The sequence below is a fragment of the Amycolatopsis sp. NPDC004169 genome (assembly GCF_040610315.1).
Lineage (GTDB): Bacteria > Actinomycetota > Actinomycetes > Mycobacteriales > Pseudonocardiaceae > Amycolatopsis.
Genome location: NZ_JBEXMD010000041.1, coordinates 1 through 56,050 on the forward strand (window position 1 = coordinate 1; position 56,050 = coordinate 56,050).

Sequence of the window (56,050 nt, forward strand, 5' to 3'; positions counted from 1 at the left end):
AGTGCCTCGAACCACCCCACGTCAGGCCACCCCCGCCAGCTCGAGGGCCTCGACCGCCGTGCGCAGCGCCTCGGCCGGCTCCGGCGTGTACGCAGCGGTGTTCCGGCGGGCGCGCTCGCGGCCGTCGTGCTCACGTGGTTCGCGATCGGCCCGGCGCCGGCGGCGAACACCGCGAACGGCAACGGCAGCAAGCAGTTCGGCATCGCCGACGTGCCCGGCCGGGCCACCGCGCTCGTGCCCGGCGCGACCGGGAACCGGTGGATCCGGCTGGCCAACACCGAAAACTTCCCCATCCTCGTGCAGACCGTGACGGCCGCGGTCGGCAAACCCAACGACAGCCGCGGGCGGCCCGTCCCGGCCTGCCCGGCGTCCTCGGTGCAGGTCGACGCGCTCCCCCGGCCGGTGACGGTGCCCGCCAACGGCACCGCCGACGTCGCCCTCACCACCCGCATGCTGCCCGGCACCCCCGACGCGTGCCGGTCGGTCACCTTTCCCCTGACGTACACAGGAACGGCGGTCAAGCCATGAAGAACCCGACCCTGCGCCGCGTGCTCGTGGTCACCACGGTGGTCGGCGCGACGCTGGGCGGCGGGATCGCCGTCGCGGCGTGGACGAGCTCCGGTTCGGGTGCCGCGAACGCGAAGGCCGGCACGGCAGCCGCTCCGACGACCACGGCACTGACGGCCGCGGCCTTCACCAGCAACCTGCTCTACCCCGGCGGACCGGCCGGGGAAGCCAAGGTCCTGGTGAACAACCCGAACCCGTACCCGGTCAAGGTCAGCAGCATCGTCGCCAACGGGACGCCGACCGGCTCCGGCGGAACGGGCACCTGCACGACGACCGGCGTGAGCTGGACCGCGCAGGCACCGAACACCTCGGTGCCCTCCAACGGCAACGCGACCCTCACCCTGGCGGGCGCGGTCTCGATGGGCCCGACCTCGGACGACGGCTGCCAGGGTGCGCTGTTCTCGATCCCGGTGACGGTCACGGTGGTGAGCGGATGAGCGCGAACCGGGTGGTTTTCGCGGCGGTGCTGGTGGCGGCTTCCTGGACCACGGTGATCAGCGGCCTGGTCGCGGTGGGTGCCGCGAGGGCGGAGGCGGCCTGGCTGAAGTCCGGCTCCGGCAGTGGATACGCGGCAGGCCTGCAGCTGCAGACGCCCGACCAGCCGGTCCTCGACTCGGCGAAGTGCAACAACGGCAACGGCAGCGGTCCCTCGGCCAAGCTCCACTGGTCTTACCCGGCGCCGCTGCCGCCCGGGTTCGAGCTCTTCACCGCGACCACGCAGGGCGGCCCCGCTTCCCTCGCGGGTACCGCCACGACCAATTCGGCCACCATCCCCCTGCCCGGCAACAACAAGGTCTACGTGAGCGTGCGCGCCACGGCCGGTTCCTGGAAGGGGACCCGATCTCCGGAGGTGGCTGCCTGCTGATTCCGGAACGCCACTGAAACCCTGCAACGCAAAGGAAAGAACCATGCTGGAGAACCTGCGTGCCGCCCGCGCGAACGAGGACGGCTTCACCCTCATCGAACTGCTCATCGTCGTCGTGATCCTGGGCGTGCTCGCCGGGGTCGTCGTGTTCGCGGTGCAGGCGTTCAACGGTGACGGCAAGGCCGCCGCCTGCAACGCCGACTGGAAGAGCGTCGAGACCGCCAACGAGGCGTTCTACGCCAAGACCGGCGGTTACGCCGCCAGCCCGGCCGCGCTGAAGACCGCCGGTTACCTGAAGGACGAGCCGTCGACCACCAACGGCTACACGATCGCCATCACCGCCGGTGTCGTCACGGCTTCCGGCGCCTGCACCCACTGATCCGCTCCGCGGGGTGGGGCCACCCACCCCGCGGCACACCCTCGCCCCGGAGGATCCCATGCTCACCCAGATCGGCAGCCGCGTCGACGGCCTGCTCGAGGCGCTCTGGCAGGCGCGCGGCACCGACTTGCTGCTCACCGCCGGACTGCCGCCCCAGCTGCGCGTGCACGGTGACCTCTCCGCGGTCCCCGGCCACCCCGTCCTCACCGGTGACGACACGCGCGCGCTGCTCGCCGAGCTCCTCACCGACGACCAGGCCCTCACCTGGCGCACCGCCCGCGAATTCGACTTCTCCTTCGGCTGGCGCGACGAAGCCCGCGTCCGCGGCAACGCCTTCACCCAGCGCGGGGAGACCGTCGTCGCGCTGCGGATGATCCCGCGCCGGATCCCCGGCATGGCCGATCTCGGCCTGCCGCCCGTCCTGGCCGACTTCGCGCGACGGCACCAGGGTCTCGTGCTCGTCACCGGGCCGACCGGCTCCGGCAAGTCGACCACGCTCGCCGCCGTCATCGACCGGATCAACAGCGAACGCGCGTGCCACATCCTCACCGTCGAGGACCCGATCGAGTACGTCCACGAACACCGGCGTTCCGCGGTCAACCAGCGGGAGGTCGGCACCGACACCGAGTCCTTCCCCGCGGCCCTGCGCAGTGCGCTGCGGGAGGACCCCGACGTGCTGATGGTCGGCGAGATGCGTGACCTCGACTCGATCCGCTTCGCCCTCACCATCGCCGAGACCGGGCACCTGGTCTTCGCCACGCTGCACACCAACGACACCGCGCAGTCCCTCGCGCGGATGATCGACGTCTTCCCGGCGGGCCAGCAGGAACAGGTCCGCGTCCAGCTCGCCGCCGCGCTCACCGGGATCGTCCACCAGCGGCTGCTCCCCCGCGTCGGCGGCGGCCTCGTCGCCGCCTTCGAGGTGCTGGTGGCCAACACCGCCGTGCGCAACCTCATCAAGGAGGGGAAGCCGCACCAGCTGCGCAACGCGCTGGTGACCGGGCGCCGCGAAGGCATGGTGACGCTGGAGCAGTCGCTGTCCCAGCTGGTCGCCACCGGGCTGGTCACCCCCGCCGACGCCGCCGCCCGCAGCCTGCACCCGCAGGACATCGATCCGCGGCCGCTGCCCCGGAGCGTGCCGGCATGAGACTCCGCACCCAGCCCCGGTCGGTCGACCTGCGCACGGTCACGCCCGACCGCGCCGCCGCCGACCTGCTCGGCGAGGCGAAGGCCCGCGAGCTCTGCGCGATCCCGCTGACCGTCCGCGAGGACACCGTGCTGGTCGCCGTGGCCGACGCCGCCACCGCCCCGGCGCTGCAGGCGGCCCTCGGCCGCCCGGTGACCGTCGCCGTCGCCGACCGCGCGGACATCCTGGCCACCATCGGGCGGACCTACCGGGCGCTCACCGGCGTCGACCAGCAGGTCAAGGCGTTCGAAGCCCGCGACGCCGTGCGCCGCGACGCCGCCCGCGCCGAAGCTCCGGCCACCGCGAACGACGACGCGCCGGTCGTGCACGTCGTCGCCCTGATGATCAAGCAGGCGCTGCGCGACCGCGCCTCCGACATCCACGTCGAGCCGCAGGCCGAGCGGATCCGGGTGCGCTACCGCATCGACGGCGTCCTGCACGACGTGCTCGACCTGCCCGGCTCGATGGGCCCGGCGGTGACCAGCCGGATCAAGATCCTCGCCGGCATGAACATCGTCGAGCGCCGCCGTCCGCAGGACGGCCAGATCAGCATGGACGTCGAAGACCGGCCGGTGGACATCCGGGTGGCCAGCACGCCGGTCGTGGGCGGTGAGAAGGTCGTGCTGCGGCTGCTCGACAAGAGCCGCCCGCTGTTCCGGCTGCCCCAGCTGGGCATGCCCGCCGGGATGGCCGAACGCTACACGGCGGTGCTGCAGTCGCCCTACGGCATGGTGATCTGCGCCGGCCCGACCGGCAGCGGCAAGACCACGACGCTCTACGGCTCGCTGGGCGAGCTCGACAGCAGCGAACGCAACATCATGACCATCGAGGACCCGGTCGAGTACACGATGTCCTCGATCAACCAGATCCAGATCAACGAGCAGACCGGCGTCACCTTCGCCGACGGCCTCAAGTCGATCCTGCGGCAGGACCCGGACGTCATCCTGGTCGGCGAGGTCCGGGACGTCGACACCGCGCGCATCGCCGTGCAGTCCGCGCTCACCGGCCACTTCGTGCTCTCCTCGCTGCACGCCACCGACGCCGCCTCGGCGCTGCACCGGCTGCTGGACATGGGGATCGAGAACTTCCTCGTGGCGTCGTCGGTCACCGCGGTGCTCGCCCAGCGCCTGGTCCGGCGGATCTGCCTGCGCTGCCGGGAGTACTACGCGCCCTCGGCCGAAGAACTGTCTTTCATGGACTCCCTCGGCGCTGACGAGCCGGCGGGCGGGTACGTCCGCGGGGCCGGCTGCAACTTCTGCGCGCAGACCGGGTTCCTCGACCGCACCGGCGTCTACGAGCTGATGCCGGTCAGCGAAGGGATCCGGACGCTGGTGCTGGAGAGCGCGCCGCACCGCGAGGTGCACGAGCTGGCCCGCAAGGAAGGCATGCGGACGCTGCAGGACGAGGCGCTGCGGCTGGTGGCCGAGGGCGTCACCACCCCGGCCGAGGTGCTGCGGTCGATCTACCTCACCGGAGGGGCGCGATGAACCGGTACGCCTACGTCGCCACCGGCCCGGACGGGCAGCGCACCCGCGGGGTGCAGAAGGCCGCCGACGCCGATTCCGCCGTCCTCGCGCTCTACGAACGCGAGCTGCGGGACATCGAGGTCACCGAGAAGAAGAGCGTGCTGAGCCGGGAGCTGACCGCGCCGCGGGTCAAGCGCGAGGTCGTCATGCACCTCTCGCGCCAGCTCGGCGCGTTCGTCCGGGCCGGGCTGCCGCTCATCGACGCCGTCCGGATCCTCGGCGAGGAGGCCGCGAACTCGACGGTGGCCCGGATGCTGCGGGACGTCGAACAGGGCCTGCGCGGCGGCGACCGGCTTTCCGACTGCATCGACCGGCACCCGAAGATCTTCCCCGAGTTCTACCGGGAGATCCTGCGCTCGGCGGAGCTCACCGGGCAGCTCGACCAGGTCCTCGACCAGCTGGCCGATTACCTCGAGCGCGACCTCGAAGCGCGGCGCAAGATCAAGGCCGCGCTGATCTACCCGGCGATGATCGCGCTGATGTCGGTCGTCACCGTCGTCGTGCTCGCCACCTTCGTGCTGCCGCGGTTCAAGGTCTTCTTCGCCAGCCTCAACGCGAAGCTGCCGTTGCCGACGCGGATGCTGCTGGCCGTCACCGACTTCCTGGGCCGGTGGTGGTGGGCGCTGCTGGCCGGCCTGCTCCTGCTCACCGTGTCCTACCTGGTCGCCGTGCGCACGCCCGGCGGCCGGTACGCCCGCGACCGCGTGCTGCTCGGCGTCCCGGCGATCGGCCCGACCGTGCGGCACGCGCTGGTCGAGCGGTTCTGCCGGATCCTGTCGTCGATGGTGAGCGCCGGGGTGCCGCTGCCGGAGGCCCTGCGGGTCGCGACGGACTCGCTGCGCAACCGCGTGTTCATGCGGGCGCTCGGCCGGGTCGCGCAGGCCGTGCTGAACGGCGAGGGCCTGGCCCGCCCGCTCACCGGCTCCGGGCTGTTCCCGGTGACCGCGGCGCAGATGATCCGCGTCGGCGAGGACACCGGCACCCTCGACACCCAGCTCGAGGTCACCGCCCAGTACTACGAAGGCGAGCTGGACTACCGGCTGAAGAAGCTCACCGCGCTGTTCGAACCGGCCGTGATCGTGGTGATGGGCCTGGTCGTCGGGTTCGTGGCGGTCGCGCTCGTCTCGGCGATGTACGGGATCTTCGGCCAGGTGCACGTCTGATGAGGACCGACGACCGGGGCGAGACCCTGCTGGAGCTGCTGGTCGCGGTCGCGATCCTGGGTATCGCGGTCGTGGCGATCGTCGGCGGCATCGGCGTCAGCGTGTTCATGTCCGACGTCCACCGCAAGCAGGCCACCGCCGGTGCCGGGGTGCGCGACTTCGGCGAGGCGGTCGAGAACCAGGTGATGGCGGGCGGCTACTTCGCCTGCGCGGCGCCCGCGAAGTACGCCGCGCCGGCCGGGTTCACCGTGCCGCCGGGGTTCACCAGCGCGGTGTCGTCGGTGAAGTACTGGACCGGCTCGGCGTGGTCGGCGACCTGCGGCACCGACACCGGGCTGCAGCAGGTGACCCTGCAGGTCGCCAGCGGCGACGGGCGGGCGAGCGAACGCCTGGAGGTCGTGGTGCGCAAGCGGTGCGGGCTCGGGGAGGCGCTGTGCTGAGCCGCCGGTCCGACGCCGGGTTCACGCTGGTGGAGCTGCTGATCGTCGTCGTCATCCTGGGCGTGGTCGTCGCGCCGGTCGCCAACGCGGTGATCGTCTCGATCCGCAACACCGATGCCACGTCCGCGCGGCTCGCGGTGTCGCACGACGCCCAGCAGAGCGCGGCGTTCTTCGCCCAGGACGTCGCCGCGGTCGGCCTGCGGGACTACTCCGGGTCGGTGGGCAGCGGCCAGGTGCCGTACTCCCCGTCGATCCAGCTCGGGGCCGGCTACGGCAGCGGCGGCCAGGTCTGCGGCACCGCCGCGACACCCGTTTCCCTGGTGCGGCTGCTGTCCGACGACTGGGACACCAGCACGCCGGCCGCGACCCGGCGCACCGCGATCGTCGCCTACTACCTGACGGGCACCGAGCTGCACCGGCTGCGCTGCCTCGATTCCGCGACGCTGTCCGACTCGATCGTCGCGCACAACGTCGACCCGGCCACGCCCGCGGTGACGTGCTCCAGCGCGTGCACCGCGGCCGCCGTGCCGCTGTGGGTGAAGCTGACCTTCACCGCCGTCGCGCGCAACGCCGACCCCTACCCCATCACCCTGTTCGGGCAACGGAGGCAGACATGAACCGCCGGTGGAAGGGCGACGACGCCGGAGCCGCGCTGCCGCTGGTGCTCATCCTGGTCACGGTGGTCGCGGTGGTGCTCGGCGCGCTGCTGTCCTTCGCCGACACCGGCGTCCGCACCACGGTGAACCTGCGCGACCAGGCCGCGGCCGCCTACACCGCCGACGGCGCGCTGCAGGCGGGGATCAACGCCATCCGCACCAGCACGTTCACCGGTGCGGCAGGCGAGCACTGCTTCGGCGGGTCCGACACGCTGGTCCTGCCGAACTTCGGCGGTGGCGGCTCGGCCGCCGTGTCGTGCACCGCCGACCCGGCGAAGGTGCGGATCCAGTGCCCGTCGCTGAGCGTGTGCAACCGGCCGGGCAACGCGATCCTCACCCTGGGCACCGGCGGCGAGGACGGGCTGAACATCCAGCAGCCGACCGGTTCTTCGTTCCGCGTCCACGGCATCGTGTACTCGAACTCGAACATCCGCGTGGTCAACGGCTCGCTCGACACGAACACCGCGGTGTACGCGCGCGGCGCGTGCTCGGGCACGATCAGCAGTACGCCCGCGCCTTCGTGCGGCTACGGCGGCTCGAGCCTCGGTGCGGATCCCGGCTACACCCCCGCGTTGACCTCCGTGCCGCCGCGGCAGGCGCTGCCGCCGTGCACCAAGGCCGGTTCGCTGGTCACCTTCCAGCCCGGGCTCTACGACGACGCGGCCGGGCTGTCGGCGATGATGTCCAGCAGCAGCAGGTGCAAGGACAGCACGTTCTGGTTCACCCCCGGCACGTACTACTTCGACTTCCGCAACAGCGCCGCGGTCCGGCCGCCGTCGCTGCCCGGCGGCGACGACGTGTGGACGGTCGACAACGGCTACCTCGTCGCGGGCACGCCGGTGGACGGCAGCAAGCGGGTCATCGCCAAGCCGCCGGTGCCGGCGCAGATCCCGGGTGCCTGCGACAACCCGATCGACGACCCGAAGGCGTCCGGCGTCCAGTTCGTCTTCGGCGGCGACAGCAGGCTGGCGGTGAAGGCGGGCCAGGTGGAGATCTGCGGCACCTACAGCGCGGACCGGCCGCCGGTGGCCCTCTACGGGCTGGCCTCGGGCGCGGACACGCCGGTGACGGCGACACTCGTTCCCACCGGCACACCGGGCGGCACGTTCACCACCGCCCCGGCCGGCAGTTTGTCCACTGTGGATGGCAATCTTGCCACGTGGACCAACAACGCCGGTGGCAACCAGAGCGCCGCGGTGACCGCGACCGGCTACACCCCACCCGCGGCGATTCCGGCGGGCTCGATCCTCAAATCCGCACAGGTGAGCGTCCGGCACGGCAACGACAGTGGGTCCACCCAGGACAACCTCACTGTCCAGGTCACTCCGGCGGGCGGGACCACCGGCGACCCGTACAAGGTGCCTTCGTATTCGGACAACTCGCTGCACACCGATCTCGTCGACGTAACCTCGGCCGCGCTCTCGCAACAGGTGTACGACGGCACCTTCACCGGCGCGCAGCTGAGCTACACCGCGGCCTTGAAGCACAAGGGCACAGAGCAGGTCGATGCGTTGCAACTGGTGCTCGACTACACCCCGCCTGCCCTGCGCGCGGAAAACGGGTGCACGCAGCTGATGTACCCGAGCAGTGCCGCGTGCGCCCTGGTGACCGCGGTCAACAACTCCGGGAACCGGTTCTACGTGCAGGGGACGACGTACGCGCCGAAGGCCGTCCTGGACGTCACGCTGAACAACGCGACCGAGCCGATCTTCCGCTTCGGCGTCGTCGCGCGGTCCCTGTGGGTGAAGGAAACCGGGAGCGTGACGTTCACCGGGGCGGTCATCGAGGTGCCGGACGACTCGCCCGGCTTCGTCTTCGGCGTCTACCTGTCCGCCTACGTGTGCCCCGGTGCCGCCACGTGCGCTCCGGGTGGTGCCCCCGTTGCCCGGGCCCGGGTGGCCTATGTGGACGGTGATCCGACGAACCCGGTGGCCGGGGCGCGGCAGGTGTCGGTGCTGAGCTGGTCGGGGAACCGGTGACGGCTCAGGCCAGGCCGGTCAGGCGCTGGTAGGCTTGGCCGAGCGGGCCGGCCGCGAAGATCGCCACCAGGGCCGCGGCGATCATGAACGGCCCGAACGGCAGCGCCGTCTTGCGGCCGCCCTTGCCGGTGGCCAGCACGACGACGCCGGCGACCGCACCGAGCAGGAACCCGCCGAACGCGCCGACCACCAGCGTCCCCCAGGAGAGGTAGGCGAGGATCCCGCCGAGGATGCCCGCGAGCCGGACGTCGCCGAAGCCCATGCCCGCCGGGTAGGCCAGCGCGAGGAGGAGGTAGAAGGCGAACAGGGCGGCGCCGCCGATCCCGGCGCGGGCGAGCGCCCACCAGTCGCCGCGCCACCAGGCCGACGCCGTCAGCAGGACGACCAGCACCGGGTAGGACGGCAGCACGATCGCGTTCGGCAGGCGGCGGCAGTCGAGGTCGATCAGGGCGAGGGCGACGCCGATCGCGCCGAAGTAGAGGAAGGCGGGCAGGTCCGGCGGGTCCAGCCGCAGGGCCAGCAGCGCGAACAGGACGCCGGTGCCGAGCTCGACCAGTGGGTACCGGACGCTGATCCGGGCACCGCAGCCTGCGCACCGGCCGCGCAGGACGAGCCAGCCGAAGACGGGGACGTTGTGCCGGGGTTCGATCTCCTGCCCGCAGTCCGGACAGCGCGACGGCGGCCGGACGACGGACTCGCCGCGCGGCACCCGGTGGATCACGACGTTGAGGAACGACCCGACGAGCAGGCCGAGCACCGCCGCCGCCACGACCACCACCGCCATCGGGCTCCTTCCGGCCACCGCAGGTCTCGCCGGACGCAGATCTTGCCGGACGCGCCTGCTGTCCGCGACCGGACGACACGCGTACCCGAGCGGACGACACGCGCACCGGGAGGGTCGGCTTGCGTACCTGGAAGGTCGGTTCGCGTACCTGGAGGGTCGGGGCTGTGGGGTTCCGGGAGGGGGTGGGCCTGGAGAGGCGGGCACCGGCTGCTCACTGCGCGAGCGCAGCGCGGCCGCCCGGCTGAGCGTCCTCGGCGACCGCGGCCGCGGCGGGTTCCCACGCCGCCTGTCCCGTCCACCTCGTCCGCACCACCGGATGAGGGGAAGCGGAACGGAAGCAGGACCCGGCAGGATGGCGGGCGGACCCGAGGGAGGACGAAGATGAAGACTGCGGTTCAGGCCGGACTGGTGGCGCTGCTGGCCGGCGCGACGGTCCTGGTGGCCCCCGCCCAGGCGGCGACGATCATCCAGCGGTCGGCGATCTGCAAGGCGGACGCCTTCAGCGGCACGCTCACCCTCCGGTACGAGAGCGTCGGCTTCGACTTCCGCATCGTCGGCGGCTACACCACGTCGGGGCCGTACATCGGCGACGTCGCGGGCAAGGTCTCCCTGCGGATCTCCTACCGCACCGGAACGACCACGCACACGGTGTTCTCCCAGACCTCGGCGACGACCGGGAACACCACCTTCGCGGTGCCGACGACCACGACGGTGCCGGCATCGTCCGCCGGCACCGCGGCGGCGACCTTCGACAACGGCACGAGCTCCTGCACCGCGACGGTGCCGATCAGCTGACCACCGGATCGAGGATCGCGCACGCCGGACCGGCCAGGACCTCGGCCGCCCGGGCGCGGTCGAGGCCGGCGCCTCCTCGATCCGCTGGAGGGACCCCGCCCCGGCGGGGTCGTCGCGGGCGCCGCCCTGGGCCTCGGTGGGCCGTGACCCAGGGCGGTTCTCACCCCGGGATCAGCAGCTCGAGTGCTGGATCGTCTTGAAGATGTCGACAGCACTGAAGAGCGCCGCGTCGTAAGTGAAGTGCTTCGACCAGAAGTACCGCGGCGGCGGGTTGCCGTCGTTCATCACCGGGCTGTCGAACGTGCCCGCCGAGAACAGCTTCGTCCCGGCCGTGGTCTTGAAGTCGAAGCTGGAGTGCCAGACGTCGCCGGAGTGCGTCTGGAAGGTCAGCGTGGTCGCGCTCCAGTCGCCCGTCCCGTCCGAGCGGAGCACGATGGTGCCGTTGTCCTGCTCGCAGTCACCGACGTGCAGCTGGCCCCACGTCGCGCTCTTCACCTCGAGCGCCGCCGCGTGCGCCGGCGCCGCGTTCGCCGCCGGTGCGCCCGCCAGCACCGCCGCCCCCGTCGCCGCGAGGGCGAAAACCGGTGCGAGACCCCGAATCATGCGTTTCATGGACTTCCTCCCGAAGAACCGGTAGCCGCGGACTCCTCCGTCCGCGACACCGACACTCGCAGCGCCCGTCGACGATCCATCGACAGATCGTCGACGGAGATTCATCCGGCCGTAGACGTATCCCGGGTGGCCCGGACCGCTCCTGTACGCGAACGCGCGCGGTAGCGGCGTTGCGGAGGGGCGGGCATGGGCGGGGTGGACCTCGGGGTGCTGGGACCGTTCGAAGTGCGGCTGGACGGCGAGCCGCGGGACGTCGGGGGTCCGCGGCTGCGGACCCTGCTGGCGGTGCTGGCGGCGGAGGCGGGCCGGGTGGTCAGCGTCGCCGCGCTGGGCCGGGCGCTCTGGGGCGAAGAGGCACCCGCGCACGCCGGCCGCACGGTGCGGACGTACCTCTCGCGGCTGCGCGGCGCGCTCGGCCAGGAGGCGATCCTGACCCGGCCGCCCGGGTACGTCCTGCACCTCGCACCGCAGGCCCTCGACGCCGCGCGGTTCGAAAGCCTCGCCGCCGAGGGGCGGCGGGTGCTGGCCGCCGGGGAATCGGCCGCCGCCCGGGAGCGGCTGGCCGCCGCGCTCGGCCTGTGGCGCGGCCACACCGCCTACGAGGAGTTCGGCGACGTGGAAACCCTGGTGGCGGAACGGGTCCGGCTCGACCGGCTGCGCCACAACGCCGTCCAGGACCGGATCGACGCCGACCTCGCGGCCGGCGAGGACACCGGGCTGATCGCCGAGCTGGAGGCGCTGACCGCCGCGTTCCCCGGCCACGAACGGCTGTGGGCGCAGCTGATGACGGCGCTCTACCGGGCCGGGCGGCAGAGCGACGCCCTGGAGGCGTTCCGCCGGGCCCGGCACGGGCTGATCAGCGCGTCCGGCGTGGAGCCGTCACCGGTGCTGGCGCAGGTGCACCGCCGGGTGCTCGCCCACGACCCGGCCCTGCTGGCGGCCCGGGCGACCGCGGTGGCGACCGCGCCCGGCGACGCGCTCACCGCCGGCGAGCACGCGCTCCTGGAGGACGGCGACCTGCGGACCAGCCGGGAACACTTCGAAACCGCGTACGTGCAGGCCGAGCGCGCCGGGGACGCCGTCGCGCTCGGCCGCGCGGCCCTCGGCCTCGGCGGGGTGTGGGTGCACGAGCACCGGACGGCCGTCGCGGCGGCGTCCCTGCTGACGCGGCTGCGGTTCGCGCTGGAGCAGGTGGAGCCCGGCTCGTCGCTGGGCCACCGCCTGCAGGCGCGGCTGGCGGCGGAGCTGGACTACGAAGCGGGCCGGCACGACCGGATCCTCGCGGTGGCCGTCCGCACGCGGGCGGCGGACGAGCCGGTCGCGCACGCCGAGGCGCTCAGCCTGGCCCACCACTGCCTGCTCGGGCCGGACCACACGGCGCTGCGGCACGCTCTCGCGACCGAGCTGGTCGGGGTGAGCGCCCGCTCGGGCCGGCGCACCGACCTGGTGATGGGTGTGCTGTGGGAGACCGTCGACCTGTTCCTGGCCGGCGACCCGCACGCCGAGCGCCGGCTCGGCGAGCTCGACGACCTGCTCGCCGAGCGCAAGCACCTGGCGGCCGGGTTCGTGGCGGACGCGGTCAAGGTCATGCTGGCCATCCGCGCCGGCCGGTTCCGCGAGGCCGAAGCCGGGGCGCAGGCGTGCGCCGAGGTCGGCCGGGCGGCGGGCGACTTCGACGCGCTCGGCTGGTACGGCGCCCAGCTGGTGGCGATCCGCTGGTTCCAGGGCCGGCTCGGCGAGCTGGTGCCGGTGCTCGACGGCCTGATGCACTCGCCGACGCTCAGCCCGATCGACAACTCCTACTACGCGGCACTGGCGGTGGCCGCGGCCTCGGCGGGCGACCGCCGCACGGCCGCGGGCGCACTGGCCCGGCTGTGCGGGGAGGACCTGGGCGCGCTGCCGCGGTCGAGCACCTGGCTGACGTCGTTGTGCGGCGCGGCCGAGACGGCCCACCTGCTCGGCGACGCGGCCACGGCGGCGCGGATCCACGAGCTGCTGGCCCCGTTCGGCCAGCTGCCGGCGATGGCGAGCTTGGGCATCGCCTGCTTCGGCTCGGTCCAGCACCCGCTGGGGACGACGGCGTTGACGGCGGGCGACCCGGACCGCGCGGTGACGCACCTGAGGGCGGCGGTGCGGCACAACCTGGCGCTCGGGCACTGGCCGGCGGCGGTGTTCTCGCGACGCCGGCATGCGGACGCGTTGCTGCGCCGAGGCGGTCCGGGAGACGCGGCGGCCGCGGAACGCGAGCTGGCGGCAGCCGATGAGGAGGCGCGGACGTTCGGCGGGCGGTGATGTCCGGCTGCCGCAACGCCGACCGCCCACCGAGCGCGGCGGTGTTCCGCCGCCGCGAGCTCGTTCGGCCGCGAAGCCGAGCCGAACGCACGCCCGCTGCGGGCCGTCACGGCGACGGTCGCCACCCCGGTGAGTACACGGGCCGGACCGGCACCCCTCCCCGCGCCGTGCCCAGATCCGTCAGCGCGACCTTCTCCAGGCCGTTGCCCGGGCCGCCGTCGCTGGTCACCGCCAGGGCCAGGCTGTTGCGGCCGTGCGAATCCAGGGTCCCGTCCGGCAGCACGAACGTGTGCTGCGGCCCGACGTCCCCGATGTATTGCCCGACGTTCCAGCCGTTGAGGAACACCAGCACCCGGTACCGCCCGCCGGAGCGGGGCTTCGCCGGGTCGCCGATCGTCAAGCCCACCGAGGTGTCCTGGTCGCGCGGGACGTGCAGCGAGAACGTCGTGCGGTACCACGTCGTCCCCGGGTCGGCCGTCGCCGCGGGCACCGCCGCCGGGGTCCAGGTGCGGTCCGGGAAGCCCGGCAGGTGCCGGCCGCTGGCCAAGGCGCCGCCGTTCAGCGGGCCGCGGACCGGGTCCGCCGTGCCGCCCTTCAGCTTCCACGCCACGCCGCCCGGCGTCGTCGTCGAGATGAGGCCGCGGCCCTCCTTGTGCGCGTCGTTGACGCCGCCGTCCTCGTTGTGGCCATTGTTCCGGACCATCACCGAGAGCACGTGCGGGCCGTCGCCACGCAGGTCTTCGGGCACGGTGAACTCCGCGGTGCCCGTCGTCGGCGGGGCCGCCGACGCGGACGGCAGGACGTGCTGGCCCAGGTACCGGCCGTCCAGCCACGCCTGGAGCATCCCCGCGCCCCCGCCGCCGTAGCGCAGGCCGACCCGCTCCCCCGGCGTTCCGGTGATCCGCCCCCGGTACCAGACGTCGCCGACGCCGAAGCCGTAGTCGTCGGCGGTCAGCACCGGCTGTCCGGCCGGTGGCGGGGTGGTGCTGTTCGTCGTGGTCCGGTCCGCCGCCGGCCAGGCCGAGTCGTCGAAGCCCGGTGCGGCTTCCGGCGAGCCGGGCGCCGAGCGCCAGCCGGTGAGCTCCGGCAGCCGCGGGTCGGCCGGTCCGGGCAGCGGCCGCAGCGCCAGGACGCTGCCCGCCGCCGTGGGCCGCACCGGCACCGGGGCGCCGTTCCACCACAGCAGCGGGCCGCGGGCACCCCACACCTCGAGGTCCCTCGGTGCCTTCGTGTCGCCGGTCAGCGCGAAGCCCGCCCGTGCGGTCCGCACCAGGTCCGGCCCGCGCACGAGCAAGCCGTCCACCGGCCAGAACGTGTCCGCCACGGCGTCTTCGGCGAGCAGCAGCGTGACAGCCGGGCGGCCGCCGCCGCTGATCCGGACCCGCGCGAGCCCGTCGTGGCGGTAGTTCAGCCGCAGGTCGTTCCCGGACCAGGTCGTGGTGACGGACCCGGCGAGGACGTCCACGCGCGGCCGCGCCGGGTACCGCAGCACCGTCTCGCCGTCCTCCCCCGGCCGTCCGTGCAGCAGCAGGGTCCCGGCGGCCCGGGCCATCAGCTCCGACGTCGAGTACACCAGGTGCTGGCCCGCGACGTCGAAGTCCGCCACCAGGAACTTGGCGTCCTGGCCGGCCAGGCGCAGCGGAACCGTGTACTCACCGTCCGATGTGGACAACGGGAAGGTGAAGGCGTCATCGGTCGTGGCGTTCGACGGGGTGTGCACCGGCAGGTAGAAGTGCACCCCGGTGTCCGGGTTGACGTTGTGGTAGACCTTCACCGCGGCCGACGACGGCGTCACCGGCGCCCCGCGGTCCATCTCGGCCAGATCCGGGACGGTGGCCAGGAACGACCCGATCTCCTTCATCGTCGACGCCTTCGGCCGCAGCTGACGGCCTTCGTCGATCGCCGCGCCGTAGTCGTAGGAGCTGTAGACCACCGGCGCCGGGAGCCCGCCCCACGACGTGCCGCCGAAGGTCATGTAGAAGTTCTGCAGGGTCAGGCCGTTCGCCAGGTTGGTGCCGTAGAAGACGCGCTCGTAGCCCGGCCCCTGCCGCACCGCGGTGCACGGGTAGGTGCCGTTGCTGCCCCAGTAGTCGAACCAGCCGCCGCCGAACTCGGCGACGAACCCCGGCGTGTTCGGCGACGCGCTCGCGCCGCCCTTCGCCCCGCCCGGCCCGTAGGTCCCCCAGTCGGGTGCGACGCTCGGATTGCCCGGCGTCGCGTCGGTCCGGCAGGTGCCGCCCGGGTACCCGTCGAAGGCGTAGAGGTCGACCTGGCCCTCCACGGTGCCGGGCACCCCGGCGCCCGGCGGCACCCAGATCCCGTTGCGCCCCTTGTCGTTGTGGAAGACCGGGACGGTGATCCCGTCGGCCCGCACCTTGTCGTGGAGGTGCGCGACGTAGTTGCGCTGCGAAACGCCGGTCGCGGCCAGCTCGTTCTCGATCTGGTACAGGATCACCGGGCCGCGGCCGTCGGTGTACTGGTGCCTGCCGATGATCCGGTCGATCCGCGTCAGCCACTCGTCGGCCGCGGCGAGGTAGCCGGGCGCGTCGCTGCGCGCCCGGCCGGCCTGGGTGCCCAGCCAGGCCGGGAAGCCGCCGCCGGTGACCTCGGCGTTGATGTACGGCCCGGGCCGCGCGATGACGTACAGCCCCGCTTCGGCGGCGAGGTCGAGCACCCGGTCCATGTCCCGGACGCCGGTGAAGTCGTACACCCCGGGCGCGGGCGAGTGGTAGTTCCAGTCGAAGTAGATCGAGACCGCGTTGTAGCCGGTCGCCTTCATCTTCTGCAGGACGTCCCGCCACAGGTCCGGGCTCGGCAGCCGGAACGGGTGGAACTCGCCGGACCAGACGATCCGGCGGTGGCCGTCCAGCAGGAGCGAGTACCTGTCGAACGTGACCCGGTGCCCGGCCGGGACGGCCGCCGCCGGCGCCGCCCCGAGCCCGGTGGTGGCGAGCAGGGCGAGCAGGAACGACAGGAACCGCTGCATGGGTCACCTTCCCGACGGGCGCCGTATAGGTCGTTATACGAGATCAGTACACGTAGGGCCAGCCGGCGCTGTCGTAGCCGATGAGGTTGATCCCGAGCTTGCCGGTCAGCGGCGTCGCGTCCGAGAAGTAGTAGTGGTAGACCAGCACGTCGGCGTCGGTGTCGTGGACGACGGCCACGTGGCCGGGGCCGTGGACGGCGCCGTGGCTCGCGAGGATCTGCGTGCCCCCGCCGTCGGTCATCCGGACGCCGGCCCGATCGGTGTACGGGCCGGTGATCGACGTCGAGCGGCCGGCCATCACGCGGTAGGTGCTCTTCGTGCCCTGGCAGCACAGGTCCCAGGAGACGAACAGGTAGTAGTAGCCGCCGTGCTGGACGATGAAGGGCGCTTCCTCGGCCGTCGTGCTGCCCGTGCGCCGGGCGATGCCGCGCAGCGCGGTGTCGCTCGCGCTGCGCTTGCCGGTGGCCGGGTCGAGCCGGATCATCTTGATCCCGGTCCACCAGGAGCCGAAGCTGAGCCACCAGCGGCCGGAGGTGTCGACGAACAGGTTCGGGTCGATCGCGTTGTAGTCGTCGCTGGTGCTGGTCTGGATGACGACGCCCTGGTCGGTCCAGCTGCCGGGCAGGCCGGTGCTGCTGGTGGCGAGGAAGATCGCCGAGTTGCGGGAGCCGAACGACGAGGCCGCGTAGTACAGGTAGTACTTGCCGTTGTGGAACGAGATGTCCGGCGCCCACAGGTACCCCGGCTTGGCCGGGTCGGTGAAGGGCGCGGTCCACGGCGCACCGTTCGGCCAGACCGAGCCGATCCTCGTGAAGTGGATCCGGTCGGTCGACCGGCGGATCTGCAGGTACTGGTCGGTGGAGTAGAGCAGGTAGCTGCCGTCCGCCGCCCGGATCATCGCCGGGTCGTGCACCGCCTCGATGTCCCCGGTGACGTAACCGGGGTCGGGGTAGGTCGCGGCTTGCGCGGCGGGCGCGCTCAGCAGGGCGGAGGCGACGGCGATGAGAGCCGGAAGGCGGCGAAGTTTCATGGGGTGTCCTCGGTTCGGCGCTGAGCCTGGACGTTGTTAGCGCTAACAATTCCTGATCGGATCATGGTCGGTGGTCACGGCCCGGCGCGTCAAGGGCCGGACGGAGGGTCTCCCCCGCCCGGCCCCCGACGGCGTCAGTGCACCGGGTTCCACCCGTCACCGCCCGCCAGGTACTTCTGCGGCGTGTAGTTCGCGGCCTGCGCAGCGGACAGCTGCGGCCGGTCGGCGCCGGCGCCCGCGCCCGGGCCGGTGTTGCGGTATTCGCCGAACCGGGCGTCCTTCCACGAGAAGCCCGACATGTCGGTCCACGGCGCCGGCTTGATCGCCGCCGGGAGGGACGTCTCGCGGAACAGGACCTGGGCGACGGCGTCGACGTCTCCGCTCGGGTGCCACGGCCGCCCGAGGTAGAAGCTCGCGCTGGCCGCCGGACTGAGCACCTTGCTGCCGACGACCAGGAAACCGTACGGGTTCGAGCGGCGGGTGCTGGCCGCGGTCAGGAACCCGTTGTTGCTGCTGGAACCGCGGTCCAGCGCGGTGATCGTCGCCCGGTCGAACACCGCCGTCGCACGGCCGAAGAGGAAGTCGACGTCGCCGCTGATCGAGCAGTTGCGGTAGTACTGGCGCCCGGTCGTGCCGACGGCCGCGGTGTCGGCGTACAGCGTGTCCTGGTGCCCGAGGAAGGTGACGTTGTCGAAGACCATCCGGTCGCCGGTGGTCTTGACCGCGACGGCCTGGGTGTCCTTGATCTCCGGGTGGGCGGTGCGGTCGAAGGAGTTGCGGAAGGTCAGCGCGGTGGCGGTGAAGCCGTTCGCGGCGATCGTCGCGGTCGCGCTGCCGGAGGTGCCGTACGTCGTGCCGTCGGGTTTCTTGGTCCCGCTGGCGTTGTCGTGGTCGATGACGACGTCGGCGGCGTTGCCGGTGGTGCCGCGCAGGGTGATCCCGGTCTTGGCCGACGGCACCGAGACGACCTCCCGGTAGGTCCCGGGCTTGATCGAGACGGTGCCACCGGCGGAAACCGCGTTGATCCCGGCCTGCACGGTCTGGTAGTTCCCGGAACCGTCCTTGGCCACGACGACGTTCGCCGCCGCCGCCCCGGCCGGTGGAGCGGCCAGCGACGCGAGCACCGACGCGACGAGCAGTGTGCCGAACATGGCGCGCCCCTATTTGTAGGTGATGTCGGCGGCGGTGTAGAGGCAGTTCGTCGCGTCCGGGCCGGTGCCGATCTTCGTCGGCTCGCCGCTGGTCACGCCCTGGTACTTCTGGCAGGGCTCGATCTTGCGGCTGGAGTCGCCGGAGATGGTGATCCGGGTCAGCCGGGCGGTGTCGCCGTAGTTGGTGTTGATGCCGACGAGCGCCTTGCCGGGCACGGTGGCGGTGACGTTGTCCACGACGACATTCCGCTTGTACTGCGTTTTGCAGTTGCCGCAGGAGCGGTACAGCTTGCCGAAGTCGCCGACCTGGAAGTTGCGGATGTACATCGTGCCGGGGCCGTTGTGCTGGAACACCTTGTCCGACGCCTTGCGCGCGCCGCCGCCGTCGATGGTCATCGTCTGGGAGGCGGAGGTGCCCTTGAAGGTCGCGGCATCCTCGCCGACGTCCTCCCACCACACGTTGAGCAGCGTGCAGGTGCCGAGGCAGTGCACGCCGTCGGCGGCGGGGCTGCCCAGGACGACGTTCTTCAGGGTGGTGCCGTCGGCCAGCTGGAAGAGCGGGCTCTGACCTTCGTCCTGACCGCCGCTGCCGAGGTCGCCGGTGCCGTAGAACCGCTTGAGCCCGCCGTCGAAAGTGCCGCTGGTCACCTTGATCGTCGCGCCCACCGGCACGCTGGTGCTCGGGCTCGGCCACGAGGCGGCCGACGCGGTGGCGCCGGTGCCGGCCGCCGCCGAAACGGCGAGCGCGGTGACCGCCACTACCCGGGTGATCCGGGCCATCACGGGGGGAATCATGCGACACTCCCTGGTCTCGAGTTTCAATCGGCGTTGACGGAAAACGTCCGACCGGGTGGTGAAAGCGCTTTCTCGACCCGAGTTTCGGGTTGCGGACGCGCCTGTGTCAACGTCGTTCGCCGCAGCGGCACGCATGTCGCCCGGATGGTCGCCGAGGAGGAAGCGTTTTCAGAAAACACGTGCCGAAAACCGCGGAACCGTCGGAGGTTCAGCGGCCGGGACCGGCACCGGCGAGCACCAGGGCCGGGACCGCCCAGGCGCGGTCGACGCGTTCGACGAGGGACGGCGTCCACCCGACGTCCGATCCGAGATCCGGGTCGTTGGCGGCGTTGTATTCGGCCAGCAGATCGACCGGGCGCGGCCACTGGCCACCCCGGGCCACCAGGGTGCCGCTCGCGTGCAGCACGGTGCCCTTCCAGTAGTGCACCAGCTGCCCCAGCGGCAGCCCGGCGGGGATCCGGAAGAAGTTGTTTTCCGCGTAGATCCGCGATTCCACACCCACGCCGAGCGAATACGTGTAGGCGGCCGCATCCTCGACCGAGTAGAGGTTGTCGTAGACGTGCACCTGGCCGTACCGCACGCGGGGCGCGCGCTGCCCGATCTCGGAGAACAGGTTGTGGTGCAGGGTGACCCGCAGCTTCCCGACGTCGTGGGCAGGCTTGTCGGTGTTGCCGATCAGCATGGTCTTGTCGTGGTCGTGCAGCCGGTTGTAGGACACCGTGACCAGGTCCGAGCCCTTGACGATGTCGAGCAGGCCGTCGTGGACCTCGTACTTGCGGCCGAAGTACGCCGGCTGCTCGTCGTTCCCGCCGTCGCCGAACTCGTTGTGGTCCACCCAGACGTGGGTCGCGCCGACCAGGTCGACGTTGTCGTACTCGGAGTTCCAGTTGCCGTCGGCGGTGTCGAGGGGGTCCCACTGGGGGAAGCAGTCGTGGGCGTCGGAGAAGCGCAGGTTGCGCAGGATGACGTTGTCCCCGGTGACGCGCAGGGTCAGCCCGTGCAGGGTGGCGTGCCCGCCCAGGCCGACGATCGTGGTGTTCGGGCCGACGTCGAGGACGACCTGCTTCGCCTGGTTGGCCTGCGACCGCTCGCGGGCTTCTTCCAGCGGCCCGGACGGCGGCACCCTCCCCCAGGTGGCCGGGTCGTAGGCGGCCAGGTACGCCGGGAGGCTGTACCCGGGATCGGCGAAACTTTCACAGCTCACGGGCCGGTCGGCCGCGTCCACATTGCCCTCGACGGTGCCGCGGACGTAGACGATCTTGGGTGCGCCGGGGTGTGCGGCCAGTGCGGCCGCGAGCTCGGAGCGCTTGGCCACCGTCCGGACGTCGGCGGGGGCGGCGGCCGACCCGCCGGTGGTGCCGGTGGTCGCCGCGGCCCAGCCGTCGTGGGCGCCGAGCACGACCCGCCCGGGGTCGCGGCCGTGGGCTTGGGCGGGTACCGCGGTCACCGTCAGTCCGAGCAGGGCGAGACACCCCGCGAAAGCCGTCCAGCGCATGTCAGCTCCTCTCCTCGGCCGCCCGGGCGGCCAGCTCGGACAGCCGGGCGGTGTCCGGGGCGCCGTCGATGACGACGACGTGGTGGGTCAGGGTCAGTTCCTCGTCCGGTTCGAGCAGCCACGGCCGGTGGTAGGTGGCGGCGAAGCTGACCACGGGGAACGGCTCGGCCCGCACGTACCAGGCCGTCGGGTGGGCCGCGTTGCCCGGGCTGTCGGCGAACAGCAGCGTCGAGGTCCGGAGGCTTTCGTCGTGCCGCCCGGTGAAGGCGAGCCACGGCGCCCGGTGCCCCATCGCGTCGGCCGCGGATTTCCCGTCCGGCGTGCGGACGGTGCCGCCGACGAACGAGCGCGGCCCGCGCCAGAACAGCCCGCCGTAGCCTGCGGTGTCCCGCCCTTCGGTGACCGGGCTCCCCCAGCGCAGTTCGTGGCCGCTGGTGTTGCGCAGCCGGCTGGACCAGGTGAGCGTCCAGTGCCCGCCGCGCCGCGAGACGTCGCCGAAGCCCAGCGTGCGGTGTTCGGTGAGCCAGCGCCGGCCGCCCGCGGTGCGCCAGGCCAGCTCGTGCCGCAGCTCGCACCGGCCACCCGCGTCGTCGATGCCTTCCCAGCGGACGTGGCCGATGGTGCCGTTGTTGTCGAGCGGGGTGTAGCCCCGGCCGCGGACGTAGGTGCGGCCGCCCCAGAAGTTCTCGCCGGAGAGGTGGGCCATGGTGAACTGCAGGCCGTTGTGCCAGGTGTGGTCGTGCGGCCGGACCGCCGTCACGACCTCCCCGGCGGTGGTGCGCAGCGGGTGCAGGTACGGCTTGGGCGAGTCCCCGGCGGGTGTCGGCGGCTCGACGACGTACTCGGCCAGCACGAGGTCGCCGAGGCGCACGCACACCCGGCCGTCGGGCTCCTCCGTCACCGCCGGCGTGCCGTCCCCCACCGCGGCGCGGCTCACGCCGGTTCCCCGATCTCCTCCAGCAGCTCCTCGACGGCCACGGCCTGGCCGGTTTCTAGGGACCGGTTCGCGGCCAGGCCGGTGAGCAGGGCCTGGAGACCGGCGTCGTGGCCGGCCGCGCAGCCGAGCGCGTCCGGTTCGGCGTCGCCGAGCAGTTCGGCGAGCATCCGCTCGTCGCCGCCGCCGTGGCCCTCGCCGAGGAGTCCGTCGAAGACGGTGCCCGGCGGTTCCCAGTGCCGCTGCACGGTCAGCCGGGCCCGCGCCCGCTTCGGCACCGGCTCGGCGCCGGAGGCGTACTCGTTCTCCCGGACGTCCAGCTCCAGCCGTCCTTCGCTGCCGGAGAAGGCGACGCGGTAGCCCTCCCGCGGTGAATAGGCGTGCAGGTGGTAGTTCAGCACCGCCCCGCCGTGGTGGCGCACGAGCACCGAGAGGTCGTCTTCGATGGTGACCCCGGGTGCGAACACGTCCTGGTTCCGGACGTAACCGTCTTCGCGTGCGGCGTCGCGGTAGAGCGCGCGCAGCTTGGGTGCGGCGTCGAGGTCCAGCGCGAACCGGTCGCTCCGGTGGCCGGTTTTGTCACCGTAGAAGAACAGCCTGCCCAATGCGAACACCGTTTCGGGGCCGCGGCCGAGCCACCAGTTGACCAGGTCGAAGTGGTGGCCGGACTTGTGCACGAGCAGGCCCCCGGAGTTCGCCTTCTCGCGGTGCCAGCGGCGGAAGTAGTCGGCGCCGTGCGCGGTGTCGAGCAGCCAGCTGAACTCGACCGAGCCGATCTCCCCGATCGCTCCGCCGTCGAGCAGCTCCCGGACCCGGCGGTGGACCGGGTTGTACCGGTAGTTGAACGCCACCCGCACCGAGCGGCCGGTCTCGCGCCGGGCCGCCAGGATCGCCCGGGCGCCCTCGACGTCGGTGGTCATCGGCTTCTCCGTGACGACATCGCAGCCGGCCTCGAGCGCGGCGACGACGTACCCGGCGTGCGTGTGGTCGGGCGTGCACACCACGACGACGTCGATGCGTTCCTTCGCCAGCATGGCGGTGAAGTCCTCCGGCCGGTAGGCGGGGATCTCCGTGCCGAGCCAGCCGTTGTGGACCCGCATGCGGGTCTCGTTGCGGTCGCAGAACGCCGCGAGTTCCGCCCGCGGCGACGCGGCCAGTGCCCGGGCGAACAGCTCGGCGCGCGAGCCCAGCCCGACGATCGCGTGGCGACGCACCGCCATCACCTCTTTCGTTCCGGGAGAGCCGCGCCGGTCCAGGGCAGGGCGAGTTCGGAGAAGAGCGCGAGCCGCTCGGCCGCGGTCTCGACGTCCCGGTCGATGCCGGGCACGACGAAGTGCCGGTCGGGCCCGGTGCCCACGGTCTCGACCCACGCGGCGGGCAGCGGGAGCGGCTCGGGGGCGTCTCGCACGGCCGCCACCAGGGCGGTGAACGCGCGGGTGGCGGCCAGTGGGGCCAGCAGTGGCTCGCCCGCGCGGACGTGCGCGACCAGGTTGGCCAGCAGGTCCCGCGGCGGGGCGACCTGGCGCTGTTCGCCGTCGATGGTGAGCAGGTCCGTCTTGTAGTGCCAGCGGATCTGCCCTTCCGTGCCGTGGACCAGCACGTACGGGTCGTGGTCGGCTTCGGCGTCGAGGGTGGCCGCGACGACGACGTCCGGCGCGCCCGGGAAGCTCAGCCGCGCGCAGGCGGTCTCGTCCGACTCGATGTCCCGGGCGCGGTACAGCTCGACGGCGATCCGTTCGGGCAGCACTTCGGCGGTGCCGTTGACCAGCAACGCCGTCGCCACGGCGTGGGCGAACGGGTTGGTCAGCGTGCCGTCCACGACCGGCTGCCCGCCGACGCGGCGACGGCCCGCCCAGTCGGCGCGCGCGAAGTACCGGTCCCGCCGGATCCACGCCCCGGCGGCGGCGATCCCGGTGACCGTGCCGATCGCCCCGCCCTCGATCGCGGCCCGCACGACCGGGACCGCGGCGGAGCCGAAGCTCTGGAACCCGGTCTGGCAGGCGCGGCCGTAGGCCAGACCGGTGAGTTCGGCGAAGGCGGCGAGGTCGAGCACCGGCGGCTTCTCGACGAGCAGGTGACAGCCGGCGGCGAGCGCGAGCCTCGCCAGGGGCAGGTGGGTGTGCGGCGGGGTCGCCACCACGGCGATGTCCGGGGTGGTGCGGGCGAGCAGTTCGCCCGCGTCCCTGGCGATCACCGCACCTTCGGGCAGCAGGGCACGGGCTTCAGCGGAGGGTTCGCGGACGTCGCAGGCGCCGGCGAGGCGGAGTTCCCCGCGGTCGTGCCGGGCGCGGGCGCGGCGCAGGTGCTGGGCCGCGTAACCGGCCGTGCCGAACACGACCACCTCCGGCGTCACCGGCGGCCGCCGGTCGCGACGGCGGCCAGGGCGAGGGGCCCGGCCACCACGAGCGCCAGGATCGGCAGCATCCAGACGAGCAGCACCGCGAGGCCGGCCGCGACGGCGAGCAGCAGGCCGTTCTCGGGGTCCGCGGCGGTTTCCCGGGCCGCGGTCACGACCGCCCGGCGCCAGTCCGGGCCGCCCGTGGCCATCACCTCACACGTCCGCACCGCCACCACCGCACCGGCCACCGCCAGTACCCACAACGCCGGCCGCAGCACCCCCGCCCCCGGCATCGCGGCCACCACCGCCAGGTCCACCGCGAACGCCACCACCGCGGCCAGGCACCCGAGCCCGAAGCCCACCCCGCCGCGGGCCGCCGAGCGGAAGTCCGCCCAGAACGTCGTCCACAGTGGACTTCCGACGCCGTGCCGGGTCCGGTCCAGGACCCGGCAGCCCGCCACGAACGCCGGGGCGGCCGTCACCACCGGCACCGACGCCAGCGCGACCAGCAGCCCGGCCAGCAGGCAGTCCGAGAAGTCGCCGAGCCCGGCGCGCCACCCGGTTCGCATCACGTCACCCCTTCAGGCCGCTGGTGCTGACGCCTTCGACCAGCAGGCGCTGGAAGGCGAGGAAGAACAGCACGATCGGGACGAGCGCGAGCGCGGACATCGCGAACATCGCGCCGAAGTTCGACTCGCTGCTGGTGTCGACGAACAGCCGCAGGCCCAGCGGCACGGTGAACTTCTCCGTGTCGTTCAGGTACACCATCTGGGTGAAGAAGTCGTTCCACGTCCAGATGAACGTGAAGATCGACGTCGTCACCAGTGCCGGTTTCGCCAGCGGCAGCACCACGTGCCAGAACGTGCGGTACACCGAGCAGCCGTCGATGGTCGCCGCTTCGTCGAGCTCGCGCGGGATGCCGCGCATGAACTGGACGATCAGGAACACGAAGAACGCCTCCGTGGCCAGCAGCTTCGGCAGGATCAGCGGGACGAACGTGTCGACCAGCCCGGCCTGCTGGAAGATCACGTACTGCGGGATGAGCGTGACGTGGTAGGGCAGCATCAGCGTCGTGAGTATGAACGCGAACAGCGCGCCCCGGAACCGGAACTCCAGCCGCGCGAAGGCGAACGCGGCCAGCGAGCACGACAGCACGTTCGCCACCACCGACAGGCCGGCCACCAGGAACGAGTTGAGGAAGAAGCGGCCGAACCCGACGTCCGCCGCGCCTTCCCAGCCCTTCGCGTAGCCGTCGAAGACGAACCGGGTGGGCAGCAGCGCCAGCCGGGACAGGATTTCGTCCGGCGGTTTGACCGACGCGAACGCCAGCCACACCAGCGGGTACAGCACCACGGCGACGATGACCAGGCACAGCACGTGCCGGCCGGCCGACCGGGCGGTGCGCGGGAGCGCGGTCACTTCCGTGCCTCCGCGTCGTCGTAGAACACCCAGAGCTTCGCCGTCCGGAACACGATGGCCGTGACGATCGCGATGACCACCAGCAGCACCCAGGCCATCGCGGACGCGTAGCCCATCCGGAAGTCCTGGAAGCCGACCTCGAACAGGTAGAGCGTGTAGAACAGGTCCGCGTCGGCCGGACCGCCGCGGCCGCCGCCGATGACGAACGCCGGGGTGAACGCCTGGAAGGCGTGGATCGCCTCCATCACCAGGTTGAAGAAGATCACCGGCGACAGCACGGGCAGCGTGATGTGCCGGAACCGGCGGAACGCGCCCGCGCCGTCGATCGCGGCCGCCTCGTGCAGCTCCGCCGGGATCTGCTTGAGCCCGGCCAGGAAGATGACCATCGGCGCGCCGAACTGCCAGACGCCCAGCAGGACGATCGAGGCCAGGCTGAACCGCGGGTCGTCGACCCAGCTCGGGGTGTGCCAGCCGAGGAAGGCCAGTACCTCGTTCACCGGGCCGCCGCCCATGAACAGCGCCCGCCACACCAGCGCCGCCGCGACGCTCGCGCCGAGCAGCGAAGGGGCGTAGAACGCCGCGCGGTAGAAACCGGTCCCGCCGCGGCGGGTGTTGAGCAGCATGGCCACCAGCAGCGAGACCGTCAGCTTCAGCGGCACCGAGACCAGCACGTAGATGAGCGTCACCTCGACCGACTGCAGGTAGCGGTCGTCGCCGGTGAACATGTGCGCGAAGTTGCCGAAGCCGACCCACTTCGGGGTGGTGAACAGGTCGTAGTCGGTGAACGAGAGGTAGAGCGAGACCACCATCGGGCCGACGGTCAGCGCCACCGCGCCGAGCAGCCACGGGGCCAGGAAGGCGAAGGCCTCCGGCTGGCTCTTGCGGCGGCGCCCGCCCGGCCGCTCCCGGCGCCGGACGCGCGCGGGCGCCACGGGGGCGACCGGCGGGTCCGGCGTGCGCAGGGTCGTCATCGGCTAGGACAGTCCCTTCTCGGCTTCGGTCATGAACCGGCTGACCGCGTCGTCGATGCTCATCCGGCCGAACGCGACCTCTTCGTACGTGCGCTGGAGGAGCTTCTGGATCGCGCCGGCGCCCTTGGGCGGCACCGGCGGCGCGGCCCCGAGCTTCGGTTCGAGTGCGGCCTCGTAGTCGTAGAGGGTCTTGTCGTTGCCCTTGGCCTCGCCGGCGAGCTGCGCGCGGACCTTCAGGTTCGGCGCGAGGCCGCGGTCGGTGCCGACGATCCTGCCGGCCTCGGGGTCGTTGATCAGGAAGTCGACGAGCTTCGCCGCCGCTTCCTGCTGCCCGCTGCGCGCGGCCACCGCCAGGAACATCGACGGCCGCCGGTACTGCCCGGTGCCGCCGTTCGCACCGGTGGGGTACGGCGCCACGTTCAGCGGCTTGCCGTTCGCCTTCCGGTAGGCGGGCAGCAGGTTGTCGTAGGCGAACTCCGAGCTGGTCAGCTTCTTGCCGAGCGGCGACTGCTCGGGCGAGGTGTTGTAGGACGCCGTGACGTCGGCGGGCGAGGCGGCCTTGATCTCGCGGAACTCGCTCGCCAGTTCCCAGTAGCGGCGCAGGTCGTCGGCGGTGAAGCCGAGCTTGCCGTCGGGGGTGTAGAACTGCTTGCCCTGCTGGCGCAGCCAGATCTCCAGCGTCGTGTCGAGGATGCCGAAGTCGGTCACGCCGCGCGCCGGGCCCGCCGTGCCGGCCTTCCGGGCCGCTTCGGCGTACTGGTCCCAGGTCAGGCCCTTCGCCGGGTCGGCACCGGCCGCCGTGAACGCCGCCGGGTCGTAGATCATCGCCGGGGTGTTCTGGGCCCACGGCACCGCGTACCGCTTGCCCTGGTAGACGCCGGTGGCCGCCAGCTCCGGGTTGACGTCGGCGAGCGAGATCGCCCTGCCTGCCCCGGAGTTCAGGTCGGCCAGGACGTTGCGGCCGCCGTATTCGGCCAGGTAGCGGCTGTCGACGTTGAGCACGTCCGGCGGCTTGCCCCCGGCCGTCTGCGTCGCCAGCTTCTCCCAGTAGGCCGCGTACGCCGAGAACGACGTCTGCACCTCGATGTCGGGGTTCTTCTGCTGGAAGAGCTCGACGGCCTTCTGCGTCAGGTTCGCCCGCCCTTCGCTGCCCCACCACACAAAGGTGATGGTCGCGGCACCGCCGCCCCCGGAACCCGAGCCGCAGGCGGCCACCCCGGTCAGCAGCAGCGGGACCACCACGGCCAGCGCGGCGGCACCCCGGCCCCTGGTCCTGCGCACAGTTGTCCGCCCCATCGAACTCTCCGTCCTCGGCCGGTCGGGACTCTTCGGTGAAAACGCAGCCTGAAAACACCGTCAGCGCGGGTCACGGTAGGCAGCGCGGCGCAGCGGTGTCAACGACGTGATCGGGAGAACAACCCTTGTGCAGCAATGTTTTCAGTGTTTTCAGACCACGGGAGAAAGCGCTTACCCGTGCCGTGGGCCCGACCGGGGAGGTCAGCCCGTCCGCCGCCGTGCGGCCCGCGCCCACGGGACACCGATTTCCGAGAACAGCGCGAGCCGGTCCGCGGCGACGGCCACTTCTTCGCCGATCCCCCGCACGACCGAATACCGGCTCGCCCCTTCGCCGACGCTGCGGATCCAGCCCGCGGGGATCTTCGACGGCGAGGGCGCGTCCCGCACCGCTTCGACCACCGAGGCGAACGCCCGGGTGCCGGACAGCGGCGCGAGCAGCGGCACGGCGTCCGGGTCGAGGCGGTGGGCGATCAGGTTGCGCAGCAGGTCGGCCGGGGGGCCGGGGTGGCACCGCTCGTCGTCGAGTTCGAGGCGGTGGCTCTTGTACCAGAACTTCGCCCGCGCCTTTTCGCCGTGCACCACGACGTAGGGCTCGTGGTCCTGTTCCGCGCACAGGGAAGCGGCGACGACGATCTCCGGTCCGGCGCCGAACCGGATCCGCAGGCACGCGGTGTCGTCGGCTTCGATGTCCCGCGTGCCGTAGAGCTCGAGCGCGATCTCCGCCGGAGCGCGCCCGGCGACCCCGCCGACCAGCAGCGCGGTGGCCACGGCGTGGGAGAACGGGTTGGTCAGCGCGCCGTCGACGACGGCCTCGCCGTCGAGCCAGCGGCGGCCGGCCCAGGGGTTGCGGCGGTAGTAGGCGTCGGTGCGGATCCACGCGCCGGCCGCGCCCACGCCGACGACGGCGCCGAGCCTGCCGTCGTCGATCGCCGCGCGCAGGACCGGGAGCACCGGGGAGCCGAAACTCTGGAACCCGGTCTGGCAGGCCGCTCCGGTCTCCGCGGCCAGCCGCGTCAGCGTGGTGAAGCCGGCGAGGTCGAGCACCGGCGGGGTCTCCAGCAGCAGGTCGCTGCCCGCCCGCAGCACCGCGGCCGCGGTCCGGACGTGCGCGTGCGGTGGGGTCGCGACCACGGTGATGTCCGGGCGGCAGCGGCGGAGCAGGTCCTCGACGCCGGTGTGCGCGGTACCGCCGGGCGGCAGCAGGGCGCCCGCGGCGGCCGACGGCGGGCGGATGTCGGCCATGCCGGCGAACCGGACCAGTCCTTCGTCGTGCAGGATCCGCGCACGGTGCAGGTAGCTGAAGGCGTAGCCGGACGTGCCGACGACCGCCAGCCTCGGCGGGTCCGCGACGGTGCGGCTCCGGCTCCCCGACATGGATCTCCGATCGGCGGCCCCGAGGGCCGCGCGGGACCGACGGAACGGGTCAGGCGTTCGGGAGAAACTTCCGGGCGTCACGGTAGGGCGTTCGCGACAAACGTGTCAATCACCGGGACACCGCGTCGAAACAGTCGAACACCGGCGGCGCGGTTTTCGAGATAGCGCTTACTGGAATGGAAGAGCCCGGCTTGCGGGGTTTGCGGGATTTGTTGACAACGGTCTCCGCCCTTTTCATGATGTTGCCCGGGAGCCTGCCGAGGAGTTGCCGTGGCCGTGACGATTCACGACGTCGCCCGCCGGGCCGACGTGTCGATCTCGACCGTCTCGCGCGCGTTCACGTCCCCGGGCCTGGTGCGGCAGCAGACCCGCACCCGGGTGCTGGCCGCCGCGCACGAGCTGGGCTACCACGCGGCCGGCGCCCCGCAGCCGGGAACCGCGGCCCGCACCGGGCACATCGGGATCGTCGTCTCCGACCTGGGCAACCCGTTCTTCACCGGCGTGCTCAACGGTGTCCAGGCGCGCGCCCGGCAGGACGGCATCGCGGTGCTGTTCGCCAACAGCGACGAGGACCCGGCGACCGAGCAGAACCTCGTCCGCCGGATGGCCGGGCAGGTCGACGGGGTCGTGCTGTGCAGCCCCAGCATGACCGACGACCAGCTGCGCACGCTCGCCGCGCGGACGACCCTGGTGCTGGTCAACCGCGAGGTCCCGGGGATCCCGTCGATCGTGCTCGACGCCGCGGACGGGATGCGGCAGGCGATCGAGCACCTGGCCGCGCTGGGCCACCGCCGCTGCGCCTACCTGGGCGGCCCGCGGGCGTCCTGGGCGAACCGGGCCCGCCGGCAGGGCCTGGCGGAGACCGCGCAGGCGCACGGCACCGACGTCGTCGAGTTCGGCCCGTTCCCGCCGGTGTTCGAGGGCGGCCTGCAGGGCGCGGACCTGGCGCTGGCGGCGGACGTGACCGCGATCATCGCCTACAACGACCTCGTCGCCTTCGGCGCGCTGGCCCGGCTGAACGCCCGCGGCGTACCGGTGCCGGACGAAGTCAGCCTCGTCGGCTTCGACGACCTGGTCTTCGCGGCGATCTCGGCCCCACCGCTGACGACGATCGCGATGCCGACGGAGGCGGCAGGCCGCGCGGCGGTGACGATCCTGCTCGGCCTGCTCGACGGCGAGGCCGACAAGCACACGACCCGGGTGCTGGACACCCACCTGATCGTCCGCGCCACGACCGCCCCACCGACGGGCCGGCCGCCACGCTAGCCGCCGAAGACGTTCCGCTCCAGGAAGGGGTTGCGGAACTTGCCCGCCGGGTCGAGGTTCTCCGCCAGCGCCCGGAACTCCGCCAGCCGCGGGTACCCCACCGGGACGCCGTGGAAAAGCTTGCCCCAGTGCGGGCGCGCCCCGAAGGGCGCCAGGCGCTCCTCGAGCACCGGCAACACCGCCTCGACCTCCGGCTGCCGCGGCTGCCAGGTGAAGTGCAGGGCCACCCGGTCGCCGCCGTGGCAGGGGGACAGCCAGCGGTCGTCGGCCGCGATCGCGCGGATCTCCGAGACCAGCAGCAGCGGTGCCACCAGGTCGGCGAGCTCGCGGACCGCCCGGATCGCGGCCACCGCGTGCTCGTAGGGCACGAAGTACTCCGACTGCAGCTCGTCGCCGACGCTCGGGGTGAACGCCAGCGCGAAGTGCGGGAGCCGCTCGTGCCACGGCCCCGGAACCCCCTGCTGGGGCGTGCAGTTGTCCGCCGGGATGCCGGCGGCGTGCGCCGGGTGGCGCGGGCCGTCCGCCGGGACCGCGCCGAACAGGTCCCGGCGCTCGGTGAACTCGTCGACGCGGCTCTTGACCCACACCTGGTCGACCGCGTCGTTCGCCCAGTTCGTGAACATGCTGACGCTGTAGCCCGCGTCTTCGATTTCGTCGAAGTGCGCGTACGCGGCTTCCCACGGCAGATCGTCGAAAACGTCCGGGCGGACGTCGAACGCGGGAACCGCGTCGAGGGTCAGCCGGGTGACGACGCCGACCGCGCCGAGGCCGACGACCAGGCCGGGGAACTCGGCGTCGGCGCGGGTGAAGCGGCGCAGCGAGCCGTCGGCGGCGACCAGCTCGATCCCCGAGACGGCCGCGGCGAGCCCCGGCTGCCGCCGCCCGGAGCCGTGGGTGCCGGTCGCGACGCTGCCGGCCACCGTGATGTGCGGCAGCGACGCGAGGTTCGGCAGCGCGAAGCCCGCGTCGTGCAGCTGCTGCGCGAAGTCGCCGTAGCGGGCCGACCCGCCGACCGTCACGGTGCCGTCGCCGATCTCCACCGGGACGTCGAGGGCGTGCAGGTCCAGCAGCAGCCCGCCCGGGGAGTCCGCGATCGTGTTGAAGCAGTGCCGGCTGCCGAGGGCTTTGACGCGCGTCGCGCCGGCGACGGCTTCCTGGACCTCGGCGACGGTCCGCGGGGTCGTCACCGCGTCCGCGCCGTAAGTGAGGTTCCCGGCCCAGTTCGACTCGCCCACCCGCACGTCCTTCCACCGTAGGAGATCCACTGCAGACCCTACGCGGCCGCCGCCCGCCAGAAGTCCCGCATCCAGCCGGGCGTCACGGGGGAGTCCTCGCCGACCTGGGTGAGCAGGACGGCCACGGTGCCGGTGGCGGGCACGACGTGCGCGGTGGTGCCGGTGCCGCCGACCCACCCGTACCGGCCGGGGACGTGCCACGGCTCGGTGACGGCGATGTCCACCGAGCCGCCCATCCCCCAGCCCTGGCCTTCGAGGAACAGCGCGCCGATCTCGCGCTGCGCCGCGGTCGTCTGGTCGGTGGTCATCAGCCGGACGGCCTGCGGCGTGAGCACACCGGCGCCGCCGGCCAGCAGCATGCGGCCGAACGCGGCCCAGTCCCCCGCCGTCCCGGCGAGACCGCCGTTGCCGAGCGGCAACGCGGGCATCGCGGCCCACTGGCCGTCCGGCGGGTCGGCGAGCACCAGCCCGTCCGGAGTCTTCTTGTAGAAGGCGGTGAATCGGCCGGGCTCGGCGACGAACCCGGTGTCGGTCATGCCCAGCGGGGCGAAGATCCGCTCGGCGAGGAACTCCGGGAAAGACTGTCCGGACGCGCGTGCGACGAGCAGTCCCTGGAGGGTCGAACAGGTGTCGTAGAGCCAGGATTCGCCGGGCTGGTAGGTCAGCGGTACTTCCGCGAGCTGTGCGAGCCAGACGTCCGGTTCGGGGAAGCTCTGCACTTCCCGGCCGTCGCGCTGCACCCCGGCCAGCGCCTGCACGGCCGGCAGCGAGAAGTCCGACGCGAAGCCCCAGCCGGCCTGGCTGGTGAGCACGTCGGACACCGTGATCGGGCGCTTCGCCGGGACGACGTCGTCGAGCGCGCTCACCGGGGTGCGCACCACCTTCGGCTCGGCCAGCTCGGGCAGCCAGTGGCCGATCGGGTCGTCGAGGGCGAGGGTGCCGTCGTCCACCAGCACGAGGGCCGCGGCCGCGGTGATCGGCTTGGTGATGGACGCGAAGCGGAACAGCGTGTCCTCGGCCATCGGGCGGCTGCCCTCGACGTCGACCGAGCCGACGGCCACGACCTCCCGCGTGCCGCCCCGGTCCACGATCGCCACCGCGCCGGGCAGCGTGCCGTCCTCGACGTGGCGGTGCAGGGTCTCGCGCAGGTCCATGCTCCCCGACCCTAGTTCAGCGGGCCGGGATGATCGCCTGGTGCCTGCCGCCGAGGCCGTGCGGGCTGAGCAGGCGGCCCATCCGCTTGGGCATCCGCAGCGTGATCGCGCGGTCGAGGACCCGCGCGCCGGGCGCGGCTTCGGCCAGCCGCGTCTCGTAGGCCGTGCAGTCGGAGGGCACCCGCAGCCAAGCCGAGACGACGAGGTTGCCCTCCCCCACCACCGCGGCCGCGAGCCGGGTCTCCGGCAGCTGCGCGATCGCCGCCCCGGCGCGGTCGAGCCCGGTGGCGTCGACGTCGAGGCGGTACCCGGCGATCACCGGCCAGCCTGCCGGGACGTGCGCGAGGTCGCAGCGGAAGTCGAGCTCGTGGTTGCGCAGCATCCGGGCCAGCGTGCGGCGCACCGCCGACTCGCTCATCCCGCAGTCGCGGGCCAGCACGGCGTAGCTGCGCCGCCCGTCCTCGCCGAGGGACTCCACCAGCGCGCGCAGGTCACGGTCGTCCCACTGCTGCGGCACGACCAGCCGGGCCTGCACCGCGGTGTCGTCCAGCACCGCCCGCTGCTCCGGGGCCAGCGCGTCCACCAGCCAGCCGCTGCCCTCCCGGTAGACGCGGGTGGCGACGGCGAACCGCACCTCCCGCACCCCGGGCAGCGCGCCGATGCGGCCGGTGACCAGTGCGTCCAGCGCGTCGAGATCGCGGGCGGCCAGGCCGAGGAACAACGCGAACCGGCTGGTGGTGCGCTCGACGCTGAACACCGGCGGCCAGCCGCACAGCTCGCGGGTCAGTGCGCTCAACGCGTCCGGGCGGCAGGCGAGGTCGACGTAGCCGACGGTGGTCGTGGGCGGCGTCGAGTAGGCGGTGAGCCAGGCCAGCCCGGCGGCCTGCAGCCGTTCCCAGCGGCGGGCCGCCGTCGTCGCGTCGGTGCCGACCGCCGCGGCGATGCGCGTCCAGGGCGCCCGCGGGTCGCGCTGCAGGGCTTCCACCAGGGCGAGGTCGGACGCGCTCAACCCGGGGCGCGCCGGTTCCGGCGGCGCACCGGGTGAAACGGGCATGACGCATTGTGACCTGGTCATGATCGGCTGCCAAGGGGCCGCCGGACGCGCCGGCGGCCCCTCGTCGTCCCTACCGCCGCCGCAGCCGCGGCACCGCGACCGCGCCGGCCACCAGCACGAGGACGCCGCCGAGCACGAACGGCAGCACGGGGACGTCGCCCGGGTCCGCGGCGGGCACCGCGCGTTCCCGGCCGCCGTAACCGCCGCCCGCGCCGTCGCGGTCGTAGGCCGAGCCCGGCAGCTTGTCCGCGTAGCGCTCGTGCAGCGCCGCGCGGTAGTCTGCCAGCGACAGCTTCGTGCCGGCGGCGAGGCCGGTGACCGAGCCGTCCAGCACGGTCACGGCGTCTCCGTGCACCGCGTACCAGGCGTTGACCTGCGGTTCGTGCAGGAGGTAGCCGCCGGCCGCGGCCTGGGCGTACTGCCGCTCGTAGTCGCCGGAAGCGACGTTGACGACGGTCCAGGCGGGGCCCTGGCGCTCGGCCCAGACGGTCGCCGCGGTGCCGTCGCCGGTCCGCGCCGGGACCGCGACGTAGGCGAGGGCGGCGGGGACGTCCGACCGGCCGGCGACGAACGCCGCCGTCGGCTCGTAGACCGGGACCTGCGTGCGCGGGTCGGCGGCCTGCTGCGCCGCGGCCGCCGTCCGGCTGCCGGGGAACTTCGTCTTCGCGAGCCGGCCGAGCGTGTCCGCGCCGCCGGTGACCTGGCCGATCGCGGCCGTGTCGGCGGCGGTCGGGGCGCCCGCGGGGCCGCCGGCCGCGCTTGCGGCGCCGGTCGTGGTGAGCATCGCGGCGCCGGCCAGCACGGCCGCGCCCATGGCGTTCCGCAGCATGCTCATCCCTCGATCCCGTACAGCGTGTGGGTCCACTGGAACTGGCTGTTCGAGCGGTAGGTGTCGTAGTTCATCGAGTTGTAGCGGCTGTTGTTCGGCCACGGGTCGCCGTATTCGACGCGGGTGGCACCGCCGGAATTGTCGTAGCCGTAGAGCACGTGCATGTGCCCGCCGCCGGAACGCCAGCCGATGCGGGTGCCGACCGGCTTCCCGGCGTCGATCTGGCTTTTGACGCTGCTGAAGGAAAGGGTCTGGCCGCCGGAATTGTAGGTGCCGACGTTCGTGAAGCCGAGGTAGCGGAACACGCGCTGCTGGTCGGACAGGTAGCCCTGGTTGTTGGCGCAGTCGCTGCCCGATTCGTTGTGCGCGATCTGGCAGAACCGGGTCTGGGTCAGGGAGTAGCCCCAGTAGTCGGCGATCGTGTTGCCGCTGGCGTCCCAGCACCACTGGTCCTTCTGCTGGGCCTGCATGGTGATCCCGAGATCGGTCCGCGCCGCGGCCGCGGCGGCCGGGGCCTGCAGCGCGACGACCGCGATCGAGAGCGCGGCGAGTCCACTGAGGACTCGTGAGGTGGTTTTCACGAAGTGTGCCTCCAGCCGGTGACGATTCGACGTGGTGGCTCGGAATACTCCGCGCCCGCCCCGGTGATCCGGTACCTACCAACGGAGGATTGCGTTGGCGGGAAAGCGGTTCCGGCGGATACCGGCAGTTCCGGGCCGCCGGATTCCGGCACGGGCCGGGGGCCGCCGGACGGATTCCGGCGGCCCCCGTGCGCGCTGCGGGTCAGGAAACCGTCGTCGTGCCCAGGGTGGCGTCCTGGTCCGGCGGGTCGAGCGTCAGGGCGACGTCGAACTCGCCGAGGGCGCTGTCGGTGACGACGTGCGTGCTCGCGGCGGCGTTCACGCTGCTGGTCGCCTCGCCGGCCGGGGTGCCGGCCGGGACGGTGAAGTCGACCTGGCCGCGCGCGGTGAACTTCAGGGTGCCTTCGGCGGGCACCGGCGTCTCCGGGATCGGCAGTTCGACCGGGATGGCCACGGACTGGCCGCCGATCGCGACGTCGACCTGGGACTTGATGGTGCCGGAGAGCTGGGTGGCGCCGACCAGGCGGAGGCCGTCGCCGGCGGCCTGGCCGGCGTCGACGTCGAGGCTGAAGGGCACCGAGACCGTGCTGCCCGCGGTGGCGGTGGCCGGGATGTCGGCGGTGACCACCACGGCCACCTGCTGGTCGCCGATGAGCGGGAACCCGCCCCGGTAGGTGAGCTGCTTTTCGGCCGCCGCGGCGGGTCCGGCGGAAACAATGGCGAGCGCGCCGGCCAGCAGCGCGGCAACACCCATTCCACGACGTCGGGTCTTCATTTGTCCTGTCCTTTCGTCATTGAACGGCGGTTCGGATACTAGGTGGAAAACTTCCCAACCGGCCATGCCCTTTTCTCGTTTACCGGGAATTTGTCACGCGCATTCGCCGTCGCCGTCGGGGTTTTTGTCACCCACCCGCGCGAGAGCGGCGGTGTAGCAGCGGTGTAGTGCCGGTGCGCAGGGTTTGCGTCGTCGACGCCGGGGCTGCCCCGGCCTACCGAGGGAGACACCCATGCGCATCATCTGCCAGGCGGCCGCGCTTTCGGCCGCCCTGCTCTTCGGCGGCGCGAGCGTCGCGGCCGCCGAGACTTCTTCGGAGGTGTACGCGGAGGTCACCGCCGCCGACATCGCCGACCCGGGCGCGGTGCTCACCGACTCGGCCGCGGACCTGGCCGCGGCGCGGACCGCCGGCCAGGCGATTTCGTGGTTCTCCAGCCGCAACGGCAGCACGGCGTACCAGGGTTACTGCGAGCGGGCGGTCCGCTTGGCGTGGGACCGCACCACGCACCACGCGAGCGCGATCGAGCACTGGCGCTCCTCCGACGGCGCCCGCCACACGACGGGCACCCCGCCGCGCGGCGCGTTCGTGTTCTGGAACATCTCGGCGTACGGCCACGTCGGCATCGCGGATGGCAGCGGCGGAGTGTGGGCAACGAGCGTCAACGGCGCCATCGGCCACGCCCGGCAGGGCTACTTCGCGAATTACCTCGGCTGGAAGCCGGGAAACAGCAACTGACCTCCCGCCCCGAGTGATGCCCCGCCAATCACGCGAGATGCCCTTCCAATCACGCGAGATGCCTCCCGGATCACGCGAGTTCCGGTTCTGATCACGCGAGTTCCGGCGGGAATCACGCGGTTACGGGTTCGATCACGCGAGTTCCGGGTTTCGGCACACCGGAGGCCGGCGGGGCCGCGAGAACCACCGGGGCTCGCTCGGGAGAGCGGGCGAGCCCCGGCCGGTCGGCCGGCGTACCTGAACGGTCGGCCGGCGTACCCGAACGGTCGGCTGGCGTATCTGGGCGGTCGGCTGGCGGCCTGCGCAGTCGGTCCGCGTACCTGCGCGGTCGGCTGGCGGCCTGCGCAGTCGGTCGGCGTACCTGCGCGGTCGGATCGCGTACCCGGCCGGTCGGATGGCGTGCCTGGGCGGTCGGATGGCGTGCCTGGCCGGTCGGATGGCGTGCCTGGGCGGTCGGATGGCGTGCCTGGGCGGTCGGAGCGTGTGGCGTGGCTCAGGGGTGGGTTGCCGGTGCGGGGGTTCGGCGGCGCTGGGCCTGCTCCAGCAATGCCAGCCCCGTCGTCTCGCCCTGGTGGTTGCCCGTCTCGCGGAACACCCTCAACGCGCGGTCGCACACCCCGCGCGCCTGGACCGGCTCGCCCGCCTCCAGCAGTGTCTGGCCGATGCCCAGCAACGCGTACGCGCTGCACCTCTCGTCGTCGAGGTCCTCCAGGATGCCCAACGCCGATCTCAAGCACGTCAACGACTCCGGCAGCCGGCCCGTGTCGCGGTGGAGCGTGCCCAGCTCCGTCAGGACCTTCGCCTCCCGGTGCGGGTCCTCGATCTCCCTGGCCAGCTCGCGCGCCCGGCTCAGCCACGTCTCCGCCTCCCCGAACGACCCCAGCACCGCGTACGTCGAGCCGATCGAGTTGCGCAGCTGGGCGACGCCGGTCAGGTCGTCCGCCCGCTCCAGGCCCGCGAGGGCCCGGCGATAACACCCCAGTGCCTCCAGCGGACGGTCGCCGAGGCGGGCCACCGTGCCGAGGCCCGCCACCGCCAGCGCCTCGCCGCGGACGTCACCCAGCGCGGCGAACAGCTCCGCCGAACGCCGCATGTCGGCGGACGCCTCCGCGTATTCGTCGTGGTACAGGCGGACCTGGCCGAGACCTCGGCGGAGCACCGCCGTCCCGCGGCGGTCGCCCGCCGCTTCGGCGGCCGCCAGTGCCGTCAGGTGGCTGCGGCGCCAGTCGTCGTACGCTCCGCGCAGGTCGTAGAACGGTACTGCCGCCGCCGTCAGCTGCCAGGACAGCTCCGCCAGGCCCGCGTCCGCCGCCAGCTGGACCGCCGCCGCCAGCAGCTTGCGCTCCGCGGTGAACCAGCCCAGCGGGTCGGTCATCAGCCCGTGCGGGACCGCGCCCGAAGGCACCGGCGGCCCGGTCATCGCGCCGAACGCCGGTGGCAGGCCGGCCGCCGCCGTCTTCGCCAGTGCCAGGAGCACCGACAGCACGCGGGTGAGCGGCTCGTCCGGAACGGGTTCCTCCGCCAGCAGTTCGCTCGCGTAGCAGCGCAACAGGTCGTGCAGCCGGTACCGGGGCTGCCCGCTCGCGTCCCGCCCGGTCAGCGACACCAGGTTGGCGTCGACGAGCACGTCGAGGACGTCGTGCGTGCCCGCGCGGTCCAGCAGCGCGTCGACCACCCAGCTCGGGAAGTCCTGTGCGCCCAGCACCGCCGACCGGCCGAACGCCGTCCGCGCGGCCGGGGGCAGCTGGCGCAGGCTCAGCTCGAAGCTCGGCCGGACGCCCAGATCGCCGACGCGCAGCTCGCTCAGCCTGCTCGACTCGTCGGCCAGCCGGTCGTGCAGCGTGCGCAGGCTCCACGCCTGCCGCCCGGCCAGCCGCGCGCCGGCGATGCGGATCGCCAGCGGCAGGTACCCGCAGCACCGCACGATCGCCGCCGCCTCCGCGGGTTCGCCCGCCACCCGCTCCGGCCCCGCCAGTTCGGCCAGCAGCCGCGTGGCCTCGCGTTCGCCGAACACCGGCAGCTCGACGTGCTTCGCGCCGGCCAGCTCCGGCAGCCGCCCGCGGGTGGTGACCAGCACGGCGCAGCCGGCGTCCGCGGGCAGCAGCGGGCGGACCTGCGCGGCGGTCGCGGCGTCGTCGAGCACCAGCAGCACCCGGCGCCCGGCCAGGCGCGAGCGGAACACCGCCGCCCGCTGGCCGAGCCCGGACGGCACGGTGTTCCCGGTGACGCCCAGCGCGTGCAGGAAGTCGGCGAGCACCTCGGCCGGGTCGCGCGGGGCGCCCGTGCCGGCGAGGTCGACGTAGAGCTGGCCGTCCGGGAACCGGGGTGCGAGGCCGTGGGCGACGTGCATCGCCAGCGCCGATTTCCCGGTGCCGGGCGCGCCGGTCAGCACGACCGGCGCCGGCCCCGCCCCGAGGGCGGCGGACAGGTCCCGGACGTACTCCTCACGGCCGGTGAAGTCGGGGAGATCCGCGGGCAGCTGCCGGACCGGGGCCGGCGAGGCGGGCCCGGGCAGCGGCTCGCCGGTCAGGATCGCCGCCTGCAAGGCCCGCAGCTCCGGCCCGGGTTCGACGCCGAGTTCGGTGACGAGCCGTTCGCGCGCGGTCGCGTACGCCTGCAACGCTTCGGCCCGGCGGCCCGCGCCGGTCAGCGCGAGCAGGTACTGCTGCCAGAGCCGCTCGCGGTACGGGTGCTCGGCCAGCAGCACGGTGAGCTCGGCGATCGCCGGATCGTGCCGGCCCAGCCGGACCTGCAGCGCGAGCCGCTCCTCGACGGCGGCCAGCCGGTTCTCCACCAGCCGGCCGAGCTCGGCGTCCCACGCGGGCGCGGTCGGCAGGTCCTCCAGGGGATCGCCGCGCCACAGGGCTTCGGCCTCGGCCAGCAGCGCCAGCGCCGCCTCGGGTGCGCCGCGCTCGGCCGCGCGGGCGGCGTCCGCGACGAGCCGGGCGAACCGGTGGGCGTCGACGTCGGCCGGGTCGACCGCCAGCGAGTAGCCCGGGTCGTGGGTGCGCAGGACGGCGGTGCCGGGCAGCAGCCGGCGCAGCCGCCACACGTAGGTCTGCAGGTTGGCGGTGGCCGACGTCGGGGGTTCGCGCGGCCAGAGCGTGTCGACCAGCTGCCCGGGCGAGACCGTCCGGTTCGCGTTGAGCAGCAGGTGTGCGAGCAGGGCCCGCTGCTTGGCCCCGCCGAGGGCCAGCGCCCGCCCGCCGACCGTCACCGTCAGCGGTCCGAGCAGGTGAAACCGCACTTCAGACCCCATCGCGCGCTCCCGTTCCCGACGACCGCCCCCAGGCGGAACCTCGCAGCCGGACTGTAACCGGACGGCGACGTTGCTCGTGGGGAATTCGCGGACACGGGAAAACGGGGACGGCGAACGTCACTCGTTTGCCGTCACGCCTCCGGCCGGCGCGCGGCGACCGACGGCGTCCTGAGGTCGCCGAGCAGCTCGACCTGGCCGCTGAGCACCTCGGTCAGGATCTTCCGGGCCACCGCGAGCAGCTCCGCGACGTCCGCGCTGGTCAGCGAGTAGTGGACGGCGGAGCCCTCCTTGCGGGTGACGACCAGCCCGGCCCGGCGCAGCACGGCGAGGTGCTGCGACATGTTCGCCGGCTCGATCCCGACGTCGGTCAGCAGTTCCGACACCGCGTGCTCGCGCTCGCTGAGCAGCTCGAGGATCCGGATCCGCGCCGGGTGCCCGAGCGTCTTGAAGAACTCGGCCTTGACCTGGTACAGCGGCCTGCTCACGAGCCACCCCGCCGTCCGGTCGGCGTCCCGCCGATGTCGCGCATGCGGTCGATCCTGCCGTGCCACCCCTCGGGCCGCGCGGCGCACTCCCCCGCGCCGGTCAGGACGGCTCCGGCCGCGGGTCCGGGATCTCCGGCCCGTCCGGGGACGCGAGGTCGATGCCGTGCCGGCGAGCCAGGTCGAAGAGCTCTTCGAGCCGGGCGGCGTGCAGCTCGGAGTCGTAGTCCTCGCCGTGCTCCCGCGCGGCGGCGAGCTCACGGTGGACGACGCCCACCCGACGCCGGAGGTTCCGTTCGAACTCGTTCACGACCGGCCGCCTCCTGCCGTCCGAAGGAGTTGCTAACATTCGCAATTGCTCAACAGGTTACACGGCGGCCGCGCCGGAAAGGGGATGCCGCGTGGGTGAGCTCGTCCTCACGGTGGCCGGCGACCAGGCTCACGAAGCAGCGCAACTGCTCACCGGCCTCACCCCGCTTCACGCCGTGGCGCGCACGATTCCCGGCGACGACCTGCTCACCGCCGTCCGGAACTGCCACGCGGAAGCGGTCTTCCTCACCGGCGCCGACCGCGCCGCGCTCCGGACCGCGCAGCTCGCCCTGGCCGAGGAGCTGACCGTGCTCACCGAAGAGGACACCCTCGCGATCGCGCTCACGGCCGCCACCGCGGTGGCCCTCTCCCGGCGCGGCCGGACCCCGGCGGACGCCCGGGTGCTCGTCGTCGCACCGGACAGCCTGCCGTTCCTGCTTCCCGTGCTGCTCGCGGCGGGCACCGCCGACCTCACGCTGTGGCGCCCGGCCGACGCCGCGGCGTTCCCCCTGGCCGGGCTCGCGCGGGACGTCGACGTGGTGATCGACCCGCTGGGCGGCCACGACCCGGGCCGGGGACCGGCGCTGGTGACACCCGGCGACCCGGTCGCTCCCCTGCTCGCCCTGCCGGGCCTGCTGCAGGACGGGCCGCGGACCGGCGACCCGCAGGCACACCCGGACGTCCACGCCGCGTGCGCGCGGGCGCTCGCCGGCCTCACGCCGGTCGACCGGCTCCTCCCCGAGCTCACCGACCCGGATCTGACGTACCGGGTCGCCGACGCGGTGGCCGCCGTCCGCTCGTGCTGACCGGCGACTCTGACGGCGGCGTTGACTGGCGAACGAGAGTGAGTGTACAGTCACTCACATGACGAAACGCGGTGCCACGCTCTCCACCTCCGACGCCCGGCGGGACGCCGTCGTCGACGCGGCCATCGCCGAGTTCGCCCGCGGCGGCTACCACAGCACGCCGATCAGCGCGGTGGCCGCCCGCGCCGACATCTCGCCCGCCTACGTCTTCAAACTGTTCCCCGGCAAGGTTTCCCTGTTCGTCGCCGCGCTCGACCGGTGCTACGAACTCGTCGTCCACGCCCTCTCGAACGGCGCCGCGCGCGTCGAAGACGCCGATCCCGGGAAGCTCCTGCACGAGATGGGCGGCGCCTACGCGGAGCTGATCGCCGACCGGGACCTGCTGATGCTGCAGGTGCACGCCCAGTCGGCCGCCGACACCCCCGAGATCGCCGAAGCCGTCCGCCGCGGGCTGGCCAAGGTGACCGAGTTCGCCCGGTCCCGCTCCGGCGCGGCCGACGACGAGGTGCAGCGGTTCATCGCCTACGGCCAGCTCTGCCACCTGATCACCACCCTCGGCCTGGACGAGCACCCCGGCGAATGGGCCGCCGTGCTCTCCGCCGGCATCCGCCACCCCGGCAAGAACTGAACACCCGGCCCCGCCCCGGGGCCTTTTTCTCGCCCGTCGAGTGATTGACCAGTCACTCACACCGAAAGGATCCTCCGATGACCGTCACCGAAATCGTCCTCCCCGGCCTCGTCGAGCCGGACGGCCTCCGCGTCGAACACCGCGAGCTGCCGAAGCCCGGCGCGGGCGAAGCGCTCGTCCGCGTCGAAGCGACCGGCGTCTCCTTCGCCGAGCAGCAGATGCGCCGCGGGAAGTACTACGACCAGCCGCCGTTCCCGTTCGTCCCCGGCTACGACGTCGTCGGCACGGTGCTCGAAGCCGCCGACCCCGCCCTGGTCGGCCGCCGGGTGGCCGCCATGACCAAGATCGGCGGCTGGCGCAGCCACCTCACCGTCCCCGCCGCCGACCTGGTGCCCGTGCCCGACGGTCTCGACGCCGCCGAGGCGGAAACCTTCGTGGTCAACGGCATCACGGCGTACCAGATGCTGCACCGCTGGGCGAAGGTCGAGGCCGGCGGCACGATCCTGGTGCACGGCGCGAGCGGCGGCGTCGGCACCACGTTGGTGCAGCTGGCCCGCGCGGCCGGGATCGAGGTGATCGGCACGGCGTCGGCGCGCAACCTCGGTGTCGTGACCGCGCTCGGCGCCACGGCCGTCGACTACCGGGGCGACGTGCCCGCCGAGGTGCGCAAGCTGGCCCCGAACGGCGTCGACGCCGTCTTCGACCACGTCGGCGGCCCCGGCATCGTCGACTCGTTCCGGCTGCTCGCCCCCGGCGGCGCGCTGGTCGCGTACGGCAGTGCGGCCACGAAGGACGAGCCGGGCAACTCGCGGCTGCCGGTGCTGAAGCTGCTCGCCCGCCTGCTGTGGTGGACCGCCCTGCCCAACCGCCGCCGGGCGCACTTCTACAACGTCTGGGGCGGCAAGCGGAACCTCGCCCGGTTCCGCGCGCGCCTGGCCGAAGACCTGACGGCCGTCTTCGACCTGGCGGCGAAGGGCGAGCTCGAGGCGCAGGTGGCCGCCCGGATTCCCCTGGCCGAAGCCGCGAAAGCACTGGCGCTGGCCGAATCCGGCACGGTGACCGGCAAGGTCGTGCTCGTCCCCTGAACGCACCGAAGGCCACCACGCAGCCGTGCGCGGTGGCCTTCGGGTCGTGCGCGGATCAGTCCGTGCCGAACTCCATCGCGGCGCTGTCGAGCAGCTCGACGTCGTCGGTCTTGCCGCGGGAGGCGATCGCCTCCGCGCCACCTTCGGGCATCGCGCCGATGAGCCCGGTCGACGCGGCCTGGGCGGCGCCGATCAGCTTCGGGTTCGAGCCGCCGACCATGCCGAGGCTCGCGTACTGCTCCAGCTTCGCCCGCGAGTCCGCGATGTCGAGGTTGCGCATGGTCAGCTGGCCGATCCGGTCGACCGGGCCGAACGCCGAGTCCTCGGTGCGCTCCATCGACAGCTTGTCCGGGTGGTAGCTGAACGCCGGGCCGTTCGTGTCGAGGATCGAGTAGTCCTCGCCGCGCCGCAGCCGCAGCGTGACCTCGCCGGTGATCGCGGTGCCGACCCAGCGCTGCAGCGACTCGCGGAGCATCATCGCCTGCGGGTCCAGCCAGCGGCCCTCGTACATCAGCCGGCCGAGGCGGCGGCCCTCGTTGTGGTAGCTGGCGAGGGTGTCCTCGTTGTGGATGGCGTTGACGAGCCGCTCGTAGGCCGCGTGCAGCAGCGCCATGCCGGGGGCCTCGTAGATGCCACGGCTCTTGGCCTCGATGATCCGGTTCTCGATCTGGTCGGACATGCCGAGCCCGTGCCGGCCGCCGATGGCGTTGGCTTCCAGGACCAGGTCGACGGCGGAGGCGAACTCCTTGCCGTTGATGGTCACCGGACGGCCCTGCTCGAAGCCGATGGTGACGTCCTCGGCGGGGATCTCGACCTCGGGGTCCCAGAAGGCCACGCCCATGATCGGCTTGACGATCTCGATGCCGGTGTCCAGGTGCTCCAGGGACTTCGCCTCGTGCGTGGCGCCCCAGATGTTGGCGTCGGTCGAGTAGGCCTTCTCGGTGCTGTCGCGGTACGGGAGGTCGTGCGCCAGCAGCCACTCGGACATCTCCTTGCGGCCGCCGAGCTCGGTGACGAAGTCCGCGTCGAGCCACGGCTTGTAGACGCGCAGGGAGGGGTTGGCCAGCAGGCCGTAACGGTAGAACCGCTCGATGTCGTTGCCCTTGTAGGTGGAGCCGTCGCCCCAGATCTGGACGTCGTCCTCGAGCATGGCGCGCACCAGCAGGGTGCCGGTGACCGCACGGCCGAGCGGCGTGGTGTTGAAGTAGCTGCGGCCGCCGGAGCGGATGTGGAAGGCGCCGCACGTCAGGGCCGCGAGCCCCTCTTCGACGAGGGCTTCCTTGCAGTCGACGAGCCGCGCGATCTCGGCACCGTACTGGCCGGCCCGCCCGGGGACCGACTCGATGTCGGGCTCGTCGTACTGGCCGATGTCGGCGGTGTAGGTGCAGGGCACCGCGCCCTTGTCGCGCATCCACGCGACCGCTACGGAAGTGTCGAGGCCACCGGAGAAGGCGATACCGACACGCTCGCCGACGGGCAGGGAAGTGAGCACCTTGGACATGCGAATGATTATGCACGGCCATGCATCGTCGTGCAATCCGGGGTGCCGGTGGTCACGGAAACCCCGTTGACGTGCGTGGTTCGGTGATCACATGGGCCGGATGCACGCCGACGAGCACGCCGTCGACACGACGCTGGTCCGGCGGCTGGTGCGCGGGCAGTTCCCCGCCGGGACCGGCCTGCCGGTCACCCGGCTGGCCTCCGGCGGAACGGTCAACGCGGTCTTCCGCCTCGGCGACCGCTGGACGGTCCGGCTGCCGCTGACCGAGGGCGGCGCCGCGGACATCACGAAGGAACGCCAGGTTCTCGGTGCTCTGGGCGAACTGCCGGTGGCGGTCCCCGCTGTCGCCGCCGTGGGCGAACCGGCCGAGGGATATCCGTGGCCGTGGGCGGTGCACGGCTGGCTCGACGGCGCACCGGCACTCGAAGGCCGCTCCGCCGCCGGCCTGGCGGAGTTCATCCTCGCGCTCCGGGCGAACCGGGCAGCGGGTCCCCCGGCCCGCCGTGGGCGGCCGTTGTCCACAGTGGATTCGGCCGCCCGCGAGGCGATCGACGAGCTGAGCCGCACCGACGAGCCCTTCGACCCGGAGGCCGCGCTCGCGGTGTGGGCCGAAGCGCTCGACGCTCCACCGTGGACCGCGCCGCCGTGCTGGCTGCACGGCGACCTGATGCCGAGCAACCTCCTGCTGCGCGACGGCCGGCTGAGCGGGGTGCTCGACTGGGCGACCGCGGGTGTCGGCGACCCGGCGATCGACCTGATCCCGGCGTGGAACCTGCTGACGGCGGACACCCGGGGCGCCTTCCGCGAGGCGGTGGCCGCCGACGACGCCACCTGGGCCCGCGGCCGCGGGCGGGCGCTGGCGATGGCCGTGATCCAGCTGCCGTACTACCGGCACACCAACCCGGTCATCTCGGCCAACGCCCGTTACGTGCTCGCCGAGCTGGGCGCGCTCACCAGTTCCCGATGACGGGCAGGTCCCACCGCACGGCGTGCGAGTTCTGCTCCGGAACCGGGCATTCGCCCGTGACCGCGCCCCGGTCGTTGAGGTCCGTGGCACGGCAATAAGCGCCCTCGGCGGGCAACGGCAGCGGAGTGACCCGGCCACCGGGACCCCAGACGAAGAACCCGCCCGGGCTGGTTTCCACGAGCGCGCTGCCGCTGTCGTCGGCGGTGGTGAACCAGGTCCGGGCGTCACCGGCGGCCGGGAACACAGTGAGCCGCCCGGCCGGGTCCCAGCGGGCGGGTCGGCTCTTGCCGTCCTCCCCCACCACTTCGCCGTAGATCGTTCCGTCCGCGCCGATTTCGGCCGCCGAACTGAACTTCCAGGTGGTGTCGAGCACCGTGAGGTGTCCCGCCGCATCCCACTTCGCGGCGTGGAAGCCGCTCGAACCGACGGCCGTGCCCGCGTCGTCGAGGTCGGTGGCGGTGCCGCCACCTTCCAGCGGGACGACGTTCCCCGCCGGGTCCCAGTAGCTCGCCCCGCCGATCACCGCGCCCGCATCGTTGACCGCGGACGGCCGGCCGAAGCCGAGGGCCGTGACCGTGCCCGGAGCGCCGTAGGAGTATCCGACGGCGATGCCGTGGGCGTTGATCGCGGCGACGCTGGAATACGCGTAGCCCGGGAAGCCGGGCACCGGCGGCAGGTCGACCGGTGTCCCGGACGCGCCCCAGAGCGTGGCCCGCCCGGCCCAGCCGTTGGCGGCCATCGAGTCCCCGACCGCCACCCCGTCCTCGGTGAGCGCGGCGGGCTGAACCGACGCGTAGCCCGGCTGCGGCGCCAGCTCGGTGATCCGGCCGGCCACGTCCCACCGCTGGTCAATCCCCCGGGCAACGTGCCGAGGCAGACCGGGCCGCCCGCACTCGCCGGGACCGCGGTGAACACCAACGCCACCGCCGCCGTCGCGAGAACACCTCTGAACATCCCCTGCTCCTCCCCGTCAGGTGGTTCCGGGGTGTCCACGCGCGACAGCGGTGTCCGGTTCAGCTCGGCAGCAGCGCCGGAGCCGCGAGGCGGGTGGCGTTCGCCGCCGCGTCGTCCGGGGCTTCCTGGGCCGAGCGCTCCGCCTCGACGCGCGCGAGGTAGTTCGCCACCTCCCGCTCACGCTTCGGGACGTCCCAGCCGAGCAGCGGGGCCATCAGCTCCGCGACGACGGGCGCCGCCGCGATACCACGGTCGCGCTCCTCGATCGAGATGCGCGTCCGCCGGGTCAGGACGTCCTCCAGGTGCAGCGCACCTTCGTGGGAGACCGCGTAAACGGCCTCCACGCGGAGGTACTCCGAGGTCTCCGTGATCGGCGAAGCCAGCGAAGGATCCTCCTCCAGCAGCTCGACGAGGTTCCAGATCCGCGTGCCGTACCGCTGCAGGAGGTGCTCCACCCGCGTCAGCGACAGGCCGGTCCGCGAGGCGACGGAGTACCGGTCCTCCCACAGCTCGTGGTAGCCCTCGGCGCCGGCGATCGGGAGCCGGTCGGTCCACGACGGCGGGGCCGGGCGGCCGACCTCCTCGACCGCCGCGTCGACCGCGTCCGCGGCCATCACCCGGTACGTCGTGTACTTGCCGCCGGCCACGATCACCAGGCCCGGCACCGGGCGGGCCACCGCGTGCTCCCGCGACAGCTTCGTCGTCGCGGTCGCCTTGGCCGCCAGCAGCGGGCGGAGACCGGCGTAGACGCCCTCGATGTCGTCGTGCGTCACGGGGGTGCGCAGGACGGCGTTGAGGTGGTCGAGCACGTAGTCGACGTCCGCGCGGCTGGCCGCCGGGTGCTCGCGGTCGAGGTCCCACTCGGTGTCGGTGGTGCCGACGATCCAGTGCCGTCCCCACGGGATGACGAACAGCACGCTCTTCTCGGTGCGCAGGATCAGCCCGGTGTCGAGGTCGATCTTCTCCCGCGGCACCACCAGGTGGATGCCCTTCGACGCCCGGACGGTGAACGGCGCGGGGATCCCGGCCGCCTCCGCCATGTCGTCGCTCCAGACACCCGTGGCCGCCACGACCGTGCGAGCGCGGATCTCGAACTCGACCCCGCTCTCGCGGTCCACGACCTTCGCCCCGACAACCCGCTCGCCCTCGCGAAGCAGCGAAGTGACGCGAGTCCGGGTCAGGACCGAAGCGCCCTGCTCGGCCGCGGTCCGCGCGATCGTCATCGTGTGGCGGGCGTCGTCGACCTGGGCGTCGTAGTACTGGATCGCCCCGATCAGCGCGTCGTCGGCCAGGCCCGGGGCCACCTTGGCGGCGCCGCGCTTGGACAGGTGCCGGTGCCGCGGCAGCGCGCGGGCGCCGCCGAGGGTGTCGTACAGCGTGACGCCGGCGCCGATGTACCCGCGCTCCCACACCCGGTGCTGCAGCGGGACCAGGAACCTGACCGGCCGCACCAGGTGCGGGGCCAGCTTCTGCAGCAGCAGCCCGCGCTCCTTGAGCGCTTCGCGCACCAGCTTGAAGTCCAGCTGCTCCAGGTAGCGCAGGCCGCCGTGGATCAGCTTGGACGACCGGCTGGACGTGCCGGCGGCGAAGTCGCGGGCCTCGACCAGCGCGGTCGACAGCCCCCGGGACGCGGCGTCGAGCGCGACGCCCGCCCCGGTCACGCCCCCGCCGACGACGAGCACGTCGACCTCTTCATCGACCAGCTTCCGCAGGGTGTCCGCCCGGTACTGCGGGGAAAGCGGGGTCACGGTGTTCCTCCTCGTGTTCACTGCACGTCGACCCAGTCGAGCGTGCGGCCGACGGCCTTCTGCCAGCCCGCGTAGCCCTCCGCGCGCTGCTCGTCGCTCCACGTCGGCGTCCAGCGCTTGTCCTCGTTCCAGTTCTGCTCGAGCTCGTCGGTCGACTTCCAGAAGCCGACGGCCAGCCCGGCCGCGTACGCCGCGCCGAGCGCGGTGGTCTCGGCGACCACCGGCTTCGACACCGGCACGCCGAGGATGTCCGCCTGCAGCTGCATGCACAGCTCGTTGGCGGTGACGCCACCGTCCACCCGCAGCACGTCGAGGGTCACGCCGGAGTCGTTCTGCATGGCCTCGACGACGTCGCGGGTCTGGTAGCAGATCGCTTCGAGGGTGGCCCGCGCGATGTGGGCGTTCGTCGTGGCGCGGGTGAGGCCGACGATCGCGCCGCGGGCGTCCGAGCGCCAGTACGGGGCGAACAGGCCGGAGAACGCCGGGACGAAGTAGACGCCGCCGTTGTCCTCGACCTGGCGGGCCAGGCTCTCGCTCTGGGCCGCGCCGCTGATGATGCCCAGCTGGTCGCGCAGCCACTGGACGGCCGACCCGGTGACGGCGATCGAGCCTTCCAGCGCGTAGACCGGCTTGTCGTCGCCGAACTGGTAGCACAGCGTCGTGAGCAGGCCGTGCTTCGAGCGGACCAGCTCCTGGCCGGTGTTGAGCAGCAGGAAGTTGCCGGTGCCGTACGTGTTCTTGGCCTCGCCGGGCCGGAAGCAGACCTGGCCGACGGTGGCGGCCTGCTGGTCGCCGAGGACGCCGGTGATGGCGACCTCGCCGCCGAGCGGGCCGTCGGTGCGGGTGGTGCCGAAGCCCGGGTTCGACGACGGCCGGATCGCCGGCAGCATCTGCCGCGGGACGTCGAAGAACGAGAGCAGCTCGTCGTCCCAGTCGAGGGTTTCGAGGTCCATCAGCATGGTGCGGGAGGCGTTGGTCGGGTCGGTGACGTGCACGCCGCCGTCCGGGCCGCCGGTGAGGTTCCAGATGAGCCAGGTGTCGGTGGTGCCGAACAGGGCGTCACCCTTTTCGGCGTCCTCCCGCACCCCGGGGACGTTCTCGAGGATCCACTGCAGCTTGCCGCCGGAGAAGTAGGTGGCGGGCGGCAGGCCGGCCTTGCGGCGGATGACGTCGCCCTTGCCCTCGCGCTCCAGCGCGGAGGCGATCCGGTCGGTGCGGGTGTCCTGCCAGACGATCGCGTGGCCGTACGGGCGGCCGGTGCGGCGGTTCCAGACCACGGTGGTCTCGCGCTGGTTGGTGATGCCGAGCGCGGCGAGGTCCCGGAAGGTCAGGTTGGCCTTGTTGAGCGCGGTCGCGATGACCGAGCGGGTGCGTTCCCAGATCTCGGTGGCGTCGTGCTCGACCCAGCCCGGCTTGGGCAGGATCTGCTCGTGCTCGAGCTGGTGGCGGGCGATCTCGTTGCCGCCGTGGTCGAAGATCATGAAGCGGGTGCTGGTCGTGCCCTGGTCGACGGCACCGACGAAGTCCGGCATGGTCGTGCTCCTACTCAGTTGGCGGGCTCGAGGTCCTTGGCGGGCATGGCGTCCAGCGGGTCGCCCGTGGGCAGGAACCGCTCGATCAGGTACTTGTAGATCGCGCCGCCGATCAGCGCGCCGAGTACCGGGGCCACGATCGGGATCCACCAGTAGGGGAAGCCGTACTGGTCGGTGAACGCCGTGTCGTAGCCGGTCAGCCAGGAGGCCAGGCGCGGGCCGAAGTCGCGGGCGGGGTTGATCGCGTAGCCGGCGTTCGTGCCCCAGGCCATGCCGATGGCGACGACGAGGAAGCCGACGACGACCGGGGCCAGGTTGGCACCGGGCGAGGTGTTGCGGAGGTCGGTGATGGCGAACAGGACGATCAGCAGGATCGCGGTGCCGATGATCTGGTCGCGGAAGGCGCCCCAGTCACCCACGGGCAGCGTGCCGTTACCCGGCAGGGTGGAGAACACGCCCTGGGTCTTGATCGTCAGGCCCGGGTCCTTGGCGTTGAGCACCTCGGTGTAGTTCCAGCGCACCAGCAGCGCGGCGAGGAACGCGCCGGCGGTCTGGGCCAGTGCGTAGGGGGCGACCTTGCGCCACTCGAAGCCCTTGAACACCGCGAGGGCGATGGTCACGGCCGGGTTCAGGTGCGCGCCGCTCACCCGCGAAGCGACGTAGACACCCAGGGTGACGCCGAGGCCCCAGGCCCAGGCGATGCTGTCGTGGTCCCCGATGCCCGCGGCGACGACCTGCGCCACCACTCCGCACCCGAACAGGATGAGGATCATCGTCCCCACGAACTCGGCGGCCATCTCGCCGGCGAGTCCGTGGGCCTTGAGGTTTCGCACCATTGCTTTCCTCCACAAAGGACCTTGTCCCCCTATTGGTGGATGAAAGTTAAGTTCGCGTGTCAGGCCGGTCAACGGACACCGGTCGGCATTGTCGAACGCCCCGAGTGGATGTTCGACATTGTCGAATCGGGGCCGGTCGGGTTAGGGTCGCGGCGTGCCGGGTCCGATCCAGTCCATCGAGCGCGCCGCCGCGATCCTGCGGCTCCTGGCGCGCGGTTCGGGGCGCCTGGGCGTCGGCGAGATCGCCGAGTCGCTCGAACTGGCGAAGGGCACCGCGCACGGGATCCTGCGCACGCTGCAGGGCGTCGGGTTCGTCGAGCAGGACCGCGACACGGGCAAGTACCAGCTCGGGGCGGCCCTGCTGCACCTGGGCACGAGCTACCTCGACGTCAACGAGCTGCGGTCCCGGGCGATCAACTGGGCGGACGCGCTGGCCGCCCGCAGCGGCGAGGCGGTCCGGATCGGCGCGCCCCTGGAAGGCCGGGTGCTGGTCGTGCACCACGTGTTCCGCCCCGACGACAGCCTGCAGACCCTCGACGTCGGCACCCTGCTGCCGCTGCACGCGACCGCGCTGGGCAAGGTCCTGCTGGCCTACGACACGACGCTGAAGGCGACCCCGGAGCCGTACACGCGCCGCACCCTGACCACCCAGACCGCGATCAAGCGCGCGTGTGCGAAGGTACGGGAGGCGGGCTGGGCGGCCGAGAACGGCGAGATGATCGCCGGCGAGGCCGGGATCGCGGCCCCGATCCGCGGCCACGGCGGCATCGTGGTGGGCGCGATCGGCGTGTCGGGCGCGGCGGAGCGGATCTGCGAGCCCGACGGCGCCCCGAGCCCGAAACTGCTGACCCAGGTCCGCGACGCGGCCCGCGCGGTGTCCCGCGACCTCGGCGCGTCCCGATGGTGATGGGAGGACCATGGTCCAGCGGTACGTGATGTCCATCGACCAGGGCACCACCTCCACCCGGTGCATCCTGTTCGACGCGCGCGGCCGGCTCGTTTCGGTCGTCCAGCGCGAGCACCAGCAGCACTTCCCGCGGCCGGGCTGGGTCGAGCACGACGCGACCGAGATCTGGCGGAACCTGTCCCGGATCGTCCCGCAGGCGCTGGCCGACGCCGGCGCGACCGCGGACCAGGTGGTCGGGCTCGGGATCGCCAACCAGCGGGAGACCACCGTCCTGTGGGACCGGCGCACCGGCAACCCGGTCGGGCGGGCGATCGTCTGGCAGGACACCCGCACCGACGCCATGCTCGAGCAGCTCGCCCGCGAACCCGGCGCCGGCCGGGTGCGGCAGCTGTGCGGCCTGCCGCTGGCCACCTACTTCTCCGCGCCGCGCATCCGCTGGCTGCTCGAACGCACGCCCGGGCTGCGCGAACGCGCCGAACGCGGCGACGTCCTGTTCGGCACCATCGAGAGCTGGCTGATCTGGAACCTCACCGGCGGCGCCGAGGGCGGGGTGCACGTCACCGACGTCACCAACGCCTCGCGCACCATGCTGATGAACCTGCGCACGCTCAACTGGGACGACGAGCTCCTGGCGTTCTTCGACGTCCCGCGGGCGATGCTGCCGGAGATCCGGTCGTCGACGGAGGTCTACGGGACGACGTCGCGCGTGGTGCCGGGCATCCGGATCGCCGCGGCGCTGGGTGACCAGCAGGCCGCGCTGTTCGGCCAGACCTGCTTCGCGCCCGGAGAGGCGAAGTGCACTTACGGCACCGGCAGCTTCCTGCTGCTCAACACCGGCCCGACGCCGGTGCTCTCCACCCACGGCATGCTCACCACGGTCGGGTTCAAGATCGGCGACGAGCCCGCGGTGTACGCGCTCGAAGGGTCGATCGCCGTCACCGGGTCGCTGGTGCAGTGGTTCCGCGACGGCCTGGAGCTGATCGGCAGCGCCCCCGAGATCGAGACCCTGGCGCGCACCGTCGAGGACAACGGCGGCTGCTACATCGTGCCCGCGTTCTCCGGCCTGTTCGCGCCGCACTGGCACAGCGAGGCCCGCGGGGTGATCGCCGGGCTGACGTCGTACATCACGAAGGGCCACCTGGCGCGGGCGGTGCTGGAGGCGACCGGCTGGCAGACCCGTGAGGTGGTCGACGCGATGAACGCCGACTCCGGGCTCGCGCTGTCGACGTTGAAGGTCGACGGCGGGATGACCGCCGACAACCTGCTGATGCAGTTCATCGCCGACGTCCTCGACGTGCCGGTGGTGCGTCCGATGGTGGCGGAGACGGTGTCGCTCGGCGCGGCCTACGCGGCGGGGCTGTCGGTCGGGTACTGGCCGGACCTGGAGGGCCTGCGCCGCAACTGGCACCGGGCGGGCCAGTGGCTGCCGGCGATGGACCCGGCCCGCCGCAACACCGAGTACGCGCACTGGCGCCAGGCGGTGGAGCTGACGTTCGGCTGGATGCGCCCGGCCCCGGCCGCGGCGGCGCCCGGTTCGGACGTGGTCGAGGTGCTGCTGGGCGACCACCGCCGCTTCGAGCAGCTGCTGCGCGACCTGCGCAACAGCGAAGCCGACCGCCCGGCGCTGGTGGCGGAGCTGTCGGCCCTGCTGGTCGCCCACGCGACGGCGACCGAACGGATCGTCCAGCCGTCGTCGCCGGGCTCCCCCTTCGCCGAGGAGCTGCTGGCGGTGCTGGACGGCGACGACTTCGACAAGGCGTTGCTGCGGCTGGAGAACGTGGTGGACGCCCACGTCCGCGGGGAAGAACGCGGGCTGCTGAACGACCTGCGGCGGGGTATGTCCACTTCGGACCGGACGGGGCTGGGCCGGGCGTTCGTGGCCGAACGCCGCCGTCAGCTGGACCTCGGCTGCGGCGGGACGGACCACGTCCGCGGCCTGGGTGAGCGCCTGAAGCTCTAGCACCGGCAACCGGCCACACTTGAATCTTCAAGCCAGGCGAGCTAACTTGAAGATTCAAGTCCCATGGATCGGAGGCCACCCGCGATGCGGCTGTACGCACTGGAGGAGCACTTCCTCACCGCCGAAGTCGCCGAGGCCTGGCAGCGGCACGATCCGCGGCTGGCCGAGCCGATGATGAAGCGGGCGTTCGCCGGGGACGTGCTGCCGGCGCTGCTCGACGTCGGCGAGGGGCGGATCGCGGCCATGGACGACGCCGGCATCGACACCGCGGTGCTGTCACTGACGACACCCGGCCTGCAGAACCTGCCCGCCGCCGAGGCCGTCGCGCTGCAGGTGGCCGTGAACGACGGGCTCGCGGACGCGGTCCGGCGCCATCCCGGCCGGCTGCAGGGCTTCGCGACACTGGCCACGCCCGCACCGGCCGCCGCGGCCGACGAGCTGCGGCGCGCGGTCACCGAACTCGGGTTCGCCGGGACGCTGGTCAACGCCCACTCCGGCGGCCGAGCCCTGGACGCGGCCGGGTTCTGGGACATCTACGAAGCCGCCGAGGACCTGCGCGCCCCGGTCTACCTGCACCCCCGCGCGCCCGTCCCGGCCGTCGACGAGGCCTACTACCGCGGGTTCGGCGAGCCGGTGGACAGCATGCTGGCCACCGGCGCGTTCGGCTGGCACTACGACGCCGGCCTGACGATCCTCCGGATGATCGTCGCCGGTGTCTTCGACCGGTTCCCCGGGCTGCAGGTCATCCTCGGGCACTGGGGCGAAGTCGTGCTGTTCTACCTCGACCGCGTCGCCGCCATGGACACACTCGTCCCCCTCCGGCGCCCGATCGCGGAGTACTTCCGCACCAACGTCTTCGTCACGCCCGGCGGGATCTCCAGCCACAAGTACCTGCGGTGGACCGTGGAAACGGTGGGGGCGGACCGGATCATGTACGCCTCCGACCACCCGTTCAACCGGGAGCGGGCCGGGTCGGCACGGGCCTTTGTGGACGATGCGCCCCTCGGCGACGCCGACCGGGAGCTCGTCGCGTACCGGAACTGGGAGAAGCTCGTCGCCGGAATCCGGCGGCGCTGAGGGGCAAGGCTCTTCAAAACACTTGCCCGGACGCCGATCCGTCGGCCATGGTGTCCCCAGTCGTCCGGACCCGCCTCGGCCGGGCCGTGTCCCGCCGCCCGGGTTCCCGGCGGCCACGAGGACCTCCCCCATGCCGTCCGGATATCGTCCGGTGCTGCGCCGTCCCGGCGCCGCCGCCTTCTTCTTCACCGCCGCCGCGGGACGCGTCGGCATCGCCATGACCGGCCTCGGCCTGCTCTGGCTGCTCCACGCCCGCACCGGCTCCTACGGCACCGCGGGTCTTGCCACGGCCGGGTTCGCCCTCGCCGAAGCCGGGCTCGGCCCGCAGGTCGCGCGCCTGGTCGACCGGTTCGGCCAGCCTCGTGTCCTGCCGTTCTCCGTGGCCGTCCACGGCGTCGCCGTCGCCGGTGTCCTCACCGCGCCGTCCCCGGCGGCGATCGCCTTCGCCGCGTGCGCCGGCGCGGCCGTCCCCCAGCTCGGTGCCCTCTCCGCGGCCCGCTGGGCACACCTGCTCCGGGAGACCGACGCCCTGCCGGCCGCCTTTTCGCTGGAGTCGCTCGCCAACGCCACCGCGTTCCTCCTCGGACCGGTGCTGGTCACGGCGCTCGGGGCGGCCGGGTTCGCGGCCGTGGCCAGCACCCTCGCCGCGGCCCTCGTCGTCGGCGGCGGTGCGGCCCTGGCCGCCCAGCGCCGGACCGCGCCACCGCCGTCCCGACCGGGACGTTCCCTCTTCCGGCCGCGGTTCGTCCGCCTCGCGCTGCTGAACCTGGCCGTCGGGTTGTACTTCGGGACCGTGGGCGTGTCGGTGAGCGCGTTCGCCACGGAGCACGGCGTGCCCGGCGCGGCCACCCCGATGGTCGCCGCCGCGAGCATCGGCGGGCTGGTTTCCGGCTGGTGCTACGGCCTGCGCCGGCACCGCGTCCCGGTCCGTCTCCAGCTGGTCGCCGCCGCCGCTTACCTGGCGGGCACGGCGTTCCTGCTCCCCCTGGCGCCGTCCGCGCTCTGGCTCGGCGCCGCGGTGGTGGTGACCGAGGCGGCGATCCCGCCGACGCTGGTGCTGCTCAACGTGCTCACCGAGACGGCCGTCGACCCGGCCGTCCGGACGCAGGCGTTCACCTGGAAAAACTCCGCCAGTGCGGCCGGTTCCGCGGTGGCGGCGTTCGCCGCCGGGCACCTCGCCGACGCACTGGGGGCTTCCGCCGCCTTCGCGCTCGCCCCGGCGGCCGGGCTCGCCCTGCTCGTGCTGGCCCTCGCTCTGCCATCGGAGTGATCCCGGGTCCGGGCCCTGCCCCGGCACGGTGCCGGGGAGAAGACTGCGGACACCGCACTGCCACCG

General features: G+C 72.8%; 51 protein-coding genes. 22 read left to right on the forward strand and 29 right to left on the reverse strand.

The window, feature by feature from the left end; translation table 11 throughout:
- From ABZX11_RS38040 to ABZX11_RS38085, 10 genes are all read left to right on the forward strand, one after another.
- Positions 1 to 528: hypothetical protein (locus ABZX11_RS38040; RefSeq protein ID WP_354922699.1), on the forward strand; the 528-nt coding region annotated here is incomplete at its 5' end.
- Positions 525 to 1,004 (forward strand): hypothetical protein, encoded by a 480-nt coding sequence (locus tag ABZX11_RS38045; RefSeq protein ID WP_354922702.1) that lies wholly within the window; start codon positions 525 to 527, stop codon positions 1,002 to 1,004. The genes ABZX11_RS38040 and ABZX11_RS38045, both read left to right, overlap by 4 nt.
- Positions 1,001 to 1,432 (forward strand): hypothetical protein, encoded by a 432-nt coding sequence (locus ABZX11_RS38050; RefSeq protein WP_354922705.1) that lies wholly within the window; start codon positions 1,001 to 1,003, stop codon positions 1,430 to 1,432. Before ABZX11_RS38045 ends, ABZX11_RS38050 begins: the two co-directional genes overlap by 4 nt.
- 43 nt (positions 1,433 to 1,475) lie before the next feature.
- A complete protein-coding gene (locus ABZX11_RS38055) occupies positions 1,476 to 1,811 on the forward strand; it encodes a prepilin-type N-terminal cleavage/methylation domain-containing protein (RefSeq protein ID WP_354922708.1) in 336 nt (111 codons plus the stop codon).
- A 58-nt stretch (positions 1,812 to 1,869) separates the two neighbouring features.
- A complete protein-coding gene (locus ABZX11_RS38060) occupies positions 1,870 to 2,958 on the forward strand; it encodes a type IV pilus twitching motility protein PilT (protein WP_354922711.1) in 1,089 nt (362 codons plus the stop codon).
- Positions 2,955 to 4,484, forward strand: a complete 1,530-nt coding sequence (locus ABZX11_RS38065) for a GspE/PulE family protein (protein WP_354922714.1) — start codon at positions 2,955 to 2,957, stop codon at positions 4,482 to 4,484. Before ABZX11_RS38060 ends, ABZX11_RS38065 begins: the two co-directional genes overlap by 4 nt.
- Positions 4,481 to 5,686: a type II secretion system F family protein gene (locus ABZX11_RS38070; protein WP_176169822.1), complete on the forward strand. Its 1,206-nt coding sequence runs from the start codon at positions 4,481 to 4,483 to the stop codon at positions 5,684 to 5,686. The genes ABZX11_RS38065 and ABZX11_RS38070 overlap by 4 nt, the downstream gene beginning before the upstream one ends.
- Complete coding sequence (locus ABZX11_RS38075; protein ID WP_354922716.1) at positions 5,686 to 6,126, forward strand: prepilin-type N-terminal cleavage/methylation domain-containing protein; 441 nt, start codon at positions 5,686 to 5,688, stop codon at positions 6,124 to 6,126. Before ABZX11_RS38070 ends, ABZX11_RS38075 begins: the two co-directional genes overlap by 1 nt.
- Positions 6,120 to 6,743: a prepilin-type N-terminal cleavage/methylation domain-containing protein gene (locus ABZX11_RS38080; protein ID WP_354922718.1), complete on the forward strand. Its 624-nt coding sequence runs from the start codon at positions 6,120 to 6,122 to the stop codon at positions 6,741 to 6,743. Before ABZX11_RS38075 ends, ABZX11_RS38080 begins: the two co-directional genes overlap by 7 nt.
- Entirely contained in the window at positions 6,740 to 8,761 is a 2,022-nt protein-coding gene (locus tag ABZX11_RS38085) for a hypothetical protein (protein WP_354922721.1), read from the forward strand. Before ABZX11_RS38080 ends, ABZX11_RS38085 begins: the two co-directional genes overlap by 4 nt.
- Before the next feature lie 4 nt (positions 8,762 to 8,765).
- Here the strand turns inward: ABZX11_RS38085 and ABZX11_RS38090 are convergent, their stop codons facing one another.
- The gene (locus ABZX11_RS38090; RefSeq protein WP_354922724.1) at positions 8,766 to 9,545 is read right to left on the reverse strand and encodes a prepilin peptidase; all 780 of its coding nucleotides are present in this window, start codon (positions 9,543 to 9,545) and stop codon (positions 8,766 to 8,768) included.
- Positions 9,546 to 9,926: 381 nt separating this feature from the next.
- On the opposite strand from ABZX11_RS38090, the gene ABZX11_RS38095 reads away from it, so the two are divergent.
- On the forward strand, positions 9,927 to 10,340 hold the full coding sequence (locus tag ABZX11_RS38095; protein WP_176169826.1) for a hypothetical protein: 414 nt from the start codon (positions 9,927 to 9,929) through the stop codon (positions 10,338 to 10,340).
- A 171-nt stretch (positions 10,341 to 10,511) separates the two neighbouring features.
- Here ABZX11_RS38095 and ABZX11_RS38100 read toward each other — a convergent pair whose 3' ends face one another.
- A complete protein-coding gene (locus ABZX11_RS38100; protein WP_354922727.1) occupies positions 10,512 to 10,952 on the reverse strand; it encodes a DUF6294 family protein in 441 nt (146 codons plus the stop codon).
- Between the two features lie 186 nt (positions 10,953 to 11,138).
- Here ABZX11_RS38100 and ABZX11_RS38105 point away from each other — a divergent pair, with 186 nt between their 5' ends.
- Positions 11,139 to 13,244, forward strand: coding sequence for an AfsR/SARP family transcriptional regulator (locus ABZX11_RS38105; protein ID WP_354922730.1), 2,106 nt, complete (start codon positions 11,139 to 11,141; stop codon positions 13,242 to 13,244).
- A gap of 106 nt (positions 13,245 to 13,350) precedes the next feature.
- On the opposite strand, the gene ABZX11_RS38110 is transcribed toward ABZX11_RS38105, so the two are convergent.
- The 13 genes from ABZX11_RS38110 to ABZX11_RS38170 form a co-directional block, all read right to left on the reverse strand.
- Entirely contained in the window at positions 13,351 to 16,230 is a 2,880-nt protein-coding gene (locus tag ABZX11_RS38110) for a beta-galactosidase (protein ID WP_354922733.1), read from the reverse strand.
- A gap of 43 nt (positions 16,231 to 16,273) precedes the next feature.
- Complete coding sequence (locus ABZX11_RS38115; protein ID WP_354922736.1) at positions 16,274 to 17,260, reverse strand: arabinan endo-1,5-alpha-L-arabinosidase; 987 nt, start codon at positions 17,258 to 17,260, stop codon at positions 16,274 to 16,276.
- A 134-nt stretch (positions 17,261 to 17,394) separates the two neighbouring features.
- Complete coding sequence (locus ABZX11_RS38120; protein ID WP_354922739.1) at positions 17,395 to 18,411, reverse strand: pectinesterase family protein; 1,017 nt, start codon at positions 18,409 to 18,411, stop codon at positions 17,395 to 17,397.
- 9 nt (positions 18,412 to 18,420) lie between these two features.
- On the reverse strand, positions 18,421 to 19,191 hold the full coding sequence (locus ABZX11_RS38125; protein ID WP_354922868.1) for a pectate lyase: 771 nt from the start codon (positions 19,189 to 19,191) through the stop codon (positions 18,421 to 18,423).
- A gap of 223 nt (positions 19,192 to 19,414) precedes the next feature.
- Entirely contained in the window at positions 19,415 to 20,701 is a 1,287-nt protein-coding gene (locus ABZX11_RS38130) for a pectate lyase (protein WP_354922742.1), read from the reverse strand.
- Position 20,702: 1 nt separating this feature from the next.
- Complete coding sequence (locus tag ABZX11_RS38135) at positions 20,703 to 21,638, reverse strand: PmoA family protein (RefSeq protein WP_176169832.1); 936 nt, start codon at positions 21,636 to 21,638, stop codon at positions 20,703 to 20,705.
- Entirely contained in the window at positions 21,635 to 22,855 is a 1,221-nt protein-coding gene (locus ABZX11_RS38140; RefSeq protein WP_354922745.1) for a Gfo/Idh/MocA family oxidoreductase, read from the reverse strand. Before ABZX11_RS38140 ends, ABZX11_RS38135 begins: the two co-directional genes overlap by 4 nt.
- The gene (locus ABZX11_RS38145) at positions 22,855 to 23,988 is read right to left on the reverse strand and encodes a Gfo/Idh/MocA family oxidoreductase (RefSeq protein WP_354922748.1); all 1,134 of its coding nucleotides are present in this window, start codon (positions 23,986 to 23,988) and stop codon (positions 22,855 to 22,857) included. Before ABZX11_RS38145 ends, ABZX11_RS38140 begins: the two co-directional genes overlap by 1 nt.
- Complete coding sequence (locus ABZX11_RS38150) at positions 23,985 to 24,542, reverse strand: DUF624 domain-containing protein (RefSeq protein ID WP_354922751.1); 558 nt, start codon at positions 24,540 to 24,542, stop codon at positions 23,985 to 23,987. Before ABZX11_RS38150 ends, ABZX11_RS38145 begins: the two co-directional genes overlap by 4 nt.
- Positions 24,543 to 24,546: 4 nt before the next feature.
- Positions 24,547 to 25,392, reverse strand: a complete 846-nt coding sequence (locus ABZX11_RS38155; protein ID WP_354922754.1) for a carbohydrate ABC transporter permease — start codon at positions 25,390 to 25,392, stop codon at positions 24,547 to 24,549.
- Positions 25,389 to 26,363, reverse strand: coding sequence for a sugar ABC transporter permease (locus tag ABZX11_RS38160; RefSeq protein WP_176169837.1), 975 nt, complete (start codon positions 26,361 to 26,363; stop codon positions 25,389 to 25,391). The genes ABZX11_RS38155 and ABZX11_RS38160 overlap by 4 nt, the downstream gene beginning before the upstream one ends.
- A 3-nt stretch (positions 26,364 to 26,366) precedes the next feature.
- Entirely contained in the window at positions 26,367 to 27,659 is a 1,293-nt protein-coding gene (locus tag ABZX11_RS38165) for an extracellular solute-binding protein (RefSeq protein WP_354922757.1), read from the reverse strand.
- 201 nt (positions 27,660 to 27,860) lie between these two features.
- Positions 27,861 to 29,033, reverse strand: coding sequence for a Gfo/Idh/MocA family oxidoreductase (locus tag ABZX11_RS38170; RefSeq protein WP_354922760.1), 1,173 nt, complete (start codon positions 29,031 to 29,033; stop codon positions 27,861 to 27,863).
- A gap of 270 nt (positions 29,034 to 29,303) precedes the next feature.
- On the opposite strand from ABZX11_RS38170, the gene ABZX11_RS38175 reads away from it, so the two are divergent.
- Positions 29,304 to 30,299, forward strand: a complete 996-nt coding sequence (locus tag ABZX11_RS38175; RefSeq protein ID WP_176169838.1) for a LacI family DNA-binding transcriptional regulator — start codon at positions 29,304 to 29,306, stop codon at positions 30,297 to 30,299.
- Here ABZX11_RS38175 and ABZX11_RS38180 read toward each other — a convergent pair.
- The 6 genes from ABZX11_RS38180 to ABZX11_RS38205 all read right to left on the reverse strand — a co-directional run bounded on the left by ABZX11_RS38180 (position 30,296) and on the right by ABZX11_RS38205 (position 35,927).
- Positions 30,296 to 31,534 carry an FAD-binding protein gene (locus ABZX11_RS38180; protein WP_354922764.1) on the reverse strand — a complete coding sequence of 413 codons (1,239 nt, stop codon included), beginning with the start codon at positions 31,532 to 31,534 and terminating at the stop codon, positions 30,296 to 30,298. The genes ABZX11_RS38175 and ABZX11_RS38180 overlap by 4 nt on opposite strands.
- A 38-nt stretch (positions 31,535 to 31,572) precedes the next feature.
- Positions 31,573 to 32,688, reverse strand: coding sequence for a serine hydrolase domain-containing protein (locus ABZX11_RS38185; RefSeq protein ID WP_354922767.1), 1,116 nt, complete (start codon positions 32,686 to 32,688; stop codon positions 31,573 to 31,575).
- A 16-nt stretch (positions 32,689 to 32,704) separates the two neighbouring features.
- Positions 32,705 to 33,742, reverse strand: a complete 1,038-nt coding sequence (locus ABZX11_RS38190) for an Lrp/AsnC family transcriptional regulator (protein ID WP_354922770.1) — start codon at positions 33,740 to 33,742, stop codon at positions 32,705 to 32,707.
- 70 nt (positions 33,743 to 33,812) lie between these two features.
- Positions 33,813 to 34,577, reverse strand: a complete 765-nt coding sequence (locus ABZX11_RS38195; RefSeq protein WP_354922773.1) for a hypothetical protein — start codon at positions 34,575 to 34,577, stop codon at positions 33,813 to 33,815.
- Entirely contained in the window at positions 34,574 to 35,152 is a 579-nt protein-coding gene (locus tag ABZX11_RS38200) for a papain-like cysteine protease family protein (RefSeq protein ID WP_354922776.1), read from the reverse strand. The genes ABZX11_RS38195 and ABZX11_RS38200 overlap by 4 nt, the downstream gene beginning before the upstream one ends.
- A gap of 202 nt (positions 35,153 to 35,354) precedes the next feature.
- Positions 35,355 to 35,927, reverse strand: coding sequence for a DUF6801 domain-containing protein (locus ABZX11_RS38205; RefSeq protein ID WP_254896664.1), 573 nt, complete (start codon positions 35,925 to 35,927; stop codon positions 35,355 to 35,357).
- A 232-nt stretch (positions 35,928 to 36,159) separates the two neighbouring features.
- Between ABZX11_RS38205 and ABZX11_RS38210 the strand changes: the two genes are divergently transcribed.
- Entirely contained in the window at positions 36,160 to 36,663 is a 504-nt protein-coding gene (locus tag ABZX11_RS38210; protein ID WP_354922779.1) for a hypothetical protein, read from the forward strand.
- A gap of 493 nt (positions 36,664 to 37,156) precedes the next feature.
- Here ABZX11_RS38210 and ABZX11_RS38215 read toward each other — a convergent pair whose 3' ends face one another.
- From ABZX11_RS38215 to ABZX11_RS38225, 3 genes are all read right to left on the reverse strand, one after another.
- A complete protein-coding gene (locus ABZX11_RS38215) occupies positions 37,157 to 39,922 on the reverse strand; it encodes a BTAD domain-containing putative transcriptional regulator (RefSeq protein ID WP_354922782.1) in 2,766 nt (921 codons plus the stop codon).
- A 131-nt stretch (positions 39,923 to 40,053) separates the two neighbouring features.
- On the reverse strand, positions 40,054 to 40,407 hold the full coding sequence (locus ABZX11_RS38220) for a metalloregulator ArsR/SmtB family transcription factor (protein WP_176169845.1): 354 nt from the start codon (positions 40,405 to 40,407) through the stop codon (positions 40,054 to 40,056).
- 100 nt (positions 40,408 to 40,507) lie between these two features.
- Positions 40,508 to 40,714, reverse strand: coding sequence for a hypothetical protein (locus ABZX11_RS38225; RefSeq protein ID WP_176169846.1), 207 nt, complete (start codon positions 40,712 to 40,714; stop codon positions 40,508 to 40,510).
- Positions 40,715 to 40,805: 91 nt separating this feature from the next.
- Here ABZX11_RS38225 and ABZX11_RS38230 point away from each other — a divergent pair, with 91 nt between their 5' ends.
- The 3 genes from ABZX11_RS38230 (at position 40,806) to ABZX11_RS38240 (ending at position 43,232) form a co-directional block, all read left to right on the forward strand.
- Positions 40,806 to 41,519 carry a hypothetical protein gene (locus ABZX11_RS38230; protein ID WP_354922787.1) on the forward strand — a complete coding sequence of 238 codons (714 nt, stop codon included), beginning with the start codon at positions 40,806 to 40,808 and terminating at the stop codon, positions 41,517 to 41,519.
- Between the two features lie 58 nt (positions 41,520 to 41,577).
- The gene (locus tag ABZX11_RS38235) at positions 41,578 to 42,147 is read left to right on the forward strand and encodes a TetR/AcrR family transcriptional regulator (RefSeq protein ID WP_176169848.1); all 570 of its coding nucleotides are present in this window, start codon (positions 41,578 to 41,580) and stop codon (positions 42,145 to 42,147) included.
- A 77-nt stretch (positions 42,148 to 42,224) separates the two neighbouring features.
- Positions 42,225 to 43,232, forward strand: a complete 1,008-nt coding sequence (locus tag ABZX11_RS38240; protein WP_354922790.1) for a medium chain dehydrogenase/reductase family protein — start codon at positions 42,225 to 42,227, stop codon at positions 43,230 to 43,232.
- Between the two features lie 55 nt (positions 43,233 to 43,287).
- Here ABZX11_RS38240 and argG read toward each other — a convergent pair whose 3' ends face one another.
- Complete coding sequence (gene argG, locus ABZX11_RS38245; protein WP_176169850.1) at positions 43,288 to 44,733, reverse strand: argininosuccinate synthase; 1,446 nt, start codon at positions 44,731 to 44,733, stop codon at positions 43,288 to 43,290.
- A 91-nt stretch (positions 44,734 to 44,824) separates the two neighbouring features.
- Between argG and ABZX11_RS38250 the strand changes: the two genes are divergently transcribed.
- On the forward strand, positions 44,825 to 45,700 hold the full coding sequence (locus ABZX11_RS38250; RefSeq protein ID WP_354922793.1) for an aminoglycoside phosphotransferase family protein: 876 nt from the start codon (positions 44,825 to 44,827) through the stop codon (positions 45,698 to 45,700).
- Here the strand turns inward: ABZX11_RS38250 and ABZX11_RS38255 are convergent.
- The 4 genes from ABZX11_RS38255 to ABZX11_RS38270 all read right to left on the reverse strand — a co-directional run bounded on the left by ABZX11_RS38255 (position 45,684) and on the right by ABZX11_RS38270 (position 50,770).
- A complete protein-coding gene (locus tag ABZX11_RS38255; RefSeq protein WP_354922796.1) occupies positions 45,684 to 46,535 on the reverse strand; it encodes a hypothetical protein in 852 nt (283 codons plus the stop codon). The genes ABZX11_RS38250 and ABZX11_RS38255 overlap by 17 nt on opposite strands.
- Positions 46,536 to 46,713: 178 nt before the next feature.
- The gene (gene glpD, locus ABZX11_RS38260) at positions 46,714 to 48,402 is read right to left on the reverse strand and encodes a glycerol-3-phosphate dehydrogenase (RefSeq protein ID WP_354922799.1); all 1,689 of its coding nucleotides are present in this window, start codon (positions 48,400 to 48,402) and stop codon (positions 46,714 to 46,716) included.
- A 17-nt stretch (positions 48,403 to 48,419) separates the two neighbouring features.
- Positions 48,420 to 49,934: a glycerol kinase GlpK gene (glpK, locus tag ABZX11_RS38265; protein WP_176169854.1), complete on the reverse strand. Its 1,515-nt coding sequence runs from the start codon at positions 49,932 to 49,934 to the stop codon at positions 48,420 to 48,422.
- Positions 49,935 to 49,948: 14 nt separating this feature from the next.
- On the reverse strand, positions 49,949 to 50,770 hold the full coding sequence (locus tag ABZX11_RS38270) for an MIP/aquaporin family protein (RefSeq protein WP_176169855.1): 822 nt from the start codon (positions 50,768 to 50,770) through the stop codon (positions 49,949 to 49,951).
- A 154-nt stretch (positions 50,771 to 50,924) separates the two neighbouring features.
- Between ABZX11_RS38270 and ABZX11_RS38275 the strand changes: the two genes are divergently transcribed.
- The 4 genes from ABZX11_RS38275 (at position 50,925) to ABZX11_RS38290 (ending at position 55,984) form a co-directional block, all read left to right on the forward strand.
- A complete protein-coding gene (locus ABZX11_RS38275; RefSeq protein ID WP_176169856.1) occupies positions 50,925 to 51,677 on the forward strand; it encodes an IclR family transcriptional regulator in 753 nt (250 codons plus the stop codon).
- A 10-nt stretch (positions 51,678 to 51,687) separates the two neighbouring features.
- Positions 51,688 to 53,637 (forward strand): glycerol kinase GlpK, encoded by a 1,950-nt coding sequence (glpK, locus tag ABZX11_RS38280; protein ID WP_354922804.1) that lies wholly within the window; start codon positions 51,688 to 51,690, stop codon positions 53,635 to 53,637.
- A 63-nt stretch (positions 53,638 to 53,700) separates the two neighbouring features.
- The gene (locus ABZX11_RS38285) at positions 53,701 to 54,714 is read left to right on the forward strand and encodes an amidohydrolase family protein (RefSeq protein ID WP_354922807.1); all 1,014 of its coding nucleotides are present in this window, start codon (positions 53,701 to 53,703) and stop codon (positions 54,712 to 54,714) included.
- A gap of 130 nt (positions 54,715 to 54,844) precedes the next feature.
- Positions 54,845 to 55,984, forward strand: a complete 1,140-nt coding sequence (locus ABZX11_RS38290) for an MFS transporter (RefSeq protein WP_354922810.1) — start codon at positions 54,845 to 54,847, stop codon at positions 55,982 to 55,984.
- Positions 55,985 to 56,050: the final 66 nt, after the last annotated feature.

Excerpts from the sequence above, each read along its gene's own strand:
- ABZX11_RS38185 (WP_354922767.1), bottom strand. The coding sequence starts at position 32,688 with ATGGACCTGCGCGAGACCCTGCACCGCCACGTCGAGGACGGCACGCTG.
- ABZX11_RS38065 (WP_354922714.1), top strand. The coding sequence starts at position 2,955 with ATGAGACTCCGCACCCAGCCCCGGTCGGTCGACCTGCGCACGGTCACG.
- ABZX11_RS38195 (WP_354922773.1), bottom strand. The coding sequence starts at position 34,577 with ATGAGCATGCTGCGGAACGCCATGGGCGCGGCCGTGCTGGCCGGCGCC.
- ABZX11_RS38250 (WP_354922793.1), top strand. The coding sequence starts at position 44,825 with ATGGGCCGGATGCACGCCGACGAGCACGCCGTCGACACGACGCTGGTC.
- ABZX11_RS38055 (WP_354922708.1), top strand. The coding sequence starts at position 1,476 with ATGCTGGAGAACCTGCGTGCCGCCCGCGCGAACGAGGACGGCTTCACC.
- ABZX11_RS38285 (WP_354922807.1), top strand. The coding sequence starts at position 53,701 with ATGGATCGGAGGCCACCCGCGATGCGGCTGTACGCACTGGAGGAGCAC.
- ABZX11_RS38160 (WP_176169837.1), bottom strand. The coding sequence starts at position 26,363 with ATGACGACCCTGCGCACGCCGGACCCGCCGGTCGCCCCCGTGGCGCCC.
- ABZX11_RS38060 (WP_354922711.1), top strand. The coding sequence starts at position 1,870 with ATGCTCACCCAGATCGGCAGCCGCGTCGACGGCCTGCTCGAGGCGCTC.
- ABZX11_RS38100 (WP_354922727.1), bottom strand. The coding sequence starts at position 10,952 with ATGAAACGCATGATTCGGGGTCTCGCACCGGTTTTCGCCCTCGCGGCG.
- ABZX11_RS38235 (WP_176169848.1), top strand. The coding sequence starts at position 41,578 with ATGACGAAACGCGGTGCCACGCTCTCCACCTCCGACGCCCGGCGGGAC.
- ABZX11_RS38075 (WP_354922716.1), top strand. The coding sequence starts at position 5,686 with ATGAGGACCGACGACCGGGGCGAGACCCTGCTGGAGCTGCTGGTCGCG.
- ABZX11_RS38140 (WP_354922745.1), bottom strand. The coding sequence starts at position 22,855 with ATGGCGGTGCGTCGCCACGCGATCGTCGGGCTGGGCTCGCGCGCCGAG.
- ABZX11_RS38045 (WP_354922702.1), top strand. The coding sequence starts at position 525 with ATGAAGAACCCGACCCTGCGCCGCGTGCTCGTGGTCACCACGGTGGTC.
- ABZX11_RS38050 (WP_354922705.1), top strand. The coding sequence starts at position 1,001 with ATGAGCGCGAACCGGGTGGTTTTCGCGGCGGTGCTGGTGGCGGCTTCC.
- ABZX11_RS38165 (WP_354922757.1), bottom strand. The coding sequence starts at position 27,659 with ATGGGGCGGACAACTGTGCGCAGGACCAGGGGCCGGGGTGCCGCCGCG.
- ABZX11_RS38270 (WP_176169855.1), bottom strand. The coding sequence starts at position 50,770 with ATGGTGCGAAACCTCAAGGCCCACGGACTCGCCGGCGAGATGGCCGCC.
- ABZX11_RS38205 (WP_254896664.1), bottom strand. The coding sequence starts at position 35,927 with ATGAAGACCCGACGTCGTGGAATGGGTGTTGCCGCGCTGCTGGCCGGC.
- argG (WP_176169850.1), bottom strand. The coding sequence starts at position 44,733 with ATGTCCAAGGTGCTCACTTCCCTGCCCGTCGGCGAGCGTGTCGGTATC.
- ABZX11_RS38105 (WP_354922730.1), top strand. The coding sequence starts at position 11,139 with ATGGGCGGGGTGGACCTCGGGGTGCTGGGACCGTTCGAAGTGCGGCTG.
- ABZX11_RS38110 (WP_354922733.1), bottom strand. The coding sequence starts at position 16,230 with ATGCAGCGGTTCCTGTCGTTCCTGCTCGCCCTGCTCGCCACCACCGGG.
- ABZX11_RS38240 (WP_354922790.1), top strand. The coding sequence starts at position 42,225 with ATGACCGTCACCGAAATCGTCCTCCCCGGCCTCGTCGAGCCGGACGGC.
- ABZX11_RS38070 (WP_176169822.1), top strand. The coding sequence starts at position 4,481 with ATGAACCGGTACGCCTACGTCGCCACCGGCCCGGACGGGCAGCGCACC.
- ABZX11_RS38190 (WP_354922770.1), bottom strand. The coding sequence starts at position 33,742 with ATGCCCGTTTCACCCGGTGCGCCGCCGGAACCGGCGCGCCCCGGGTTG.
- ABZX11_RS38120 (WP_354922739.1), bottom strand. The coding sequence starts at position 18,411 with ATGTTCGGCACACTGCTCGTCGCGTCGGTGCTCGCGTCGCTGGCCGCT.
- ABZX11_RS38215 (WP_354922782.1), bottom strand. The coding sequence starts at position 39,922 with ATGGGGTCTGAAGTGCGGTTTCACCTGCTCGGACCGCTGACGGTGACG.
- ABZX11_RS38125 (WP_354922868.1), bottom strand. The coding sequence starts at position 19,191 with ATGGCCCGGATCACCCGGGTAGTGGCGGTCACCGCGCTCGCCGTTTCG.
- ABZX11_RS38130 (WP_354922742.1), bottom strand. The coding sequence starts at position 20,701 with ATGCGCTGGACGGCTTTCGCGGGGTGTCTCGCCCTGCTCGGACTGACG.
- glpK (WP_176169854.1), bottom strand. The coding sequence starts at position 49,934 with ATGCCGGACTTCGTCGGTGCCGTCGACCAGGGCACGACCAGCACCCGC.
- ABZX11_RS38085 (WP_354922721.1), top strand. The coding sequence starts at position 6,740 with ATGAACCGCCGGTGGAAGGGCGACGACGCCGGAGCCGCGCTGCCGCTG.
- ABZX11_RS38290 (WP_354922810.1), top strand. The coding sequence starts at position 54,845 with ATGCCGTCCGGATATCGTCCGGTGCTGCGCCGTCCCGGCGCCGCCGCC.
- ABZX11_RS38210 (WP_354922779.1), top strand. The coding sequence starts at position 36,160 with ATGCGCATCATCTGCCAGGCGGCCGCGCTTTCGGCCGCCCTGCTCTTC.
- ABZX11_RS38170 (WP_354922760.1), bottom strand. The coding sequence starts at position 29,033 with ATGTCGGGGAGCCGGAGCCGCACCGTCGCGGACCCGCCGAGGCTGGCG.
- ABZX11_RS38150 (WP_354922751.1), bottom strand. The coding sequence starts at position 24,542 with ATGCGAACCGGGTGGCGCGCCGGGCTCGGCGACTTCTCGGACTGCCTG.
- glpK (WP_354922804.1), top strand. The coding sequence starts at position 51,688 with ATGGTCCAGCGGTACGTGATGTCCATCGACCAGGGCACCACCTCCACC.
- ABZX11_RS38090 (WP_354922724.1), bottom strand. The coding sequence starts at position 9,545 with ATGGCGGTGGTGGTCGTGGCGGCGGCGGTGCTCGGCCTGCTCGTCGGG.
- ABZX11_RS38115 (WP_354922736.1), bottom strand. The coding sequence starts at position 17,260 with ATGAAACTTCGCCGCCTTCCGGCTCTCATCGCCGTCGCCTCCGCCCTG.
- ABZX11_RS38095 (WP_176169826.1), top strand. The coding sequence starts at position 9,927 with ATGAAGACTGCGGTTCAGGCCGGACTGGTGGCGCTGCTGGCCGGCGCG.